The 57,671-nt window shown below is 60.3% G+C and carries 54 protein-coding genes and 1 tRNA gene (2 of these 55 cut by a window edge); 16 read left to right on the top strand and 39 right to left on the bottom strand.

Going from position 1 to position 57,671, the window contains the following annotated elements; all coding sequences use genetic code 11:
* Window positions 1–1,348 carry the 3' portion of a hypothetical protein gene (locus RI101_11165; GenBank protein ID MEC4890610.1) on the top strand. The gene continues 155 nt to the left of window position 1, outside the view, so the window shows 1,348 of its 1,503 coding nt (coding positions 156–1,503); the start codon falls outside the window, past its left edge; its stop codon occupies window positions 1,346–1,348.
* A 46-nt stretch (window positions 1,349–1,394) separates the two neighbouring features.
* Here the strand turns inward: RI101_11165 and RI101_11160 are convergent, their stop codons facing one another.
* From RI101_11160 to RI101_11135, 6 genes are all read right to left on the bottom strand, one after another.
* Window positions 1,395–1,790 (bottom strand): type II toxin-antitoxin system VapC family toxin, encoded by a 396-nt coding sequence (locus RI101_11160; GenBank protein ID MEC4890609.1) that lies wholly within the window; start codon window positions 1,788–1,790, stop codon window positions 1,395–1,397.
* Window positions 1,787–2,029: a hypothetical protein gene (locus tag RI101_11155; protein ID MEC4890608.1), complete on the bottom strand. Its 243-nt coding sequence runs from the start codon at window positions 2,027–2,029 to the stop codon at window positions 1,787–1,789. The genes RI101_11160 and RI101_11155 overlap by 4 nt, the downstream gene beginning before the upstream one ends.
* Window positions 2,030–2,282: 253 nt before the next feature.
* Window positions 2,283–3,848, bottom strand: coding sequence for an alginate export family protein (locus RI101_11150; protein ID MEC4890607.1), 1,566 nt, complete (start codon window positions 3,846–3,848; stop codon window positions 2,283–2,285).
* Window positions 3,849–4,177: 329 nt separating this feature from the next.
* Complete coding sequence (locus RI101_11145) at window positions 4,178–4,477, bottom strand: twin-arginine translocase TatA/TatE family subunit (protein MEC4890606.1); 300 nt, start codon at window positions 4,475–4,477, stop codon at window positions 4,178–4,180.
* Window positions 4,478–4,579: 102 nt separating this feature from the next.
* Window positions 4,580–4,840, bottom strand: coding sequence for a twin-arginine translocase TatA/TatE family subunit (tatA, locus tag RI101_11140; GenBank protein MEC4890605.1), 261 nt, complete (start codon window positions 4,838–4,840; stop codon window positions 4,580–4,582).
* Window positions 4,841–5,194: 354 nt separating this feature from the next.
* On the bottom strand, window positions 5,195–6,658 hold the full coding sequence (locus RI101_11135) for a class I SAM-dependent methyltransferase (protein ID MEC4890604.1): 1,464 nt from the start codon (window positions 6,656–6,658) through the stop codon (window positions 5,195–5,197).
* Window positions 6,659–7,017: 359 nt separating this feature from the next.
* Between RI101_11135 and RI101_11130 the strand changes: the two genes are divergently transcribed.
* From RI101_11130 to RI101_11115, 4 genes are all read left to right on the top strand, one after another.
* A complete protein-coding gene (locus RI101_11130; protein MEC4890603.1) occupies window positions 7,018–7,557 on the top strand; it encodes a hypothetical protein in 540 nt (179 codons plus the stop codon).
* 184 nt (window positions 7,558–7,741) lie between these two features.
* On the top strand, window positions 7,742–8,476 hold the full coding sequence (locus tag RI101_11125) for a glycosyltransferase family 2 protein (GenBank protein ID MEC4890602.1): 735 nt from the start codon (window positions 7,742–7,744) through the stop codon (window positions 8,474–8,476).
* Window positions 8,477–8,481: 5 nt separating this feature from the next.
* Window positions 8,482–8,772: a lipid-A-disaccharide synthase N-terminal domain-containing protein gene (locus RI101_11120; protein MEC4890601.1), complete on the top strand. Its 291-nt coding sequence runs from the start codon at window positions 8,482–8,484 to the stop codon at window positions 8,770–8,772.
* Window positions 8,769–10,601 carry a glycosyltransferase family 39 protein gene (locus RI101_11115; GenBank protein MEC4890600.1) on the top strand — a complete coding sequence of 611 codons (1,833 nt, stop codon included), beginning with the start codon at window positions 8,769–8,771 and terminating at the stop codon, window positions 10,599–10,601. Before RI101_11120 ends, RI101_11115 begins: the two co-directional genes overlap by 4 nt.
* A gap of 31 nt (window positions 10,602–10,632) precedes the next feature.
* On the opposite strand, the gene RI101_11110 is transcribed toward RI101_11115, so the two are convergent.
* The 19 genes from RI101_11110 to RI101_11020 all read right to left on the bottom strand — a co-directional run bounded on the left by RI101_11110 (window position 10,633) and on the right by RI101_11020 (window position 33,438).
* Window positions 10,633–11,748, bottom strand: coding sequence for a phosphatase PAP2 family protein (locus RI101_11110; protein MEC4890599.1), 1,116 nt, complete (start codon window positions 11,746–11,748; stop codon window positions 10,633–10,635).
* Window positions 11,745–12,875: a hypothetical protein gene (locus RI101_11105; GenBank protein MEC4890598.1), complete on the bottom strand. Its 1,131-nt coding sequence runs from the start codon at window positions 12,873–12,875 to the stop codon at window positions 11,745–11,747. The genes RI101_11110 and RI101_11105 overlap by 4 nt, the downstream gene beginning before the upstream one ends.
* Window positions 12,862–14,937, bottom strand: coding sequence for a M1 family aminopeptidase (locus RI101_11100; GenBank protein MEC4890597.1), 2,076 nt, complete (start codon window positions 14,935–14,937; stop codon window positions 12,862–12,864). Before RI101_11100 ends, RI101_11105 begins: the two co-directional genes overlap by 14 nt.
* A 235-nt stretch (window positions 14,938–15,172) precedes the next feature.
* On the bottom strand, window positions 15,173–15,958 hold the full coding sequence (locus RI101_11095; protein ID MEC4890596.1) for a response regulator: 786 nt from the start codon (window positions 15,956–15,958) through the stop codon (window positions 15,173–15,175).
* A gap of 107 nt (window positions 15,959–16,065) precedes the next feature.
* Complete coding sequence (gene ftsY, locus RI101_11090) at window positions 16,066–17,001, bottom strand: signal recognition particle-docking protein FtsY (protein MEC4890595.1); 936 nt, start codon at window positions 16,999–17,001, stop codon at window positions 16,066–16,068.
* A gap of 2 nt (window positions 17,002–17,003) precedes the next feature.
* On the bottom strand, window positions 17,004–17,501 hold the full coding sequence (ybeY, locus tag RI101_11085) for an rRNA maturation RNase YbeY (protein MEC4890594.1): 498 nt from the start codon (window positions 17,499–17,501) through the stop codon (window positions 17,004–17,006).
* Window positions 17,502–17,504: 3 nt separating this feature from the next.
* Window positions 17,505–18,557 carry a PhoH family protein gene (locus RI101_11080; GenBank protein MEC4890593.1) on the bottom strand — a complete coding sequence of 351 codons (1,053 nt, stop codon included), beginning with the start codon at window positions 18,555–18,557 and terminating at the stop codon, window positions 17,505–17,507.
* A 99-nt stretch (window positions 18,558–18,656) separates the two neighbouring features.
* Window positions 18,657–19,694, bottom strand: coding sequence for a putative Ig domain-containing protein (locus RI101_11075; protein MEC4890592.1), 1,038 nt, complete (start codon window positions 19,692–19,694; stop codon window positions 18,657–18,659).
* Window positions 19,666–23,979, bottom strand: a complete 4,314-nt coding sequence (locus RI101_11070; GenBank protein ID MEC4890591.1) for a PilC/PilY family type IV pilus protein — start codon at window positions 23,977–23,979, stop codon at window positions 19,666–19,668. The genes RI101_11075 and RI101_11070 overlap by 29 nt, the downstream gene beginning before the upstream one ends.
* A gap of 85 nt (window positions 23,980–24,064) precedes the next feature.
* Complete coding sequence (locus RI101_11065; protein ID MEC4890590.1) at window positions 24,065–24,706, bottom strand: hypothetical protein; 642 nt, start codon at window positions 24,704–24,706, stop codon at window positions 24,065–24,067.
* Window positions 24,707–24,726: 20 nt separating this feature from the next.
* Complete coding sequence (locus tag RI101_11060) at window positions 24,727–25,896, bottom strand: PilW family protein (protein MEC4890589.1); 1,170 nt, start codon at window positions 25,894–25,896, stop codon at window positions 24,727–24,729.
* A 29-nt stretch (window positions 25,897–25,925) separates the two neighbouring features.
* Window positions 25,926–26,459 (bottom strand): prepilin-type N-terminal cleavage/methylation domain-containing protein, encoded by a 534-nt coding sequence (locus tag RI101_11055; protein ID MEC4890588.1) that lies wholly within the window; start codon window positions 26,457–26,459, stop codon window positions 25,926–25,928.
* Window positions 26,456–27,052 carry a prepilin-type N-terminal cleavage/methylation domain-containing protein gene (locus RI101_11050; protein ID MEC4890587.1) on the bottom strand — a complete coding sequence of 199 codons (597 nt, stop codon included), beginning with the start codon at window positions 27,050–27,052 and terminating at the stop codon, window positions 26,456–26,458. The genes RI101_11055 and RI101_11050 overlap by 4 nt, the downstream gene beginning before the upstream one ends.
* Before the next feature lie 331 nt (window positions 27,053–27,383).
* Entirely contained in the window at window positions 27,384–29,207 is a 1,824-nt protein-coding gene (locus RI101_11045) for a GspE/PulE family protein (GenBank protein ID MEC4890586.1), read from the bottom strand.
* Between the two features lie 25 nt (window positions 29,208–29,232).
* Complete coding sequence (locus RI101_11040) at window positions 29,233–30,708, bottom strand: hypothetical protein (GenBank protein ID MEC4890585.1); 1,476 nt, start codon at window positions 30,706–30,708, stop codon at window positions 29,233–29,235.
* A 19-nt stretch (window positions 30,709–30,727) separates the two neighbouring features.
* Window positions 30,728–31,468 carry a hypothetical protein gene (locus RI101_11035; GenBank protein MEC4890584.1) on the bottom strand — a complete coding sequence of 247 codons (741 nt, stop codon included), beginning with the start codon at window positions 31,466–31,468 and terminating at the stop codon, window positions 30,728–30,730.
* Window positions 31,468–31,935, bottom strand: coding sequence for a prepilin-type N-terminal cleavage/methylation domain-containing protein (locus RI101_11030; GenBank protein MEC4890583.1), 468 nt, complete (start codon window positions 31,933–31,935; stop codon window positions 31,468–31,470). The genes RI101_11035 and RI101_11030 overlap by 1 nt, the downstream gene beginning before the upstream one ends.
* An 8-nt stretch (window positions 31,936–31,943) precedes the next feature.
* Window positions 31,944–32,384: a GspH/FimT family pseudopilin gene (locus RI101_11025; protein MEC4890582.1), complete on the bottom strand. Its 441-nt coding sequence runs from the start codon at window positions 32,382–32,384 to the stop codon at window positions 31,944–31,946.
* 283 nt (window positions 32,385–32,667) lie between these two features.
* Entirely contained in the window at window positions 32,668–33,438 is a 771-nt protein-coding gene (locus RI101_11020) for a prepilin peptidase (protein MEC4890581.1), read from the bottom strand.
* Between the two features lie 204 nt (window positions 33,439–33,642).
* Here RI101_11020 and RI101_11015 point away from each other — a divergent pair, with 204 nt between their 5' ends.
* Window positions 33,643–33,921: a LuxR C-terminal-related transcriptional regulator gene (locus RI101_11015; protein MEC4890580.1), complete on the top strand. Its 279-nt coding sequence runs from the start codon at window positions 33,643–33,645 to the stop codon at window positions 33,919–33,921.
* Here RI101_11015 and rlmB read toward each other — a convergent pair.
* The 13 genes from rlmB to alaC all read right to left on the bottom strand — a co-directional run bounded on the left by rlmB (window position 33,918) and on the right by alaC (window position 46,422).
* Window positions 33,918–34,631: a 23S rRNA (guanosine(2251)-2'-O)-methyltransferase RlmB gene (gene rlmB, locus RI101_11010; protein MEC4890579.1), complete on the bottom strand. Its 714-nt coding sequence runs from the start codon at window positions 34,629–34,631 to the stop codon at window positions 33,918–33,920. The genes RI101_11015 and rlmB overlap by 4 nt on opposite strands.
* Window positions 34,632–34,674: 43 nt before the next feature.
* The gene (cysS, locus tag RI101_11005; protein MEC4890578.1) at window positions 34,675–36,108 is read right to left on the bottom strand and encodes a cysteine--tRNA ligase; all 1,434 of its coding nucleotides are present in this window, start codon (window positions 36,106–36,108) and stop codon (window positions 34,675–34,677) included.
* Entirely contained in the window at window positions 36,105–36,758 is a 654-nt protein-coding gene (locus RI101_11000; GenBank protein MEC4890577.1) for a DedA family protein, read from the bottom strand. The genes cysS and RI101_11000 overlap by 4 nt, the downstream gene beginning before the upstream one ends.
* Before the next feature lie 4 nt (window positions 36,759–36,762).
* Window positions 36,763–37,569, bottom strand: a complete 807-nt coding sequence (gene surE / locus RI101_10995) for a 5'/3'-nucleotidase SurE (GenBank protein MEC4890576.1) — start codon at window positions 37,567–37,569, stop codon at window positions 36,763–36,765.
* Between the two features lie 130 nt (window positions 37,570–37,699).
* A tRNA-Pro gene (locus RI101_10990) sits at window positions 37,700–37,776 on the bottom strand.
* Window positions 37,777–37,852: 76 nt separating this feature from the next.
* Window positions 37,853–38,203, bottom strand: coding sequence for a MerR family transcriptional regulator (locus RI101_10985; protein ID MEC4890575.1), 351 nt, complete (start codon window positions 38,201–38,203; stop codon window positions 37,853–37,855).
* A 44-nt stretch (window positions 38,204–38,247) separates the two neighbouring features.
* Window positions 38,248–38,523 carry an integration host factor subunit alpha gene (locus RI101_10980; GenBank protein ID MEC4890574.1) on the bottom strand — a complete coding sequence of 92 codons (276 nt, stop codon included), beginning with the start codon at window positions 38,521–38,523 and terminating at the stop codon, window positions 38,248–38,250.
* 144 nt (window positions 38,524–38,667) lie between these two features.
* Window positions 38,668–40,317 (bottom strand): citramalate synthase, encoded by a 1,650-nt coding sequence (gene cimA / locus RI101_10975; GenBank protein ID MEC4890573.1) that lies wholly within the window; start codon window positions 40,315–40,317, stop codon window positions 38,668–38,670.
* Between the two features lie 60 nt (window positions 40,318–40,377).
* A complete protein-coding gene (locus tag RI101_10970; protein ID MEC4890572.1) occupies window positions 40,378–41,619 on the bottom strand; it encodes an aspartate kinase in 1,242 nt (413 codons plus the stop codon).
* A gap of 4 nt (window positions 41,620–41,623) precedes the next feature.
* A complete protein-coding gene (apgM, locus tag RI101_10965) occupies window positions 41,624–42,835 on the bottom strand; it encodes a 2,3-bisphosphoglycerate-independent phosphoglycerate mutase (protein ID MEC4890571.1) in 1,212 nt (403 codons plus the stop codon).
* 17 nt (window positions 42,836–42,852) lie between these two features.
* Window positions 42,853–43,911: a threonine synthase gene (gene thrC, locus RI101_10960; GenBank protein MEC4890570.1), complete on the bottom strand. Its 1,059-nt coding sequence runs from the start codon at window positions 43,909–43,911 to the stop codon at window positions 42,853–42,855.
* A 4-nt stretch (window positions 43,912–43,915) separates the two neighbouring features.
* Window positions 43,916–45,229 (bottom strand): homoserine dehydrogenase, encoded by a 1,314-nt coding sequence (locus tag RI101_10955; protein MEC4890569.1) that lies wholly within the window; start codon window positions 45,227–45,229, stop codon window positions 43,916–43,918.
* Complete coding sequence (gene alaC / locus RI101_10950; protein MEC4890568.1) at window positions 45,226–46,422, bottom strand: alanine transaminase; 1,197 nt, start codon at window positions 46,420–46,422, stop codon at window positions 45,226–45,228. The genes RI101_10955 and alaC overlap by 4 nt, the downstream gene beginning before the upstream one ends.
* 290 nt (window positions 46,423–46,712) lie before the next feature.
* Here alaC and RI101_10945 point away from each other — a divergent pair, with 290 nt between their 5' ends.
* The 10 genes from RI101_10945 to RI101_10900 all read left to right on the top strand — a co-directional run bounded on the left by RI101_10945 (window position 46,713) and on the right by RI101_10900 (window position 57,226).
* The gene (locus RI101_10945) at window positions 46,713–47,426 is read left to right on the top strand and encodes a pyridoxine 5'-phosphate synthase (protein MEC4890567.1); all 714 of its coding nucleotides are present in this window, start codon (window positions 46,713–46,715) and stop codon (window positions 47,424–47,426) included.
* Between the two features lie 129 nt (window positions 47,427–47,555).
* Window positions 47,556–49,112 (top strand): NAD(P)H-hydrate dehydratase, encoded by a 1,557-nt coding sequence (locus RI101_10940; GenBank protein MEC4890566.1) that lies wholly within the window; start codon window positions 47,556–47,558, stop codon window positions 49,110–49,112.
* Entirely contained in the window at window positions 49,084–49,716 is a 633-nt protein-coding gene (gene tsaE / locus RI101_10935; GenBank protein ID MEC4890565.1) for a tRNA (adenosine(37)-N6)-threonylcarbamoyltransferase complex ATPase subunit type 1 TsaE, read from the top strand. Before RI101_10940 ends, tsaE begins: the two co-directional genes overlap by 29 nt.
* Window positions 49,713–50,057, top strand: coding sequence for a LapA family protein (locus tag RI101_10930; GenBank protein ID MEC4890564.1), 345 nt, complete (start codon window positions 49,713–49,715; stop codon window positions 50,055–50,057). The genes tsaE and RI101_10930 overlap by 4 nt, the downstream gene beginning before the upstream one ends.
* Complete coding sequence (gene mutS, locus RI101_10925; GenBank protein MEC4890563.1) at window positions 50,050–52,698, top strand: DNA mismatch repair protein MutS; 2,649 nt, start codon at window positions 50,050–50,052, stop codon at window positions 52,696–52,698. The genes RI101_10930 and mutS overlap by 8 nt, the downstream gene beginning before the upstream one ends.
* Window positions 52,699–52,770: 72 nt before the next feature.
* A complete protein-coding gene (locus RI101_10920; GenBank protein MEC4890562.1) occupies window positions 52,771–53,940 on the top strand; it encodes a sensor histidine kinase in 1,170 nt (389 codons plus the stop codon).
* Entirely contained in the window at window positions 53,933–54,577 is a 645-nt protein-coding gene (locus RI101_10915) for a response regulator transcription factor (protein ID MEC4890561.1), read from the top strand. The genes RI101_10920 and RI101_10915 overlap by 8 nt, the downstream gene beginning before the upstream one ends.
* Window positions 54,578–55,272: 695 nt before the next feature.
* Window positions 55,273–55,809: an OmpA family protein gene (locus RI101_10910; protein MEC4890560.1), complete on the top strand. Its 537-nt coding sequence runs from the start codon at window positions 55,273–55,275 to the stop codon at window positions 55,807–55,809.
* Window positions 55,810–55,860: 51 nt separating this feature from the next.
* Window positions 55,861–56,484, top strand: a complete 624-nt coding sequence (locus RI101_10905) for a hypothetical protein (protein MEC4890559.1) — start codon at window positions 55,861–55,863, stop codon at window positions 56,482–56,484.
* A gap of 76 nt (window positions 56,485–56,560) precedes the next feature.
* Complete coding sequence (locus RI101_10900) at window positions 56,561–57,226, top strand: MCP four helix bundle domain-containing protein (GenBank protein ID MEC4890558.1); 666 nt, start codon at window positions 56,561–56,563, stop codon at window positions 57,224–57,226.
* Window positions 57,227–57,338: 112 nt separating this feature from the next.
* Here RI101_10900 and RI101_10895 read toward each other — a convergent pair whose 3' ends face one another.
* On the bottom strand, window positions 57,339–57,671 hold the final stretch of the coding sequence (locus RI101_10895; GenBank protein ID MEC4890557.1) for a hypothetical protein. It continues 336 nt past the right edge of the window; the window shows 333 of its 669 coding nt (coding positions 337–669); its start codon lies beyond the right edge, outside the window — the gene reads right to left on this strand; its stop codon occupies window positions 57,339–57,341.

The following is a 57,671-nucleotide window of genomic DNA, read 5'->3' as shown; positions in this document are numbered from 1 at the left end:
CGACCCCTCCGTGCGAACAGCCATCCTGGAACACCAGGCCTGTGCTGACGTTGCCTGGAAAGGAAAGCTGGGAGACGCCCTCGTCCAAGCCTTTCACGAGACAGGCCGGGTCCGGTTTGCCCAGATGTCCATCGCGGACACAACGGGAGCCCCCGCGCCGGTCTCCGCGCCGGGCGCCATTCCCATCACCGCCACCATCAAGCTTCTGCACCAATCCCTGACAGCCAAAACGCGCACCGGCGCGGACGACCGGTATGTCGCACAGGTCGATATCCAGCTCATCGCCATCTTTTACGATCCTCAGGGGAATCCGCTGCCAGACGCGCCGCTCACCTATTCGGAAGCCGCCAGTATCTGGACTCCGCTATTCGGCGGAAGCAGCCGATGTGCCACGCAAAGTTTAGATGACGTCATGAAGACCGCCACGGAACAGCTCGCCGACCAGTTTCCCCAGTATGTCGCACAGCTCGTCGCCAAGACACAGGCCGGCACGGTCACGCAGGTCGCGTCCAATCAAGTTCCGGCAGCGCCCCCTGCCGCCACGGCCTCGGCTCCAATCATAAATCCGGCGCCGGTGGCAGCTCCTCCCGCAGCGCCTGCCCTCTCAGTCCAACCTCCTGCCGCGAGCACCCACGAGGCCGATCGTTACGCCGTGGTCGTGGGCGTGGGCCTCTACCGGACTCCCTGGGCCGGCTGGCGGGAGGGCCTTGCCTTCGACAGCAAGGGCACCCTGTCCCTCCTCAACCATTCGCTCCAGGTGCCTGAGAATCACACCCTGCTGCTGCAAGACGAACTGGCGTCCCAAGAGGACATCGAAGAAGCCCTGACCTCCTGGCTCCCCAAGCGGGTCAACAAGGACTCGATCGTGTTGTTCTATTTCAGCGGCCAGGCTCTGGCCGACCCGAAAACCGGCGAGATCTCGCTTATTCCCTACGACGGGACACCGGCTTCGTCGCGCACCAGGCTCATCTCGCTGCGCTGGCTGCAAAGCCGCGTACAGAAACTGGGCGCCAAGCTGGCCCTCGCTGTGCTTGATACGCCCTTGACGGGAGCCGCACTGCCGAAAGACGGGAAAGCGAAACCCGTGGCGCCCAACTGGGCCGCCGATCTAGCCGGGGCATCTGGACCGTCCACCGCCACGGTGATTCAGATTGCCAGATCGACCGGCGCAGCGCCCCAGCTTCAGGGCCTGCTCTCAGGCCTGGCAGGGGAGGCCGATCTTGACCACGATGGCGTCGTGACCCTCGGCGAGTGGCTCCGCTCTCTCAGAGGCAGTGCCGTCACCGTGCCCGCACTCCCCCCGACCGTGGGCGTGCAATCGATCCCGCTTGGCCATGTCAGCCGCTGATCATTTCTGATCTTCTCCCGATCTTCTAAATTGCGCCTCGTCCCCCTTACCGCGCAGCCAGAGTCTTGAACTGATGCGAGTGCAAGAGGCGTTCATCCGCCGTGACAAGCGTCAGCTCATAGATTGCGGCCGTCGCCGCAAGAAACCGATCGGCGGGATCTTGGTGAGCCAGATCGATGTGCCGACTCATCAAAGCCACGGCATGCGTGACAGCAGCCTCATGAAACGGGATGGATTCGAGGACATGTTGAATCCATCGTGGCGCATCCGGCTTGAGAAGGATGCGCCCCTTCTCCGCCAAGAGATGCACTTCCCACAACGTGATGGGCGAGAGCCACAACTCATGAGCCGGGCTTTCTAATTCGGCTCGAATCTCCGTGGCAAGTTGATCGGGGTCAAGAACACTCCACAGAAACACATGGGTATCGAGCAATAACTTCATGCTCGATAGGCTTCCCACTCCTCAGGCGGGGACACCGGAGTGATAATATCTCCAAGAATCTTGCCGGTATCCGAGAGTGACCCAAGCCATGCCTGTTGCTTGACCGGAGGGGGTGGCGGCGTGACTTGCGCAATCGGTTCTCCTTTACGGAGCACGAGAATGGACTTATTGGTCCGTTTCACACGATCAAGTACGGCCAAACAGGTAGCCTTGAATTGCGAGATCGAAATCTCTTCCATCTCAGAACGTTTTCGCTGTGTACCCATGGCATCAAGCTACCATGGTCAACGATCATGGTCAACATATGATAGTCCAAGGCATCAGGCTATCCATAGGCGTTCGTCAGAAGAGACAAAGGGAGGAATGGGATTGCGCGTGTGCGGCGGAGGGCAAAGAAAAACCCCGCCGAGGGGATCGCCCTCGGCGGGGTTTCATCATCCAGCTGGGGCGAGAGATCCTCTCGCCCCGAGCCCTATGCCGCTTGTCAGCTTCTTAGAAATTGACTTGCAACTGGGTGTACATCCACTGCGAGTTCAACGCTGACGGACCATTACCCGAAGCCACCACGATCTGATCCATGCCCTTGCCGGCCCAAAGGTAGGAGTAGCCGGTCTGCCAGGCCACCTTGTTGCCCTTGAAGAACAGGGTGTAGATCACATCCAATTCCTTATAGAGTGAATTGGACGTCGTGGACGCTGATGACTGGCAGGCTTGTGACGCCGTGTACCAGCAATCGTTCTGGTTCGCCTTCCGGAAGACCCAGTACCGGGTTTCCAAGTGGCTCTGCTGAGTCGGATTCAACTGCACGCTTCCGCTATACCCAACCATGTTCCGCCAGGCCATACGGTCGGCATAGCCCATGACGATATGGTTGGTCGGATAGAGGTTCTCAAACGTGTTGGCATTACCCTGACAGCCCGAAGGGTTCGTCGTGGCATTACACGTGCCGTTATCGCCGGAGGCATAGTTAAACTCCAAGCCCAGGCGCGGCGTGGTTGGCACATCCTGCAACGTGATACCACCTTCCACCGCCATGGCGACCGCATTGATGCTGATATTCTGTTGATTGGCCGCATCAAAATGCCCGGTCTGCCAATAGCTCTCAAACGTACCGTCAAACATGCCATTCCGATAGGCGGCCCGGCCACCGAGGGTATGCCGGCTCTGCCCTGGAGCATGCGCAGTAGTCACAGTCGTAGCTGTGCCCGTCTTGTTGTTCTGCCACACCCAGAGTGGTTCGATCGCCAAGCCAGCGATCGGCTTGAAAACCAGGCGTGTAAAGAAAAGATCGGCATTGGCACCGCCGGATGCCGCTGAACTCACCGCACCGGCTGACGCACCAGAAGTAGTTGCATCAGAATTCGCTTCATGCAACCAGCCAGCCCAGACTTCATAGGTGGGCTGGTTGTACTGCATCGTGATACCGTCATGCGAGAAGGCCTGATTGTTCCAATCGAAGTGACCAAATAAACGATGGTTGCCCATCACGACCAACTGACGGCCCACCTTCAGGCTCAATCCATCCACACCCAGGTTGCGGATCATGATGAAGGCCTGGCGGACACCGAGAACGCTGCCACTGCCGGTGGTGGTAGTCCCGCTGACATTTGTGGGACTTCCGATCTGGTTCCCCGAATCATTTGCCGCTCCGGCGGACGATCCGGCACCGCCCCAGTTCTTGGAATACTGGAGCTGGGTGAACATATCCACATCTTGCGACACGGCGTAGTTCAGGCCGAGCCGTGCCCACTGTTGGACGAACGAATCCGCATTCTTTCTTCCATCCTGCCCGAAATTCCCGTTCTTGCGGGACTCTGCACGAACACGCGCATCACCGGAGACGGTGAGCTTGCTGAGGTCGAACAAGGGGCTCTTGGGCGGATCGAAATTCCAGTAGGGAATCAGATCCGGCATCGCGCGGGGGACCGGCGGGACATTGGTCGGTGAATCGATCACCTTCGGCGCCACGGGCGGATCGGCCAAGGCCTGACCCGCCGGCATCGCCCCCAATAGGGCCGCTGCCAGCACCCACTTTGCTGCTTCCTTGCTTCTTCTCATAGCGTTCCTCCTGTGAATTGGATGACAGCCCCTGGTGGCTCCACTCCCACAGACAGGCTGCCGACTTGCGATCCAACTACTGCCACTATGATGGCATCCATCGACTTCCTGGATGCCATTCCGAAAGGGCCTTCCCTGCACCCTTTCGTCTGCTGCCTCTCGACGACACTTCTACACGACCCTGTTCGTTTTAGCTCGTAAAATCTCGTTTCTGACTAGGCACGAGGCCTGGGGCACGGGGCTAGAGGATGAACCCTTGCACTTGCGTTCCACTCCTCCTTATTCCTCTTTCCTCTTTCCTCTCGACACTCACCCCTTACCTAAATCATTCAGACCTGATTCGCCTCGTTGATCGACTTTTGGCCCTGCTCCGGCTTCTGGCCAGCGGCGTTGATCTCTTCTTCGGCTTCTTTCATGGAGGCTTGGAAGTCCTGCTCGACCATCTTCACTTCCTGCTGAATCATGTTGAGCTCTGGCTCCACCGATTTCCGCAGGTCTTCCGCCGTTTCCTTAAATCCCTTGACCGCCTTCCCGACTTGCCGCCCCACCTCCGGCAATTGCTTCGGCCCAAAGAGCAGAAACGCAATCACGAGAATGATGAGCACTTCGCCGGCGCCTAATCCAAACATCGTGTAACCCTTGGCACGAGGCGAGGGGCGAGAGGCGAGGGGTACCAGCTATGAGATGGTTTTCCACTAGCCCCGTGCCTCTAACCACTTGCCCATTTGTTGTTAGCCCTGTTTCGCCTGTTCGCTCTGCTGCACCGGCGCGGCCGGTGGCGGCACTGGCTGGGCCGGCGCGGCAATCTGCGTGGGCGGCGCTGGCTCGCCCGGCGTCACATCGATGGCGTCGGCCTCATGCACGGTCTTCTTGAATCCCTTGATGGCCTTGCCGAGCCCTTCGCCCAACTGCGGCAATTTGCCGGCGCCGAAAATGATCAACACGATGATCAAAATCAGCATGAGCTCCATCCAGCCGAATGAGCCGAACATCTTAATACCTCAATAATGAACGTGAAGAATGATCTGCGCCGGACAGGTGCGCCCGGTGAGCCGTGCGATAAGAGACGATGAACAAGGTGGCCGATTGCCGCCAGATCTTCAGATCTTGCACGTGACGCCTTTCTTGCCCATCCGCATTTAGATTCACCGGCCGTCCCATACGAAAGATGGGTGGTTGATACCTAAATCGGGGGGAAGGCTATAGAAAACTCTATGGCAAGTCAAGGGAAAATATTGGAAATCGGGCGGAAGAGAGACGCACCAGCCAATTAGCCCCCTGAAACATTCGACCTCCCCTTGGCCCCTCCTGACGAAGGAGGGGAAACAGAGCCAGGCCCTCACGCCTTATTTACAACCAAAGTGATGATATTCAATCGGGCTTGGCGGGGCGGTCAGGGCCACGTTCACCGTATCGGGATCGTAGCCGACCCCTTCCAGGTCTCGCGCCGCCGTGGCCAGCTCTTCTTCGGTCAGGTAGGCCACGGTATCCGGCACACCGTTCCGCTTCAGCGAGAGGAGCATGCCGTTCAGCGTCTCCCGCTCTTCCTGGGGCATATTGTGCTGCAAGGGGAAATCCAGTTTGCGGCTATAGGGGCTTTCGCAGGTCTCGTTGAGCGCCTTAATGGTCTTGAGCACAAGCCGGTCCTGCTCCCAGGGCTGCATTTTCGGCCCTGCTGAGGGGTGGGTGGCCAGCAGATCCATGAGGGTGATCACGTTGGTGTTCAACGACCGGCCGACGAACTCGCGCTGCGGCTCAATCGTGATCTTGCCCAGGCCCAGATGCTTGGCCACCGCTTCGACCAGGGCAAAGTTGATCATGAAGCTGTACTGCCCGCCGAACTGGCCGTAGCAGGGCTTGTCGGGATCGTTGAGCACCTGCTTATCCGCCGTCCCGGCGTCGAACGCGCTGAACCCCACCGCATCGGGCGCCAGGAGCCGCTTGGCTTCCTTCAGCGTGGCAAAGGCCCCGAGATTCACCGGCACCAGCACTTGCTCGTCGATGGTCTTGAGAAATTCCGTGATGGTCTTGCGATAGGGAACATCCTTCCACTCGACCTTCCGAAACTCCTTTTCCCACACCAGATCGTCAAGAAACGGCGGGAATGTCTTGAGCTGCTCGACATCCTTGGCTTCGAAGGCCCGCACGAACCCCGACCAATCCTGAATGGTGGCATGCAGCGTCTCGCTCAGATTGGGGCGAAGGTATTCTTCTTCGATGTCGCCCGCGTTCCTGGCCATGAGCTTGGTCGGCAGATCGTTCCAGAGTTCGTTGCAGATGATCCGATCGACCGACTGGTCCGCCAGCCCGGCGATGTGCTCCACCGTCCCCAGCATGGCCTCGACCCGATCACGATGTGGCGCGAGGTCCGGATGCGCCATGGCCCCGTCGAGGATCGACTGCTCCCAGTCCACCAGCACGTAGCGGACGCGGGGATAGACCAGGCCGTCCTTATCGAGGGTTTTCAGATGGCTCAGGAAGCAGGCGGCCAGGTTGCCGTTGCCGGGGCCGAGCTCGAGCACAATCAGGCGAGGGGCGAGAGCCGCGGGGCTAGGGGTCGGAGAATCTTTACTCTCACCTCTCGCCTCGGGCCCCTTGCCTCGGGCCTTTTCGCGCTTCGTCACCTGTTCGTAATAATCCGCCGCCAGGGCATGCGCCAATCGATAGTCGGCGGAGGCGAAGGTCTGATAATAGGTTCGGAGCTTGTCGCCACGGAGGCGGTAGAACAGCGTATTGATGTGGGCCTGCCACTCATCCAGCGGCTTGTAATCCCCGATCAACTGCGGCAATGCGTCGGCGTCTTGAAGCATAACTTCGATCTCACTTGTGACGGATGACAGGTGGTGCGTGTTGCGTGGGCGGAATTGTAGCAGACGGTTGGAAACCGCCGCAATCGGAGAACTCATAGCGGTCAGCATTCAGCGCTTCCCCTCCCTTTCGGCAACATCCCATTTCCTTTCCCCTCCTTCGTAAGGAGGGGCCAGGGGAGGTCGAAGATTCCAGCTGCCATTGACTGGTCGTGCGTTCGCAAGCCGCATGACCGCCGATATCCTCTACCCCACCTTGCCTCCCCTTACAAAGGGGAGGACCCGTTAGGAACGGGCCTGGTGATGGCTCTCCCCAGTGCCCACCCTTGACTCTGCGGCGCAAGGGAGTGTACCAACTTTTCATGATCGCCCTGTGCCGGTTGCTCATCGCCTTGCTGCTGGGAGTCCCGCTCGCCTGGGCCGAGGACCTGCCCCTGACGAGGAATCTCCCCATTCCCGAGTTCCAAAACAAACCCCACGAGGCCCAGCCCTACGACTTCGATGCGCCGCCAGGCGGCATGTTCCGCTCCATCACCATGGCCGAGGGGTTTGAGGAAGAGATGGGGTTTCGCCGCACGCACGAAATCGTGCCCGTCCGGCCGACAGAACGGTTTTCCTCCGGCACGCCGGCCGTCTTCATCGTGTTCCACCTACACCAGCATTATCAGGCCTTCCAGGTCTTCGGCCGCTGTTTCCCCGAAGACGTGCCGGGCCTCTCCCCCGAGTCGCTCGTCAGCCAGGACGCCATGTACATGGCGCTCGAAGACGAGAGCGGCTACCTGAAGCTCTTCCCTCCCCGGGACCGATGGACACCCGGCCGCTATAAAGTGGAGATCCATGCGGGCGAGGAGGTGAACGAGATGAGCCTGGTCGGCACGATGCGGTTCACGATTATCCAGTAGGCACGAGGCCAGAGGTTCGAGGCTAGCGGGCGGAGGATCTTCCGCCTCGCCTCATGCCTCTAGCCCCTCGCCGCGTGCCATCTCCTCTTACCCGTCACGCCTCCTCGTTTGACGGTCCGCGGACCATTCGCTAGAATGCCGCCGTGACTCTTCTCCGACAGCTATCCAGGAACCGCCGCGCCCGATGACCCACGCGATTCGCCCATGGGCCTCTGTCGTCATTCCCATCAAGGATGAACGAGACAATCTGACACCGCTCACTGAGCGGGTCCTCACGGTGCTTTCCGCACGCGAGGAGTCCCGGAAGGCCCCCTTCGAGCTGGTCTATATCGACGATGGGAGCACCGACGGCAGCAGCGAACTGCTCGACCAGCTGCAACAGACCTATCCCATGGTCCGCGTGCTGCATTTCGACCGGAACTATGGCCAGTCGTCCGCCTTCGATGCCGGCTTCAAACACTCGACCGGCGACCTGGTCATCACGCTCGACGGAGACCTCCAGAACGATCCGGCCGATATCGACCGGATGCTGCCGTTGATCCAACAGTTCGACCTCGTCTGCGGCTGGCGGAAGACCCGCAACGACAATCTGGTGCGCAAGCTCTCTTCCCGCATCGCCAACAAGGTGCGGACCGCCGTCACGGGCGACCGCGTCCACGACACCGGCTGCTCGCTGAAGATCTTCCGGCGGGCCTTGGTGGACAAGCTGCAGCTCTTCACCGGCATGCATCGGTTCTTCCCGGCCCTGGCCCTCATGCACGGATTTACCGTGACCGAGATTCCGGTCAGCCACTATCCCCGCGCCCACGGCCTCTCGAAATATGGCGTCGGCAACCGGCTTTTCAAATCGCTCTATGACCTCATCGCCGTCCGCTGGATGCAACAGCGCGTGCTGCGGTATCGGCTCCGTGATAAGTGATCAGTATGAGTCTCGACACCATTTGGATCGCCATCGGATTTCTCGGCCAGGGGCTGTTCTTCGGACGCTGGATCGTTCAATGGCTCGCCTCGGAACAGAGCGCCTCGAGCAAGGTGCCGGTGTCCTTTTGGTACTTGAGCCTCATCGGCGGCCTTATCACGCTGGCCTATGCCATCTACAAGAAAGATCCCGTCTTCATCGCCGGGCAAAGCATCGGCTCTGTGGTGTACATCCGCAATCTGATGCTCATCTATCGCCCGGACCTCTCGAAACCCGTGAAGGGTGATCAGCGATGAGCGATCAGACGGGCGGGACAAGCGAGAACCGCGAGACGGAGGCGAGCGCGGAGTCGCGCGATTCTCACCCGTCATCCGTCACCTATCCAGCGACGCTCATCGTGCGCCACCTCTGCATCCTGCTGGCGCTCTGCGGAGTCCTGTTCTTTTGGAACCTGGGAGCCCTCGGCCTCACCGACCGCGACGAAGGCCGCAACGCGGAAGCGGGCCGGGAAATGCTGGAAACCGGCGACTGGATCAGCCCCACCTTCAACTACGAACCGCGCTACGCGAAGCCGGCGCTGGTGTACTGGTTGATGAGCGCGTCGTATAAAACCTTCGGCGTGTCGGCCTTTGCGGCGCGGTTCCCTTCGGCCCTCTTCGGCCTGGGCCTGGTTCTGATGCTCTATCTCTTTCTCGCACGGCTGCGCGATCCGGTCACGGCGCTGCTCGCGGCGCTGATGCTCGCGCTCAATCTGCAAATGATCGCGCTCAACCGCATGGCCCTGACCGACAGCGTGCTGATCTTTTTCACCACGCTCTCGCTCTTCGCCTTTTGGCTGGGCTTTCAGACGACGCACGCCCGGCGGCACTGGCTCTGGATCTGCTACCTCGCGATGGGGCTGGGAACCTTGGCCAAGGGGCCGGTCGGGTTCCTCGTCCCGCTCATCACCATCGCCCTCTACCTCTCCCTGACGAAGCAATGGGGGCGATTCTGGCAGGAGGGGAAACCGCTGCCTGGAACAGCGCTGACCGTCCTGATCGCCCTGCCCTGGTACGCCACGATGTGGTGGCTCCATGGCGCCGAGTACGCCGCTTCAGCCCAGGCCAACACCGTCGGCCGGTTTCTCAACCCGATGGAAGGGCACAGCTTTGGGCTCTTGTTCTATATCCCGGTGCTGCTCCTCGGATTCTTCCCCTGGAGCGGCTGGCTCCTCTTCGCCTGGTATGACGCCTTCAATAACTGGCGAAAGACGAGAGGCCAGGAGTCTGATCTCCCGACAGACGTCCCCAGTCTGGAATGGTTCACCGCCGCCTGGATCTTCGGCACGTTCATCTTCTTTACCCTGTCATCGACCAGGCTACCGCATTACATCGGCCCGCTCTTTCCGGCCGCCGCCATTCTCACGGCCCTTTTCTGGTCTCGCTGCATGGCCGAGCCCGCCACCCGCGGCGCCCGAGCCTCCGTGCATGTGGTGATGTGGCTGGGCTTTCTCCTGGCCGGCGCCTTCGCGTCGCTGCCCTGGATCTATGACACGAAGATCGCCGGGAAACTGGTCAAAGAATTTCCCCTGGCCACGCAACTCTCGATGGGGAGCGGCCCCTACATCGCCGCCACACTCCTGCTGATCGGCATGGGACTGGTGGGCGCGTTCGGGCTCTCGGAAACGCGCCGGCGCGGGGCCTTTTGGGCGGCCGCCGGATCGCTCGCTGGGGTGGTGCTGGTCGTGATGCTGTTCATCCTGCCGGCGGTGAATCGCTACTTTGTCGCGCCGCCGCAAGAGCTGGCTTACGCGGCGGGGGTGAACCTCGAACCGGGCGAGCAACTGATCGTCTACGCTTCGACGAGACCCTCCATGGCCTTTTATGCCCGCCGCAAAGTGCTCTTCGTTGGAAAGGGTGAAGAAGATAAGATGCGCGAGGCGCTGTCGCAGGCCGGCCGCACGATGATTCTCCTGCCGGAAACCTTCGTGGAGAAACTGCCGGGCGACGTGAAAAACTACCAACCGATTTTGAAACGCTACGGGTATCTCTTGCTCGCCAGCCAGCCGATGGTGCAGATCCCGGAATCGGCCGCGCTGCCGCCTCCGCCTTCGACGACGAAAGAGCCGCTCATCTTCGGACATTGATCAGGGAAGCGAGAAAAGCGGGACGGGCGCCTCACAAGTGAAGTGCCCCGCGGCCAACGACAAGCACGGCCAGGCTGAGCAGCACGGCGGCCACCAACTCACCGTTTCGGACGATCGCCAGGCTCCGTGAGTCTTCGGCGGTGTTCTGATTCTGCTCTTCGCAAATCCACAATCCCAGACACAGAAATCCTGCCGCAGCCATGACCAGCGGCGAGGCCGTCATGAGTGACAGCCCCAGGGCGATGGCTATGCGCCAGACCCGATGCGCGTGCCGCCACTTGCCGAGCCTGCACCACAAACCGAGCCCTGTCAGCCCTGCACCAAGCCCCATCAAGAGGATGCTGTCCCATCCTGATGGCATCGGGTGCGTCACAGCCCACAGCAGCGCAAAGACCCAGACCGTTCCAATGGCGGCCTGCCTCACACCCGTTTCTATCGCCACGCGCCAGTCCTTCCACGGCAGCATGGCCAGCGCGCCACTCACGAGACCCAGCACCGCCCCGCCAAATACATCGGTGGTGAAATGCGATCCCCGCAGCACGCGGCTCAACGCGACAAACGCGCCCGCCCCAAAGAACAGCAGGCTGTAGTGGGGAAATCGCCGACTCAAGACCACGGCCAAAGCAAAGGTCGCCGTGGTATGGCCTGACGGGAAGGAGTCAAATCCGGAAAGCAACGACGGGGCCATCTCCCAGTCGCCCGACGTGGAAAACTTGGGCCTGGGCCGTCCGACCAGATGCTTGACCGTGTGGACCAGCACCGTCGCAATCCCATGGGCCCACAACGTCTCAATGCCCGTGCGCATCCCGCGCGACGGGGGATAGGCCCACCCAAGCGCCATGAGCATAGCGCTGACGGTGAGCAACTGCCGCCCATCGCCGAGCCAGTTGCCGGCCTGGCTGACAAACGCCATCCACGGCACCGTCAGGGTGCCCCCACCCTCCGGCGTGGTGATCGCGCGGAGATGCCCCGCGACTGGGCCATCGAATTCCCGCAGCCCCCCGTACACGCACACCAGCGCGGCACAGAGGCAGATGAACGACAGCAGGCGCGGGGCTAGAGGCGAGGGGCTAGAGGAAAGCCGCTGGTGGCCGATGCCGGCTTGCCCCTCGCCCCTCGCCTCTGGCCCCTGACCCACCACCGTCACGGCACCCAGTCGGCGAGAAACACGTTGAATTCGCCCGGCTGGCTTGCATTCCGGTCGGACACCCACACGAGGCGTTTGCCGTCCGGTGAAAACATCGGGAAGCTGTTGAATTGGCCCTCGAAGGTCAGACGCTCCAGGCCGGCGCCGTCGTCACCCACGAGATAGAGATGAAAGCTGGGCCGCCCCCCTTCGCCACGCGTCTCGACATTCGAGGAGAAGATGATGCGCTTGCCGTCGGGATGGAAGAACGGAGAAAAATTCGACGCGCCGTTCGACGTGACTTGGTGCTTTCCGCTGCCATCGGCGTTCATGATGAACAGTTCGAGCTGGCCCGGCTCCACCAGCCGCTGCGCCAGCAAGTCCTTGTACTTCGCGATCTCGGCTGGGTCGGTCGGATGGGACGCGCGATAGACGATGCGTTTGCTGTCCGGCGAGAAAAAGGCCCCGCCATCATAGCCGATCTCCTCGGTGAGCCGCCGATGGCGGGCCCCGTCGAGATCCATCGCGTAAATATCCAGGTCGCCGTCCCGGACCGACGTCCACACGATGGTTTTGCCGTCCGGCGACACCGTGGCCTCCGCGTCGTAGCCGGGTGTGTTCGTCAACCGTTGCATTTCCTGTCCGTCGATGCGCACGGCAAACAGGTCATAATTGTCGAGCGCCCAGCGGTAGGCGCCTTCGCGCGGCGGCTTCGGCGGGCAGTTCGGCCCGCTGAGGTGCGTGGACGAGTACAGCACCCGCCGGTCGCCGGGAAAGAAATAGCCGCAGGTGGTGGCGCCCGATCCCGTGCTGACCAGCCGGACCTGATCGCTGTCCAGATCCATCACGTACATCTGATAGCAGCCGAGGGGAATCTCGGCCGGGGTTAAGGCCGAGGCATAGGTGTCCTTCATCCAGTTGTTCGTCGACTGAAAGATCAGTTTGTTCCCGCTGAACGAGAAGTAGGCTTCCGCGTTTTGCCGGCCGAACGTGAGCTGCTTGATATTTTTCAGATGCCGCTCGGCGCTGGCAGGGGCCTTTGCCACCTCCGGGCTCTTTTTTCGCTCGGCGGCCAGTCCGGCCTGGGGCCACAACATGAGCGCCGCGATCACTCCGAGCAAACTGCGATACCGGTTACTGCTGTGCATTGCGTCGAACCTCCTTGATCATCTGAGGAACCTGCCAGACGTCACGCTGCGCCACGGCGCCGTCGGTAAAGATCACCACACTGTGCCATCCATAGAAAAACAGCAAGCGGGCAACTTTCGTGGCCGCCGCGGGATGGATGGCATACAACACCGTCACCACCGAGCCAGGCACCCCCGCGCGATGACAGGACAAGACGACGGCCATCGAGGGCCCTTCGTACCTCGCCCCGGCGATGCGAAATCCGCCCGGCTCCAACTGCACCCGATCCCCGCACGAGTCCGTCACCAGGGCCTGCGCATGCGCCTGATGTTCCGGCGTCGCGAGGATCAGGACCGATCCTGACTCAGGCAGCGCCGCCGTGTCTACCGGCAAGATCACCGTCTTGCGATCCGGCGGAACCGACTCTTCTTGCGCCTGAATGCGCGCCACCAGCTCATGAAACGGTGTCGTGCTGTCGGCAAACAGCGGCAGGAGCGCTTTCTGCCGATCGGTTACATACAAATTCAGCACCGGCGCCAGTTGGTCACGCCTCAGCCGCTGGAGCGTCATGAACTGGGGATCCAGCGCCACCGACAAGGGCGCGGCTGGCACCGACACCTCGACTTCTCCCTGAGCCTCAAGGAGCGGCACCAGCACGGTCTGTACCGAGTCCTGCATCGTGACTTCGAGAGGGACGGTCACGCGAAAAGGCTCCCCCTCCTGCCGCACTGCGACCTGCAGCCGATAGGCGCCAGGCTGATTGGCCTCGGGCAAGGCCGAGGCCTCAAGGAGGGACAGCCGCGGCGCGCCGGCCCGTTCGACCCATTGCGCAAAAAACCAGCGCAGGTCTGTCCGGCTGACCTGCGCAAACACCCGTTCAAGATCCTTCCAATCCGCATGCCGCCCGGAGAGCTCTGCGACGATCTGCTTCACCCCTCGCCAGAACGCCTCGTCGCCAATTGCCCTGCGCAGCTGATGGAAGACCATCGCCGCCTTTTGATAGCCGATGGCATTATCTTTCTCGTCGCTCTTCCGCTGAAACTCCATCAGGGGATAATCGGATTCTGGCGCCACATACAGACTGTACCCCTGCGTCATCAAGCGGCGCTGCTCGCGCGCCTGCCGGTCATCTTTGGCCAGCTCATGCCAGTAATAGTTCGCCAGATAGGTCGTGAGCCCTTCCACCCAATTGCCACTCTCGGCGCGATTCCACACGACGTTGCCGATCCAGGAATGGACGATCTCATGCCCCAATGCGTAGGGCTGCGTATAGTGGCGCTTGATGCTGCCGCTGCCTAAGAGAGTGAACGACGGCATCCCGAGCCCGCTCGCAAAGAAATTCTCCACCACGGCGAATTGCTCGAACGGATAGGACCCTAGCAGCGGCACATAGGCCTCGAGATACTTGGCGGTCGCCGCCAGATATTCGTCTGCCAGCACCGCATCCTCAGGAAACAAGTAGGTGGCAAGACGAACCGTCTTCCCCTGCCCATCCGTCCACTCACGCTGGGCGACGCGAAACCGGTTGGCGACGAGTGTGAGCGCCTCCGCAATACCCGATTCCCAGGTCTGCCATGTGACGCAGGCCCCTCCGGCATTGGCCGGGGAACAATCTTGTGTGGCGCCCCCACGCCCCTGGCTGACCGTAGTCCAGCCTTCAGGCATCTTGACCGCGAGCGCATAGGAGGCCAGCGAGCCGGACAGATCGGGATACCACCCGCTTTCGCTGCTCAGATAGACGCCTTCCGGTCCGATATGGCCGGCGGTCTCGCTCGGCGTCACAAACCGGAGATGGCGCGGCTCGCGCGGTGGATCATTGACCAGGCCCTGATAATGCCACTCCAGCGTCACGTCGCCGGAGACATTCTGTGGCAGCGAGAGCGTAAGGGATTGGATAGTGGAATCAGCCGGCGTGGGGCCGACCGTAAACGGCACAGGAACGGCCCGCCCCCCCTCGACCAGGAGCAGCTCCGTGACCCGTAGCGATTTGGCCAAGGTAAACTCGAGTGCTTGCGGCAGCCCGCCGGCCTGAAGCACCATCCGATCCGTGACCGTTAGATGGTGCCGATCAGGATCAATCATGGCCCGCAAATCATGATGGCGTATGGCCGGAGCGAATGGAGGCGGATCACCGGCCCGTCCGTCAGAGAGGGGCAGGACCAGCGAGAAACTGATGAGAGCAGTGCTGAAAGCTAGGCACGCGCGTCCGAATGGCATCGGAAGGGTTTTAGCACTCGCGGCAGGCGAGCACAAGCTGGGTGGCGGTGGGAAACTGATCGAGTGCGATCGGTTTCCCTTTCAACATCGGTAGCGGGATTTAGCACTCGCGGCAGACGAGCACGAGCTGAACGGCGGTGAGGAGGCGATCGAGGGCAATCGGCTTCCCCAGGATCTCCTGAGGCCCCAACGCCCAGGCTTCTTCGAGCATCTCCTCGTTATGGCTCCCGGTCATGATGATCACCCCGCCCGGATATTGCATGTCCCGAAGCGACTGCAAGACCTCGATCCCCGGCAACCCCGGAAGGATCATATCCAACAGGATCAGATCCGGCGCCGCTTCCCGCACGACGCGCAACGCCTCATGTCCATCGGCCACCCCGAAGGCCCGATAGCCACGCACACTGAGAAATTGAACCAGCAAATCCCGAATGAGCGGATCATCGTCGACGATCAGCACCGACTCACCGGTGTCCTGGCCTGCCATCGCAGGGGCGGGAGGAATCGGGACCGGATTCGGCCGAACCGGCAACTGTGACGCCCGATGCACGGCCTCGACGAGAATATCCAACGAGAGCCCACGGCGGATAAAATCCGTCACGCGCAGCGAACGCGCCTGATTCTCCTGCACCTCGGTGGCTCCGCCGCCCAGGATGATCACCGGCGCCTCGGGATCGATCGCCCGAATTTCTTTGAGCACCGTCAACCCGTCCATCTCGGGCATCCGCAAATCAAGCACGGTGATGCGCGGCGCCTGCTTCCGAAACAATTCCAACCCGTCGCGCCCGCTCGTGCAGGTCACCACCTGATAGCCATGCCGTGTCAGGACGGTCTGCAACAGATCGCAATTCATCTGGTCGTCGTCCACGATCAAAATCGTTATCATGCGAACCGCGCGGCTCCAATGTCATCCCACCGGCGAGGCGCACACCCCGCCACTGTCTTGCGTCAACCATAGCACGGGGTCGCTGGAGGAGAAAGAGATTGACGGGTTTATGACCGGGGCGCGGGCTGCCCGAACAAGGCGGCGATAAAGGCTTCCTGATTGAAGTCCTGGAGATCCTCGACCCCTTCGCCGACGCCGATCAGCCGGACCGGAATCTTCAGCTCCTCGGCAATGGCGACCACGATGCCTCCGCGCGCGGTCCCGTCGAGCTTGGTCAGGACGAGGCCGGTCACGCCGACGGATTCCTTGAATTGCCGCGCTTGCGCCAGCGCGTTCTGCCCCAGCGTGGCGTCCAGCACCAGCAAGGTTTCATGCGGCGCGCCCGGCAGCTCCTGGCCGATCACCCGAGTCACTTTTCGCAACTCATCCATGAGATTGGACTTAGTGTGCAACCGGCCCGCCGTATCGATCAGCACGACATCGGCCCCACGCGCCTTCGCGGCCACAATGCCGTCGAATGCCACCGCCGCCGGGTCCGCCCCATGCCGCTGCCGGATGACATCCACCCCGACACGATCCGCCCAGACTTGCAGCTGGTCGATCGCCGCCGCGCGAAAGGTGTCGCCCGCCACCAGCAACGGGCGGCGGCCGCCTTGCACCAGCCGTTGTGCCATCTTGGCAATCGTGGTGGTCTTCCCCACTCCATTGACGCCGACCACCAGCACGACAAACGGCTTCGGCCCTTGCGCGATCAGCTGTTCCAATGACGGCCCCTGCACCGGGGCCAAGAGGCCATAGACCGTCCGGCTCAGCACATTCTGCAACGCGTCGGAACTCGCCGCGTCCGCCCCGCGCGCATGCTCGCGCACATGGGTCATCAATCGGTCTACCACACGCACGCCCAAATCGGCGCTCAAGAGCGCGGCCTCCAGCTCTTCGAGCATCGCCGGGTCCGGCGTCCGACCCAACACCCGGTCGAGCGATTGCCGGACCACCTGGCGGGTTTTACTGAGTCCGTCGCTGAGCCGCTGAAACCACCCCATGATTACTCCATCTTCCCGCTACGCCGACGTAGCGGCGCAACGGCTTTCGGTACCGTGACCAGCCGCGGAATCGGCCTGAGCCCCCGCAAAATGTGCTGCTCCCGCCGGCGCATACGCCGGGCTTCCTGGTCGCTCCGTTCATGATCGTATCCGCACAGATGTAGCACCCCATGCACCAACAGCCAGGCCAACTCCTCATCCAACGCCCGGCCGTTCTCTTTCGCTTGGCGGCGAGCCGTCGGCACCGAAATCACGACATCGCCGAGGAGGGACTCGTCAGGGCAGGCCGACTCCCGCATGGCAAAGGCCAGCACATCCGTCGTGCGATCTTTTTTCCGATACTCACGATTGAGCCGTCGCATGCGCCCATCCCCGATCAGCTCGATGCTGAGTTCCGACGAGGCTTCGCCGGCCGCCTCCAGCACCAGGGTAGCCACACGCTTCCACGCCGTGTGCCGCACCGCCAACCGCATGAGGCGCACACGTACATAGACAGCCATAGCTTAGTGGGATTGGCCCGAGGAGTCTCGCGGCGGTGCGCCGGACGGCGCCGCCTTGCGGGAGCCTGATGACGAACCCTGTCCCCGAGCGGCTCTCGGGTCGCAGCCACTGGCCGACTGATACCGGTCATACGCCTTCACGATGTCCTGCACCAGGCGATGCCGCACCACGTCCTTCTCGTCAAAGTAGATGAACTCGATGCCCTCGATGCCGCGCAGAATCTCTTTCACCTCAATCAGCCCCGACACGCGCTCGGCCGGCAAATCCACCTGCGTGATATCGCCGGTGACCACCACCTTCGAGTGAAAGCCTAGCCGGGTCAGGAACATCTTCATCTGTTCCGCCGTAGCATTCTGCGCTTCGTCGAGAATCACAAACGAATCATTCAGCGTCCGCCCGCGCATGAAGGCCAGCGGGGCAATCTCGATATCGCCGCGCTCGATCAGGCGATTAGCCCGTTCCATATCCATCATGTCGAACAAGGCATCGTACAGCGGCCGCAGATAGGGATTGACCTTCGCATACATATCCCCCGGCAAAAATCCCAGCTTCTCCCCGGCTTCCACCGCCGGGCGGGCCAGAATGATCCGGCTCACCGCCTTGGTCATCAACGCGCTCACCGCCATCGCCATCGCCAGATAAGTCTTGCCCGTGCCGGCCGGCCCGATCGCGATCACGATGTCGTGCTGCTCAATAGCTTCGATATAGGCTTTTTGCGTGGGAGACTTCGGCCCGATAAACCGCTTTTTGGTGACGATCGCGGTGGCGCCGGCGAGCACGTCCTTGATCGAGGCGTCGGGCGTCTGGCGCAGCGCCGTCAAGGCATGCGTCACGTCGTCCGGCTGAAGAACCAGTCCGTCATTGGTGAGATTGGCGAGTTCGAATAGTATGCGCTCGGCCTGACGAGTGGCGTCGGGCTGGCCGTCCAGCGTCAGCTCTTCCCCGCGTGCGGAAAGCCGCACGCCGAGCTCACCTTCGATCAATTTGAGGTGGCAGTCGTGATGACCGAACAGGGCGGCAGTATTAGTGCCTTCTCGTAACTTAAGTTTGCGCACGAATGCGGGGTGTTCTCCCTCCGACAACATTAGATGAGTGCATTCTATCAGAGGGGAAAAAGGCGAGACAAGCGGAAGTGTGGGCCGAGTGGCGCCGCATCAGGCACCGGCCAAAGTATCTGCGGTGAGATTGAGTTCGAATTCCTGAAAAGCCATCGCCCCCTGGCTGTCTTTGGCCAAAATCCGCACTTTGTGTACGCCGATCAGGCTTGATTGAACAGCCCAAGTCACCATTCCGGTTTGCGCATTAATCTGCATCCCTGGCGGGGCCGTTTCCAGTGAAAAAGTAATGGTATCCGACTCGGCATCTGAGGCCTTTACCTGATAACTGTACCGATTATCGACAATCATCTTGGCTGGATCCGATAGAATTTTCGGGGGACTATTCCCAACAAGAATCGACGCTGATCGCATAGCAGGTCCTGGATTTATGCCATCGGTTGGCAACGCCTCCACCACTAAGGTATCGCCACGAACAAACCCAACCGTCTCGAAATCTGTTTCATCGCCTTCATGAATAACTTTCCCGTTCTTCGACCAGCGATACACCACCTGAATGGCATCACCATCTACATCCGACACCTTCGCATGAACCCGCACACGCTCGCCAGGGAACACATACTCAGGGCTGATCTCCAGACCAGATCCGACAGGCGGGGAATTGCCGACAACCACTGGCTCACTGGTCATCGAAGCCCCTTCGATAATCCCGTCATGCGGCCAAACCTGCACCGACACCCGATCACCGCGCTTGAGAATCGCCACCGATAACTGCTCGCCCTCCTGCCCGGCCACCACCTCACCATTGACACTCCACTGGTAACGAAACCGGAGGGGATTCCGATCAATGTCCTGCGCTTCGACTTGGGCAAAGACGGATCCCGTCAACACCAGCGGCACCGGCTGAATTGCGACCGCGCGGATGCCCGGAGAGTGGTTACCCGACGAAGATACAGCCGTCAGGCTCTCAGGGGAACTCCGCTGACACCCAAAGAACAGAAAACACACAAGCAGAGACAAGGCTCCAATCCCTGAACGGGCGAGTCGGGCACGAGGCGTGCTACCTCGCGCCTTCCTCAGGCTCTTCGCAGCCAGCTTCACGGCTATATCAATCCCGTTGATTAATCCAAGAGACATATTCGCTCTTCGCAGACAATCCGTTGAATGCGACATTGGTCACTTTGGAGTCGCTGGTCTGAATGAACCCCGACGCACCGCCTTGCCCGAGATGGACTGCTACTTTGGAGGCCACACCCTCACCCAGAGAAACACTTCGTATGGCCTTACCCGATGAGTCCACGCCAAAGAGCGGTTCCAACGGCGGTCCGCCGGTCTTGTAATAGAGCCCATAGAGATTGCTTTCTCCGGCCGCGACACAAATATCGTTGGTCGGAATAAAGGTCGGAAACAGCACGACTCCCGACAGGATGCTTGGCGAAACAATCGACCGTTCTTTCGATGTCGGGAGAGTTGTGACCCAACCATCCATTGCCTTCACAAGCGTAATCAGGGCCGGATACGTAGTGGTTCCAACAACCCCGTTCACTTGATTGGACCCTGTTGCGCAACTAATGCAGATTTGCACATCAGAGACATCGAGGAGATTATCCACCCAGCAATTCACCGTCGACGACTGCGTGCATCCGCCAGGCCGCATGACGGAATCTTTGAGCCCAACGAGATATTGAGTATCTGTATTCGTTTTATCCGCCACGCTAAGGAAACGCCCCGTGCCAAAAAACACCCAGGTTTCTCCCGTATCATCAACCGTAATCGTCGGACTCGCCGTGACGGGTCCGAGATACATCCAGCCCGATAGCAAGCTAAACGTATCCAGCATTTCCGTGGGAACCCGGTTTGCACCGGAAGGAATGCCCCACGTCGAGGTCGAGCAGGGAGCTGTGCTACAGGCCCCCATTGTCAATCGATACATTTTCCCGGACCAATCTCCGATACCGCTTGACGCCGGGTCAATCGCACGCCCGACATAGACCACATCGTCCCGATAATCGAGATCGCGGTCATAGGTCACGGGGTCGGCTATAAAAGAAGACCACGATCCCACCGGCATCTTGGTCACGGTCGGCACAGTCCCAAGCGGAGCTCCCAACTCCACCACGAATATCTTCGCCGCTCCGGCAGCACGCCCATCGTACCCATGCATCCCGGACCCAACCACCATGTACCACTTCGCGTTGACATTGCTCGTCTTGCTGTCCGAGGCCGGATTCATCCGAACGATCGTCGGGAAGCTCGTCGTCAACCCAAGATCCGAAGACGAATATACCCCCACCACCGTCGGTGTTGCGTCCGGGTCGGTGATATCCAGGATGTAATAGGCGCTATACACATAGCGATCCTCGCCCGCATCAGACGTGTCGCCATCGTTATTGAGATCCATAACCAGGTGGAATGCCGGACCGCCATTATTGCCGCCGGACGCAGCCGCACAAGCACCGCAACTGCCGCCGAACCGCAGCCCGACGATCGCGATCGTTCCCCACCCACCGGGATGAATACACCCGAGCGCGGTCGGAGTCGTTCCGCCGCCGCAGGCCGACTCCTCCGTAAAGATCGGCACATCCGTAATCCGTGGCTGCAAATCCACGTACGAGACATGCGTATAATTCGTTTGGGTATACCAGATCAGTTGCGGCAGTAAGGCGTAGGGAATGAATCCCCACAACTCTTTGCCAACATCCGGCCCTGTTGAGTTATCGTCCGGCCCCGTGGTGTACCACCCATGCTCCTCGACTCCGCTGGTATTCGGATCATCGCCCTTGTGGTAATAGCCACCATTAAAAGCATGGAGCATCCCGTCGTTAGCGCCCACATACACCGTCTGCCGTCTCTTAGCCCATCGCTTGTAGAAACCACTATAGCTCGCATCGCCATGCAGCAGGTCATATCGCTCTCTCGGACTACCGACGATCGTCGGGCTCGAGTTCACCACATCGCCGAGCTTCCACACCTTCAACGAACCGTCGACCGTGACCTCCCGATTCCGCATGCCCGTGACCTGGGTGCCATGGATGAAATTGATGATATTGGTAGCCGTAAACGTGCCACTGCTGCTTGCCCGCAAATAGGGCTTGAGCGTCGCGGCATTGCCCGTACTAAACGCCATCTGCTCGTTGACATCCACGACACCGTCATTGTCAAGATCAACCCAGGTGATGAGGTTACGGGGAGAGGCCCCCAGATCCCGCAACGCCAGTTTTTTCCCGGCCTCCCAGATCCCCTGCATTTCACGCAAACCCACCGTCTCATAGGGTGTCGTCGTATCAGGCAGGCCATCCATGGGAGCCACATCGAGATACCGCTCCACCACGACATTGCCCGACACCGGATCCTTCTTCGTTACCACAATGTTGTCGTCGCTATAGACGAGCTTCCCGTCCGGAGGGCCACCGGGGCTGCGATCCTCTCGCAAATTCCCGAACCCATCGACAAAGAGGCCTTGCACAAATCCGGTCCACTTGATTTCGTTCACACCTTCAAACGTCGTGGGATAAAAGAACGCTTGATAAAGTGAGCCTTCTCCCGTCGAAGACGTCGCCAGCACCGAGATCGAGGTGCCGGAGGCTGCCTTTTTCAAAATGGCCGCAATCGCGGCATTAATTTGGGCCGCAAGATCGCCGCCCTCGGACGCATCGTAAAACGTGTCCGGAACGCAGTCCTTATCGAGGTCCCATTCCGGGTTGCTGGTGCTGGAGCCACTGCCAAGATTCGATCCACTGGGGTAGGTACAGGTCTGGGAGCCGGTCAAATCGACTGCATTGTCATTATTGCGGTCTTCGAATCCTCCATATTTGGCCGCAGACGCCAAGAGCGCTGCTCCGGTTGGCCCCCCCATGGCGTTAACCGCATAAAACACGGCATTTTGAGTCCCGGAAAGATCGCTCCGCAAATCGTGCGTACGTCCATAATAAGCCACGTCGTCCAACCGATCTCCCGCGGCTCCACTGCTCACCACGCCAATGTTCGTTCCGCTAAAGAGATTGCCGAACGGCGACTGCAAATTCGGTGCATTACCATCATTCACGCCTATACCCGGGCTGATCATCAGCACAAAGCACTTGGCGCAATAGACCATCTGCCCCAGACTAGCAAAGTAATAGGGGTCGCCAACCGCCCCGATTCCCCCGGAACTATACCCGGTCGACCACGATCCACTGTTGCTGTAACAAGGCCCCTGGCTCTTGCGGAACAGGCACAGGCCTTCGTAGAGCGCTTCGGCAATAGGAGAATTAGCCTCCACCTGTTCATTGCGGATATTGGTCACATCTGACGAATTAAACGCCTCATCGTAGGAAAACTGGAGGCTCCCGCCCTGGCCGGTGGACGCATTCACAAACATGACACCCACATGCATATTGTCGGTGCGCATGGTTTGAAAGAGGCCGAGCGACCGTTCTTTCTTGTAGCAAGCCAAATGCCCCATGTAATCAGGATCGCCCACAATGCAACTCGTGGCGGCGCCCGACGCGGCCGGCACATTGGGCTCGGTCGTCAAATCCACCTCCAACGCATACTCAAGATGGTTGGGGGAACCTCCTCCTGTAGTTCCATCGAAAGGACTTGCGGTACCATCGTTGTTGACGAAGAGCTTCCCATCTCCGACCCCGAATATAATGCCTGTATTTACCGTGCTGCCGCCGGACAGACTCACTGTGGCCACCGACAACGACGGGGTACGGCCGTTCAAGGTGGCATTGGGCACATACTTCACATAACGCCAGCAGGAGCTGGAATTGTTGCTGCAACTGGCGGTGCTGCCGTTTTCCCCCGTCTTGGGCTCGCCATTCAGGTTGTTGGCCGTCCCGTCCGCATTGGCTTGGGCAGGGATCGGCTTCCCGCCCACGAGCACCTGATAAATCATTTCCTTTTTGCGCTGAGTAAGCCAGTTCAGGAAGTTGCCATCCCAATACGATCCACTACACGTCGCCGACACAGACGTTTTCACCGATCCGTAATTGAAGCTGTTGCTGTCGGTCGTATAACAACGCAATGGGTCGAACATGCCGTAATAAGATTTGGTCGAAACGAAGAGATCGGCTGGCGATGTCACATTTGACGTATTGATTGCGCTACCACTGTTGTCTACCGCCACCAAATCGTCGCCGGTCTGGCTATCAACTGTCACATTAGCAGCATATTTCGAGGCCGTAGCAGTCCCCGTTTTAAAGGAGATCGGATACTTGTGGTTTGTCCCACTATAGGCTGCCTCCAGCGTGAAATTGCCCATGTCCACGAGAAACAAGATATTGGGCGGCACAGCCTGGCTGAGGAACAGGGGATAGTTGGTATAGTCTCCCATGTTCTGGGCTGACACACCGGCCGGAATGCCCGACAGCAATACACCGAGAGCCGCAGCCGCCCAGAAGCCCGTTCCTCGCGTCGATTGATTCATATGCTTCATTGCTATCCTCCCGGTGGTGCTCGAAGGGCCGGCTACTTCGCCGCTCCTTCAGGGGAGCAAACCTCTGTCAGTACACACCCGCACGCTAAATTCGCTGACAACCCTCATTCTCCAAACAGGCATAGACGGCTGTTAGCCGGCTCCTCATCCCCGTCGTCACATTTGTCGCCACGCAATCGACGCGGTACATCACATCGGTACCGCCATTCGCACCACTATAGGCAGCATGATAGGCATTGTGGCGTTCAGCCCCCATTCCAGGCCGCTGCCTGTTGTAGAGATAGTCGATGTCGCCGACAACGGAATACGCGCCCACTGTCTGAATGAGATTCGGCACTGCAGTAGTCAGTCCGGCCGGAAACGGCGGGCCAATCGGCGTATCAGCGCCCCCTGCACTAATGGCTCCGATTTCCGACTCCAACTGCGTCTTATTGCTCAGAGGAATCGGCCCAGGAGGAGTTTGATTATCGAGCAACGCGGTCGGCACAACGCCTCCGTTCTCCTTCACTTGCTGAATGACCTTGACCCCGGTCTGAACGCAAGCTTCCGCCGCCGCCGCCGAGGCCTCCATCGAACTGGCAAATCCGGCGACACGATTTTCCAGCCCCGTCATCGTCAACGCGCCGATCCCGAGCACCGTCATGATCAACATCACCATCATGACACTCAGGAGGGCAATCCCTCGCTCGTTCCCTGTCTGCCTCTGTCCTGAGGCCGCTCGCATCATCCTCATATCGTTACCGCTCCCTACTTTCTGAGATTGCGCAGCTCCACGGTTTTAGTGAGGAGGCGCCGGCGCGTCGAGGTGTACGGCGGCGTCAGCGTGGTATAGTCGCCCGCGGCAAACACGCCATCTGAATGGAGGTGATCGCTTACCTGCAACGCCACACTTTGGTTTGTTTGCCCGTTGGCCTCACCGAACCCTTGGTCTGCGCGCCGTTGCCGGCCCACCACCGTCACTTGCGCCAGCCGAATCTTGTCCGGCGTCATAATGCCCGCCGCCCATGAATTGTTCGTGACAAAATCCGCCTGATCAAATCCCGCCGCCCCTCCCTGGTTATCGATAATCTGATCGGGGGTCCCGCTATTGATGCCTGCGACACACCCGTCGCACGCATAGGCAAACTGAATATCTTCGATTTCGTCGGCAATGGATGTGCACCGGCTTCCCGCCGTTGTGCAATCCAATACACCTGCCGTCATGCCGCCGGCCACTCCTCGCACCAAACACGGCGATCGGCCATTACACAGCCCTCCAGCATCGGGAGGCGGAATAATTTGATAGGTAATGCATTGCAGCAGATACACCGGAGTATTTTTCTTCATCGGCCCTTCGATTGGCGGACCGGTCACACTGATCGTCAGATTGGCGCCGGCGGCCGCCGTGACCGTCCCAATCAGAGTGCCACCAATCGACACCGTCGCCGGAGGCACGGTAAGACTTCCCCCTGCCTCCGTCACCATGTTGCTCACCACTGCGGCTGATGGCATGGCAATAATGGTCACCGCCCCGCCAGGCCCGGCATTAATCGCTGTGTCGGCATTAAAAACCCAGGGTGGATTGCCTGCCGTTCCCACAGGATTGCCAACCGGGACAACCAGGCTGATGCGGTCCGGTCCGCGATCCGGTCCTGTGACCGTGTGATCCGCCGGCACAACAGCGCTCTGGCAATTCCCAACCGGCCCGCTCATCGGTCCATAACCAGCCATTCTGATGTCCCTGGAGAGCAATTCCATGGCGAGACGAACATTCTGCTGCGTGTCGACCGTCTGTTCACTGGTGCGCATCGCTTTCTCGGACATCGTCAACATGGCTAATCCCGCCGCCACTACCAGTGACGCCACCACGGCACCGATCATTAATTCAACCAGCGTCACTCCTCGCTGGTCCTTTCGCATGACACGAACTCTCAGCATGGTGCCTACTCCTGCCATCCGTCCCATCCTTATTCAGGCGCGATCACAGTTGTCAGTGTGATCTGTTTAGGGCGAGCCACTTTGGTTTCTCCCGTAGCCCCGGTCCATGAAATAGTGACAGTAACCGGATACTGATTCAGCAAGACGTTCAGCGCACCGACTGGCGCTGGAGGGACCGTAATGACCCCTCGAACATTCGTCAGTCCGGACGCCTGCGGATTTGCCAATAATTGCACCCACTGATCGCAATCGCCTTTGGCCATGGTTTGCGTCACTGGATTTTGCGGACATGGCGTCGCATTACCGGTGTTAATGGCGTATTGCGCCACATTATTCCGATTGTTCTGGATTCGCTCGATCATGTCCGCCGCCAAATTGGTTGCACGTGTGAGTTCCGTCGAGTCGACATTGCGCGTTAACGAAATACTCTGCATGCCTGCCAAGGCCAAGAGCCCCGTTGCAAGAATAGCCATCGCCACCATGCTCTCAATCAAGGTAAAGCCTGATGGATCGCACAACCCCAATCCTGCCTTCTCTCTCATTCTCAAGTTGAATGAATTCATAGACACACCGCATCTGGGCACCAATTCGCGATGCCTCGAGGTGTCACCTTGAGTGCATACTGCACCCCTCTCGTATTGACGAGCGCCAGCTCTTGATTCGCCGCCGCTCCAGGCCCTCCAACTCGCATCCCCATGGAATTGAATGAGACCGCCGTCGTTGCCATCGACGTCCACCCTGGCGATGGGCCAACATTCAACGTCACAACTTGTGGAGTACTCATCGTCTGGGTGGCAGATACAACGGCCCCTGTGGCAGCATTGGTTGTCGATATCCCCAACGACCCATTCGCCAGAGTCAGTGTGACGGTCACAGAGGTATTGCGACTCATGGCTGTAATCCGCGCTAGCGCCAACTGATGCTGCACCTCACTGATCGCCTCGCGGAGTTGAGAACGAGCTATCCATTCGGTATAACTAGGCCCGGCCAGCGCGGCGGCGATCCCAATGATGGCCACGACGATCATGACCTCAATGAGCGTAAACCCACGCTCCGTCTGCAGCCGCCTAACCAGATGACAATTGAACATCTCCACGCACCCCTCTGACTCGCTTGACACACCCATCGCGCCGCTTGTCTCAGTCGCAAAGGGCATGCCGCTATGCTTTACCCCGCAAGAACGTCTAACTCTTTGTTTTCTTAGGCCAGCCATTTTTTAAGTCTAGAGGGATTCGAACATTCTCCGTACTACCGCGCGACAATTTCCGTCACTTCGGCTGCCGCTGGAGCGCCGCCATTCCTCACGCGTATTTGCACCTGCCCCGATCGTGGCTTATCGGCTGGTATTCCCGGAGGGGTCTCAACTACAAGAACTGAACTTAACGAGGAAAAACGGAGTGGGAAGATGGAGGTAAATCTGACCAGATAAAGCTCCTACTTAGCCCCATCTGGAAGAGGGCGGGACATTGGGAATCAGCGACACCCCCCTATTTCATGGCCACGGACCGGACTTGCCGATAGGTCGTGACACCCTGCAGGACTTTTTGGATACCATGCTGCCGCAACGTGACCATCCCCTCCCGCATGGCCTGGCTGGCGATCTCCAGGGTTCTGGCTTTGGCTTGGATCAGGCGCTTGATCTCGTCCGATCCCACCAGTAGCTCATGGAGTGCGACTCGGCCTTTGAATCCGCTCTGATTGCAGGCCGTGCACCCGCGCCCTCGCCAGAGCATCATGTTCGATGAATTCTTCAAGCCCAACCGTTCCCACTCATGTGCGCCATAGGCCATGACCAGTTCATCGTACTCCTGCTGGGTTGGCTGATAGGCCTCTTTGCAAGACGAACACAGGCGCTTGCAGAGGCGCTGCGCCAACACCCCTAACATGGCATCGGCAAAATTGAAGGCGTCGCACCCCATCTCCAACAAACGCGTCACGGTTTCGGCAGCACTATTGGTGTGCAATGTACTGAGCACCAGATGGCCGGTGAGCGAGGCTTCGATCGCAATGTCGGCCGTTTCCCGATCCCGCATTTCGCCGATCATGATGACGTCCGGATCGGCCCGGAGAAAGGACCGCATGGCCGCCGCAAAGGTGAATCCGATCTTCGGATGGATCTGCACCTGCCGCAACCCATCCTGCGTGATTTCGATGGGGTCCTCCGCCGTCCAGATTTTTCGCTCATCGGTATTAATGTGCTTGAGCACGGCATGCAACGTCGTCGTTTTCCCCGCTCCCGTCGGACCGACACAGAGGAACATCCCATAGGGGCGCTCGGCGAGATCCGTGATGTGCCGCAGCACCTCCGGCGCACATTCCATCGCCTCCAGCGCCATCGTGTCCTTCGTCGTTAACAGCCGCATCACCACATCCTCATTCCCGCCCGCTGTCGGCAAGGTGGCCACACGCAGCTCAATCTCTTGATCTTTCGCCAGCCGGTATCGGATTTTCCCGTCTTGCGGTTTGCGGCGCTCCGCGATATCGAGATGGGCCATGATCTTGAGGCGTGATACGATCGCCCGGCGGCAGGCCGCCGGAATCCGCATAAAGGTAAAACAGGTCCCGTCGACGCGGAATCGCACCGCCGTGTCCTTCCGATTGGCATAGGGCTCAATGTGCACATCGGACGCTTGCAGCCGATGAGCTTCGGCGATGATGTGGTTCGCCAGCCGGACGATGGCGGAATCGTGCTCCGTAATGCCGCAGTCCACCCCCTCACCGCCCGGATCGTTCCCGGCTTCGCGCACGAGTTCGCCAAGAATGTCCGTCAGCGTGGCCCGAGCAGCCTGACCGGTAGCAGCCAGCAAATACTGCTCGATGTCGCGGCGCAACCCGACCGCATACCGTATCGTCGCCCCAGGAAAAGCCCGTCGGACATCATCGCGCTTGGCCGCATCGGACGGATGGCCGATCAGAATCGTCACGACCGATCCCTCCCGCTGGAGAGGCACCCAAGCATTCTTTCGCAGATAATCGACGCTTAAGTTTTTTAAAAGTCCTGGATCAACCACCGTCCGTTCCTCATAGGGAATATAGGGACACTGATACACCTCGCCAAGCGCCGCCCCCAATTCGGCCTTGGGCACTCGGTACTGGTCGAGCAGCACCGCTTCGAGGTCTCCCTCGCCTAACCGCAGGCTTTCAAGCACGTCCTCCATCTCCACCAGCGTCACCACGTCACGCTGAACGAGCAGATGAAGCACCTGCCGCTCCACCGTCGAACGAACTGGTGTGGCCCGGCACACAAGGCTTACCATCTGTTCAACAACCACCCCATGATTGACCGACGCCTTGGACATCTGTGTCGTCATATTTGTGTCCTCTCCCGATTCACCATCATGAATACCGGACTTTCCATGTTCCCGGAGCACGCAAGACCACGGGCAGTCCACGCAACAAACCCTGGCTCATCTCGTGGTTGTACCAGACCTCCAGCGTCACACCAGGAGTGGACGCCACAATCGTTCCTTCCGCCACCACTGCGCCGAAGACCCGCGTGGGCTGTTCGAGGGTAATATCCCCTGCGGCATACAACGCGCCGTTGAAGTGAATCCCCGACAGCTGCACAGGCACCCGGCTAGAGCGGTCCGTCTGACCAGGTTGCGGGGGGCTCAGAACAGACAATGACTGCCCGCTGGAGGATGGGCTGAGCACCACATGCCCTTGCACCACCAGTGTGGCCTCGGTATACGCCGCGCTCAATCTAAAGACCCCAAGGTTATCCGACCGGGGAGCCGTGCGGTCCAGCGTATCGATGAAGATCAAGCCCCGCGCATCGCCTGCGGAGCCGGAGCGAAAAAACTCATCGGGTGGGACCCCCTGCCCTGCCTCGACCACCCCACCCGGATAGAGCAGGCCGTTCCGATCGATCGCCAGGTAGGTGCCGTACCGCAAGGCGATCTGTTTCAGTTGCTCATAGCCCCAACGATCCAGGCGCACGCCAGGCGTGGGATTCTGTTTTCCATGCACATTCATCGGCAGCGGCGGGAACTGACTCTCCCCGACAGGCGGCTGCATGACCTGCACGGTGCCTCCGGTCCAGATCTCACACCACCGGTCTTCGCGAACCGACACCTCGCGATAGCCCTGCCCCGACACGGACGCCAGCGCGGTCAGCACTGGAATGTCCTCCAGCCTCTGCACCACCAGATTGCCCCCGACAGACAGGCGGCTCCAATGCACCAGCGCCCCCGATTCCTGTCCGTTCTGAGGCCATCCCAGATTGCCGCCGACCTGCACGCCCGCTCGCAACGCCGGAAGATCGATCGCCGCCAACTGCATCGACAGCGCATATTGCGTCGAGGGCCAGCGCGCCGGGGCGACGGCAATGTCCACCGTGCTCAACAGCCCCGGCGTCGTGGGGGCATAGACTTTCAGACTGCGCACCGTACCCACATCCTGGAGCGACCGGAAGAGGCCGGACACGGGATCGTTGAGGAGCCGGTCATCCGCGCTTTGCGCCGCATCGAGCACAAGATCCGGACGATCCACGGTCCCGATAAATTGAGACCGCCCGGCAAGATCGAAGAACGACGGACTCCCCGTCGAGGTCTGTTGACGCTTGCTCAACACGGCGCTCACCTGAGGCGGCCGATCCTGCGGGGCATGAAACCAGGCCATCACCATGTCCGCCGCCGCATCGGCCACATGCTGCGCCACCGCGGTGTCCTTCGCGCCGCTGGCGCTCAACTGTTCCTGCCCGGCCAGTTGGAGCAACACCGCACTCAGGAGCCCCAGCAACAAGGCCAGAATCATCACCCCAAAGAGCGCCATGCCCCGCTCCTGCCCAAGCCACGACGTGTGAGTCCTCATCCTCAACTCCTCATCTTGATCACGATCGCACGCTCACTTCACGAACGACTTGTGGCAAGACATTCCTCGACTCGATCGTCACCACCACCCGCGCGATTCCGCTCGTCTCGACCGCCACTCGTCCACGGTCATCCCAATAGGTCCACTGCACCGCTTGCAGATCACCGATCAATGTCCCGGCTCCACCGTCGATCATCCGCATCAGCTGCAGCCGCCCCGCCGTATCGATGCGGGTGTAATAGGCCACCCGATTCATCACCTCCACCGAGGCGCCGGCGGGAAACAGCCCGCGCACCGGCTCGCTCAGCGTGAGCTGGAGTCGCTGACCGGTCCGCGCCAGCCGGTGAGACTCGCACCCGCTGGCCGAACAGATCCGCACGGTTTTCCCCTGCCCCCATCCCCCGCCATCCTGGACCGGCACCACGGTTTGTCCTGCCGCGACCGTGGCGGTCGTCGTCGTCTCCAGGGCATGAATGTTCGCCGAGAATTCCAACCGGTCGGCCACGGCCGTCGTAATGGTCGCCGCCGAGGCCATGCGGACTTCTTGCTCCCAGACTTCCAGCCCCAACCGCAGGTCCTGCTGCCCAGCCATGGCGCGCTGCTGCTCCGTTGCCCGCGCATGCACGAGGTTCAGCGTTTCCAGACTGCCGGCCAACACCACCGTGCCCACCGCCGTGGCCATGAGTAACTCGGACAAACAGAGTCCGCGCTGGTTGAGCAACGGATTCCTGCGTTGGGCATTGCCACGACTCCGTTTCATCAATCCCCCACAAATGCCGGATTCGCTCTGACCGTCGCGACATGGACAGTCTTGTACTCTCCAAGTGCCTCGTACTTTGCGGTCGCCCGGATGACGACAAACCCCGCGGCGCTCAACTGACCGGGGCGGTCCATGGCCACGGTCCATTCCAGGCTCACCCCATCCTGCGCCCATGTCCCCGTATAGGTCCCATCGCCGGGCGCAGCATCCTTCGACTCGCCCGCATCGTTCATGACGACATCGACAATGCCGTCATGGTTCATATCGTCCTGTAACAACGCCTCCCAACGTACCGACCGTTTTGCTTCGAGCCTGCCCTGGGCCAGCGCCAACGCCCGTGTTTTCATCACCCCTTGCTGTGCCTGCCGGACAGAGATTTGCAGCGCGCTCATCGCCCCCATCAGCACAATCCCAGCGATCACCATGGCCACCATCGCTTCGATCAGACTCACGCCTCCCTCACCCATCCGCCGCATCATTGGATCGATACCCTGCCGGTGAGACTCACGGTAAGCGCTCCGTTCTCTCCCTGAGCATTGTGAAATCGAATGGTCGTGGCCGTCGCCGATCGCCCGCTGGGATGGAACACCAGTTCAGGCCCCGCGCTCGGCTCATCCAGCTCCATCGCCCGCTCCGCATAGGAAAAGATATGATGCGGCACACGAGCGGTCCCGACTTGCGCCAGGATGGCACGCTGCCCACGATCGACCGTGAGATACACACGGTCGCGCTGCGTCATGGCCAGCTGTTTCGCCTGCCGCAGTTCGGATGCCAACTCCCGCGCAAACAAGTCAATTTGCATCCGCCGGCTCAATGCCAGCAAATCCGGCACGGCGAGCGCCGCGACCACCCCGACGACCGCCACAATCGTCATGAGCTCGATGAGGCTGAATCCATATTCCTCATCGACTGACATCTGTTTCGCTGTCCTCCGCATCTTCATGGAAGGGGGCATTATCAAAAGTCATGCCTCCTCTTCCCTCGGCTGCAATCCATACGGCCGAGACGCACTCTGCCTCTGCGCACCAGGAAAACATGTTCAAATTCATAAAGATGTGAGAAGAGAAATCCCTGATCCCCAGGCGGGGCTGCGTGACAAGCGGAATGGCGGGCAGAGCGTCATGCCGTGCCTGACAAGATACAAACCAGCGAGATTGGATACAGCGCAGCAGAAAACAGAAAGGCAATAAACCGGAGAGCTATCCCGAGAGAAGGCCTTGATACCACTCAATGAGGGAGGAGCCGAAGAACAGCGCGACAATGGCGCCAAACACGAGAAACGGCCCAAAGGGAATGTAGTCTTCCCGTTTGATCATCTTCGCGGCCAGGAGAGACACCCCGATCACCGATCCCACAAACGATCCAATCATGATCGTCAGCACAGCCGGCTTCCAGCCCAGGAAGGCGCCCAGCATCGCAAGCAGCTTGATATCTCCCCCGCCCATTCCCTCCTTCCCAAAGAGATATGGGCTGGCCCAGGCCAACAGCCACAAGATCCCGCCCCCGACCAGCAACCCGATGAGGCCGTTCAGCAACCCCAGTGGCAACACCGTTCCCGCGCTTATCAACCCCAACACGATGCCTGGGTACGTCACCGCGTTCGGTATGATTTTGTGGGAGAGATCGGTTCCCGCCACGACCAATAATGCCGAGAACAGCCCCGCATACACCACCGTTTCCCCACTCGGCCCAAATCGCCACAGCAGCGCGAGATATCCTATGGAATTGAGCGCTTCCACGAGGGGATAGTGCAACGGAATAGAGACGGCACAGGCGCGGCACCGCCCACGCAACACGAGAAAGCCGATGAGAGGGATATTGTCATACCAGGCGATAGGATGACTGCAGGCGGGACAATGCGACCCAGGCCAGGCGATGGACTCCCGTCTCGGCAACCGATAGATACACACGTTGAGAAAGCTTCCGATCAGCGCTCCGAAAATCCCCGCGACCAGATACAGCTGCCACATCCCGCTACACCGCTCCCAAATGACACATCGGAGGCGAATCTCCCGGCCTCCCACAGTACTTACGAATACTCTGATTTCCCTACCGAGTAACCCTACTAGGGCCATTGGACTTCATTTACTTCACCCGGCCAGGCTTCCTATACTTCACCCCGCGAAACCTCAGTATACCTGAAGCCACGGCTATTCAAAGGAGAACCGACGATTATGGCGAAAGCAGCGACGAAGCCGAAGGCCAAGAAATCCCTCGCGAACCTTGAGCCGCCTCCCCGCAAAAAGCGCCCGGAGTCGCTCACCTCGCGCGAGCAGGAAATCCTGGAGCTGATCTGGGCTGGGTTCAAAAACAAGGAAATCGGCACGCGGCTGAAAATCAGCGTCAAGACCGTCGAAGCGCACCGGGCCAATATGATGAAGAAACTGCGCGTCTCGAATACCGCGCAGCTGCTGAAGAATGCGATCCAGAGTGGATCGCTAAAAATCCGTTAGGCCTTGCGGCCTATCGACGCAGACACATTCCTCTGCCGGACCGCCTCAAACAGCGTCACCGCCGCCGACGCCGACACATTGAGCGACTGCACCTGGCCCTTCATCGGAATGCGGATGCGTTCGTCGCAATGCTGCAGCACTCCCTGACGAATGCCTTTCCCCTCGCCCCCGAACACCAAGCCAACCGGGCCGGTCAGATCCACCTCGGTAATGAGCTTCGTCGCGGCCGGCTCGACCCCGTAGATCCAGACACCGGCCTCTTTGAGCGTCTCCAGCAATCGTGAGGTGTTCACCACTCTCGCAACGGGGATATGGTCAATGGCCCCCGCCGAGGCTTTGGCGACGACCGACGTCAGCCCAGCCGCGCGCCGCTCGGGAATAAAAACGCCATGCGCGCCGGCACCCTCCGCCGTCCTGAGCACCGCGCCGAGATTATGCGGATCTTCTACGCCATCGAGAATCACCAGCAACGGCGCTTCCTGCTGTTGCGCCGCTTTGGCAAGAATAGCCTCTTCCGATGCGTACTCTTTGGCGGCGGCGTAGGCGATTACTCCTTGATGGTTGCCACCGGGCACCAGCCGGTCAAACGAAGCCAGCGGCTGAACATGGATCGGAATATGCCGGGCCCGCGCCATGTGCACGAGATCGCCGAACTGTTTGTCCATCCGGATGACGAGCAGACGCTGGAGCGGCCGGGCCTCGGCTCTCAGAGCTTCACGGACCGCATGGAGACCATAGAGGATCTCCTGGCCATCATCGCTTCCATCGGCTGGTGCCGTCAGGCCTGTCCTCGATGATGATGCCCTGGGCTGCCAGTTCCGCCCGGATGGCGTCGGCGCGTGTGAAGTCCTTTCGCCTCTTGGCTTCCGTTCGTTCGGCAATTTGTCTCTCAATTTCGGCCTCACTGGCGCGGGACGCGGATCCCCCGCCTTCGACGTTGAAGATCCAACGATCCAACTGGAACAACCCCAACACCTGACCCAGCGACCGGAAGGCCTCCCTAGCCCCGCGTCGCGCCTCTGACGACAAACCGTCGGCGAGCAGCTTATTCAAATCGCTCCGCAACCCTTGCAATGCAGCAATGGCCACCGGCGTATTGAAGTCGTCATCCATCGCCGCCCGAAACGCTGTCTGAGTGCGCTCGAGGGCCACCGACAGGCCCGGATCTCCCTTCGTTCCGAGAGCAGGCTCTGCAAGTCTGGCAAAGAGATCGTAGAACCCGTTCAACGCCTGCTTCGCCTCACGAATGGCCAGGTCTGAAAAATCCAATGGCCCGTGATAATGGGTCGAGAGGAGAAAATAGCGCAACATCTCGCCGGTAATGTCTTCGGGCCATTCCGACTTTTCAAAGATCTCCCGGATCGTGAAGAAGTTCCCCAGCGACTTGGACATCTTCTCCTGGTTGATCTGCACGAAGCCGTTGTGAATCCAGTAGCGCGCAAACTCTTTGCCGGTCGCGCCGCAGGATTGGGCGATTTCATTCTCATGGTGCGGGAAGATCAGATCCATCCCGCCGCCGTGAATATCAAACGTTTCCCCGAGATGGCGGATCGACATGGCGGAACATTCAATGTGCCAGCCTGGCCGGCCCTGCCCCCAGGGGCTTGGCCAGGCCGGTTCGCCGGGCTTGGCGCTTTTCCAGAGGGCAAAGTCCATGGGATGGCGCTTCCGCTCATCCACATCCACACGCGCCCCGGCTTGGAGATCGTCCAACTTCCGCTTGGACAAGCGGCCATACTCCCCGTACTTGGCAACCTCAAAATAGACATCCCCGTCCACTTGATAGGCCAAGCCCTTCGCAATCAAAGTTTCGGTCAGCCTCACGATGTCGGCCATATGCTCGGTCGCTTTCGGCTCAATGGAGGCCGGCCGCACATCCAGCTTGCCCATGTCATCGTAATAGGCTTGAATGAATTTCGCCGTGACCTCATCACAGCTGATCCCCTGCTCGTTCGCGCGCTTGATGATCTTGTCGTCCACGTCGGTAAAGTTCTTGGCGAACTCGACACGATAGCCGGAATACTCCAAATACCGGCGAATGACATCGAACACGAGCGCGCTCCGCGCATGGCCGATATGGCAATAGTCATAGACCGTCACGCCGCAGACATACATGCGGACCGTCTTGGGCGCGAGCGGGATGAACTCTTCCTTTTTCCCCGTGAGGGTATTGTACAGTTTGATCATGCCGATGGCCCCGATTCAGAATTGGCTCCGCGTTTCGGCCAATGCGACCAGAGAAAGAAGCCCAGTATCCCGACCAAGATCACTCCGATCACCAGATCGAACCGATGGAAATAGTCACGCAGATCTTCCCACCGCTCGCCCATTTTTAATCCGATATACGCCAACAGATAGCACCAGGGCAACGCCCCAATAAACGTGAAGAGGACGAATCGCGGGAAATTCATCCGCGCCACGCCGGCCGGCAACGAAATGAAGGTGCGCACCACCGGCAGCATTCGGCTAAAAAAGACCGCCGCCTCGCCGTACTTCTGGAACCACCGGTCGGCCACATCCAAATCTCGATGCGAAATCAACACATAGGGCCCATACCGCTCAACAAAGGGCCGCCCGCCCCACACCCCCGCATAATAGGCCACAATGGATCCCGCCACATTACCCAGCGCCCCGGCCAGCGTCACCCCCAACATCGTAAACTGCCCCGTCATGACCAGATACCCGGAAAACGGCATGATGATCTCGCTGGGCAGCGGAATGCAGGCGCTCTCGATCCCCATTGTCAGAAAAATACCCGCATAGCCGAATCGGGAAATGCAGGCAATGACAAACCGGCTCAGCTCGCTGATGATAGCTTCAATGAGACCGGCGATCACCCGCTTATCCCTTTCGCCTGGCTGCGGCGTGTACCCGTTTGCTCGGACCCGCCATTTTCGCCTGCATCATCGGCACCCAGTCCCGGAAGCGATCCAGTGTGTCATGGTCTGTACTGTCCAAGCGAATCGGCGTCACAGACACGCGCCCTTCCTGGATCGCCTCATGGTCGGCATCCTTGCTCCGGCTCCACGACACGCGCGTCCCCGCAATCCAGTAATACTTGCGCCCGTGCGGATCGAGCTTTTCGATGATCGGGTTGTCGAAACGCCGGCGGCTCAGGCAGGTCACGCGCACCCCTTTGATCAAACGCAACGGACGATTCGGCACATTCACATTCAGCAGCGTTTCCTCCGGCAGGCCCTGCTCCAGCACCAGACGCACCACCCGCGCGGCATATTCCGCCCCGACGGAAAACCGGAACGCCTGCTGGCCTTCCTGCGACACCGCAATCGAGGGAATCCCGAGAATCGTCCCCTCCATCGCACCTGAGACCGTGCCGGAGTACAGCACATCGTCCCCGAGATTCACGCCTTTATTGATCCCCGACACCACGACGTCCGGCGGCTTCGGCATCACCTTGAGCACCGCGAGATTCACACAATCGACCGGTGTCCCGTTCACGGAAAACATGCGCGGCGCCAGCCGGTGCAGGCGCAGCGGCTTGTGCAACGTGACCGCATGGGCCACGGCCGTCCGCTCCCGGTCCGGTGCGACGACCCACACCTCGCCCAGCGCCGCCAGGGCTTCGGCCAGCGCCATCAAACCCGGTGAGTGGATGCCATCGTCATTGGTAACCAGAATGCGCATCATGATCGAGTCACAAAAAAAGCTGCGCGAGGCAGCTTTTCCTATCCTTGCTGGACTGTCTCTTGAACGGGACCGCGCGTGGGCCCCCTATGCGACCGTCCATGCTTCAGTTCGATGTATCTAACAGAGAAATTGGTCGGGGCGGCGGGATTTGAACCCACGACCACTCGCACCCCAAGCGAGTACGCTACCGGGCTGCGCTACGCCCCGACATGTTCTTATGTTCTGACTGGTCCTATTGTCGCTTGGGAAACCCTGGAAAGGCAATGGGAAACAATGCGGTCGGCTACCGACTGTTCGATTCGAGGATTTTCACGATGGCCTGAAGATCCCCCCGAAGTTTTTTGGCCATTTCCTTGGGGCTGAGCGGTTTGGAGGCCGCCCGCCCGCGTCTCACCCAATAGCGTTTGACCCCTTCCAGCGTATGCCCTTCTTCGTACAGCATCCGCTTGATTTCAAGCACGGTCTCAATGTCGCGCTGAATATAGAGACGCTGGTTGCCACGGCTTTTCTTGGGTTTAAGAAAACTGAATTCGGACTCCCAGAATCGCAGGACATACGCGGGAAGTTTGGTCAGCTGACTGACTTCCCCGATCTTGTAGAAGACCTTGCTTCCCAGCCTGGGTTCAGTCCCCATGACCGGCCCTCATGGTGCGGTCGATGTTGGAGATAGGGTGCCCGTTACGAATTGACGTACTTCTTAAAGACTTGGCTAGGCCGGAACGTAACCACACGCCGCGGGGTAATCCCAATTTCTTCTCCAGTGCGAGGGTTCCGCCCTTTGCGCGACCCCTTGCTCCGAACGACGAAGTTGCCGAATCCTGCGATCTTGACCGCGTCTCCCTTTTGCAGCACACCCTTGAGAAGATTCAGCACGAGTTCGACGATATCCGCTGCTTCATTTTTTGAAATACCGACCTGCTTGAAAATCTCGTTCGCGATATCAGCCTTTCTCATGCCACCCCCCTACGCAACCACTGCACATTCCCGTTTCACAGCTTCCCATGAAACTGCTTTCGGCAGACGGAAAGTTTTGCTTAAGTTACGTGAGGTTAGGAAGTCTGTCAAGAATAAATATCGAGATATACGGTCTATCGACCGCTATTTTTTTGACAACAGCTTGTACTCGATGCTGTCGGCCAGCGCCTGCCAGGTGGCTTCCATGATGTTCTCCGACACGCCCACCGTTCCCCACTTATCTTTGTGGTCGCCGGATTCGATCAGCACACGCACCTTCGATTCCGTGCCCTTATTGGCCGCCAACACCCGCACCTTGTAATCGAGCAGCTTCACTTCGCGCAGTTGCGGATAGAACTTTTCCAAGGCCTTGCGCAGCGCATGATCGAGCGCATTGACGGGACCGGCACCGACCGCCGCCGTATGTTCGATCACCGCCCCGACCTTGACCATCACTGTCGCCTCGGACAAGGGCGGACCCAGGTCCTGTTTCTTCTCCACGATGACCCGGTACCCCAACAGCTGGAAGGACGGCTTATGCGTGCCCATCGCCTTGCGCATCAAGAGCTCGAACGAACCCTCCGCGCCCTCGAACTGGTACCCCTGGCTTTCGTGGTCTTTCAGCGTATCGACCAGCTCTTGGAGCTTTGAATGGTCCTTCGTGAGGGTGATGCCATAGGCTTCGAGCTTTTCCAAAAGCCCGCTGCGTCCCGCATAATCCGAGACCAGCACCCGCTGGCGATTGCCCACCAGCGCCGGATCGATATGCTCGTAGGTCGCGGCATTTTTCAGCACCGCATGGATATGGACCCCGCCCTTGTGCGCGAACGCGGAATCCCCCACATACGGCTGGTGTTTGTTGGGTATATGATTGGCGATCTCCGTGACAAAACCGGAGACGGTCTTCAGATGACTGAGCCCCTCGTTCAGCGCGGGGCGGCGCATTTTCAATTCGAGATTGGGAATGATCGAACAGAGATTGGCGTTGCCGCAGCGCTCCCCGATGCCGTTGATCGTCCCCTGCACCTGCACGATGCCGGTTTCGATCGCGATCAACGAATTCGCCACCGCCATTTCGCAATCGTTGTGCGCGTGAATGCCCAGCGGCACCGCACATTCGCGCCGCACCACTTCGCAAATTTCCCGGATTTCCCAGGGCATCGCCCCGCCATTCGTATCGCAGAGAATCACCCGTTCGGCGCCGGCCTCGACGGCCTTGCGGATCGTGTTGAGCGCATACTCCGGATTCGTCTTGTAGCCGTCGAAGAAATGTTCGGCATCGTAGAACACCCGCCGCCCCTTGCTCTTGAGGTAGGCGACGGAATCGCCGATCAATTCGAGATTCTTGGCGAGCGAAATCCCCAGCGCATCGGTCACGTGCAACGACCAGGTCTTCCCGAACAGCGTGATCGTCGTCGTATCCGCCGCAAGGAGCGCCTGGAGATTCGGATCTTTACGGGCCGAGTTGCTGGCCTTCCTCGTCGAGCCGAACGCGATGACGGACGCATGTTTGAGCGGGATGGTCTTGATCATCCGGAAGAACTCGATGTCCTTCGGATTCGCGCCGGGCCAGCCGCCCTCGATGTAGTGCACGCCAAGCTCGTCCAGCTTCTGCGCGACACGCACCTTGTCCTCGGCCGAAAAGCTTACATCTTCGGCCTGCGCGCCGTCACGAAGCGTCGTGTCGTAAATTTCCAGCGCGGCCGTTCGCTCGGCGGACAGCGTCGGAACGATCAGGGCCTTCCGCTCATCGTCCCGGCGGGCCTTGCGAGTCTGTGAAGATTGTTTAGCCATAGGTTAAAAAGGTAACAAGAGCGCAGCCACTCTGTCGAGGCTTGCCGTGGCGCGATGCTCCTATTTCGCCGGACGATCTCCCTGTGCCACCTGGTCGAGACCGAACGCCGAATGCAGCGAACGCATCGCCAATTCAAGATACTTCTCATCGATGACACAGGAGATCTTGATCTCCGACGTGCTGATCATCAGGATATTGATCCCTTCGCGAGACAGCACCTCGAACATCTTCGACGCCACACCGGAATGCGAGCGCATGCCCACGCCGATCAGCGACACCTTGGCGATCGACTCCGTGATCGACACGGACTTGGCCTCGATCTCCTTGGCCACACTCTGAATGATCGGCGTCGCCTTGCGCAAATCCGCGCGGGGAACGGTGAAGGAAAGATCCGTCAGCGAATCCTGCCCCATGTTCTGGATAATCATATCGACATTGACATGAGCCTGTGCCACAGGCCCGAAGATCCGCGCGGCAATGCCCGGCTTGTCGGGGACGCCGACGATCGTGATCTTGGCTTGATTCCGGTCGCCCGTGACGCCGGCGACCGCGACCGCTTCCATATCCGCATCTTCACGTGTCACGAGAGTCCCCTTTCCTTCTTTAAAACTCGAATTGACCTCGACCGGGACATTGAACTTCGCCGCGAACTCGACCGACCGGGCCTGCAGCACTTTGGCGCCAAGACTCGCCATTTCCAGCATTTCTTCGTACGATATCTTGTCGATGCGCTTGGCCGCCGGCACAACATTGGGGTCTGCCGTATAGACACCATCGACGTCGGTGAAAATGATGCAGCGATCGGCTTTCAATGCCGCCGCCAGCGCCACGGCCGACAGATCGGATCCTCCGCGCCCCAGCGTGGTCACATCCGACTGCTCGTTGATCCCCTGAAACCCCGCGACGACCGGAATCACGCCTTGGTTCAATGCGTCGCGAAGCCGGTCCGCCGTCACGCGCGCGATCCGGGCCTTGGTATGCGCGCTGTCGGTAATAATGCCCACCTGCCGTCCCGTGAAGGAGCGCGCATTGATCCCGCGGCCCCGCAGGTCCATCGCCAGGAGCGCAATCGTGACACGCTCTCCGGTGGACAGCAGCATGTCCATCTCACGTTCATCCGGCATCGGCGTGGCTTCGTGCGCCAGCTTGACCAGACGATCCGTTTCACCGCTCATCGCGGACAAGACCACCACCACCTGATCGCCCGCGCGATGCGCCTGCGCCACACGATCCGCCACCTTATGGATCCGCTCGATGTTGCCCACCGAGGTCCCGCCATATTTCTGAACGATCAACGCCACCCGATTACCCCTTGGCAAATAACTTGGTTGCAAACTTCGTCGCGTCCCGAACCGGAGCCTTGGAGGCCTGGGCCTCGGCTTCCGTGAAGCGCCGTCCCGCCGCCGGGGCGCCGCTTCCCGCGCTCTCGCCGAACGCATAGAAAGCCTGCCCCTGCCGGCCTTCGCCCTGATCGCACAGCACCAGGAAGCGAAAGGCACCCATCTTCGACAGTCCCTCGAGCAGCGGGCCGACCAGTTCACGATCGAACTCTTCGATGCCCTGCACAGTAGCCTTGAGATCCGTCCCATGCACCACGGCGTCCGTCAGCTCGGCATGCAGATAGACGAAGTCTTTCTTGGACAACTCAGCCAGCGCCACCGCGGCCCTGGCCTTCAGCCCCCCCTCTTGCAGCCTGGCGGGATCGGGCGCATCCAGCCCCGCGCAAATCCCGACGCCGCGATGCACGTCGCTCGACGTCACCACGGACCCGGAGATCTGGAATCGCTCGGCAAGGCTGGGCCACAACGCCGCGCGCCCCTCTCCCCAGAGCCATACACAATTCGCCGGCTTTTTTCCCGCCGCCATCCGCTCCTCATTGACCGGATGATCGCGCAAGATCACATAGGAGGCATCCATCATTTTTTTCAGAAGGTCGGATCCATCCCCTGTCGGCAGAGAATCGGTAATCGTCTGGCCTTGGACGAGCTGCGGATCGGTACAGATTGCCCGCGGCTTGCCGTTGACCCACACCATCAGATGGCGGTGGCCGGCCCCGGGATAAAATTGGATCATCTCGGATCCCAGCTGCTCATTGATGGCTTCGATCAGCTCCCGCGCCTCGTCCGTTTCGATCAACCCGGCGGTCGCATCGTCCATCACGACATGCGCCCCTAACTTCTTGATCTCTCCGCCGATCTTTCCGCCTTCGGGCTTCAGCGTTACCATGGTGCAGCGGTAGACCACATCATGCTCGGTCACCGATACGCCCAAGCTCGCCGCCTCGAACGGACCCGGCCCTTGATAGTACTTCTTGGGATCGTAGCCGAGAATCGCCGTCCCGCTGAGTCCGCTCCCATGGCGGCTTCCATCCGCGGCGATGGCCAATAGGCCCACTTCACCGAGTTGCGCCAGCCGGTCGAGCTGCGGCGTGGCGGCAGCCTGCAAGGGCGTCCGCCCGGCTAGCTCCTCGCGAGGCCGGTCGGCCATTCCACCAGCATGAAGAATGACATATTTCATAGGTTATCCGATGCGCCTCATGCGTTTAACAAACGAGCCACATCCTCGCGCGTCGCCTTGACGGTGAGCGGCGGCTTGGAAATGCCGATCGCCGTATCGGCGTCTTTCAACCCATGCCCCGTCAGCGTACAGACCACGGTCTCCCCTTCCCGCAATTTCCCCGCCCGGCCCAACTTCGTCACGCCGGCTACCGACGCGGCCGAAGCCGGTTCGCAAAATACGCCTTCTGTCGCCGCCACCAGGGCATAGGCTTGGAGAATTTCTTCGTCCGTCACCATATCGATGGCCCCCGACGACTCCTCAACCGCTTTGGAGGCGGCGGTCCAGCTTGCCGGATTTCCGATGCGAATCGCGGTGGCAATGGTTTGCGGCTGTTCCACAATTCGGCCGAGCACCATGGGCGCCGCCCCGGCGGCTTGGAACCCCATCATGCGCGGAAGCTTGGTCGTCTGGCTCGCGGCTCGATACTCTTGATAGCCCTTCCAATAGGCCGTGATGTTCCCGGCATTGCCGACTGGCAGCACATGCAGGTTCGGCGCATCGCCCAACTGATCGCACACTTCAAAGGCCGCCGTTTTCTGCCCTTCGATGCGGAATGGATTGATGGAATTGACGAGTTCGATATGATGGGTGACGGAGAGGTCTTTGACGATCGTGAGCGCTTGATCAAAATTGCCTTCAATCTGAATGACCGTGGCCTGATGCATCATCGCCTGAGACAATTTCCCCAATGCAATTTTCCCCGCCGGGATCAGGACGTAAACAGCCAGCCCGGCTCTCGCCCCATAGGCCGCGGCCGAGGCCGACGTATTGCCGGTGGAGGCGCACATGACGGCCCGCGCCCCTTGCTCCACCGCCTTGGAAATGGCCATGGTCATGCCGCGGTCTTTGAACGACCCGGTCGGATTGGCGCCTTCGAACTTCAAATAGAGATCGACGCCGGGCGCAATGGCCTTGGCCAACCGCGCAGCGCGAATCAACGGCGTCTGCCCCTCGCCCAGACTGATCACCGGCGTCTTCTCCGTCACCGGGAGAAACTTCCGGTATTCCTCAATGATGCCGCGCCAACGAGTCATCCGATCACTCATCCTTCCCTTCCACCCGAATCAGCGTCGCCGGTTCAGATACAAACGGCTTGCGGTTGATCTCGCGAAGCGCCGTCTGCACATCACGCTCCTGCGCCATGTGCGTCTTGATCACCACCGACACCGTCTGCCCTTCCCCCCGGCCCTGCTGCAGCATCGACGAAATGCTGATACCGCACCGGCCCAACTCTCCGGCAATCTGTGCCAGCACGCCGGGACGGTCCACCACCATGAAGCGCAGATAGTAGAGCGAACTGATTTCCTCGATCGGCTTCATCCTGATCGGGCGGCGCTGGTCCCGCTGGAACGAGGCCGGCGGCACACGGCCTGGAGCGCCCTTGAGCAGGTTGCGCCCGATAGCGATCACGTCGCTGACAACCGCGCTGCCGGTGGGCAGCGATCCCGCGCCCCGGCCGTACAACATCACATCCCCCACCGCATCGCCGACCAATTGAATCGCGTTGTAGACCCCGTCTACCTTGGCAATCGGATCGGACACCGGCACCATGGTCGGATGCACACGGGCATCCACTTCTCCATCCACCAGCTTGGCGATGCCCAACAGCTTGATCCGGTAGCCGAACTCCTTGGCATAAGCGATATCGGTCGGCGTGATATGCGTAATACCTTCGGTATAGATGTCCTTGATATTCACCGGCGTGCCATAGGCCAAATTGACCAGAATTGCCAGCTTGTGCGCCGAATCGATGCCCGCCACATCAAAGGTCGGGTCCGCTTCGGCGTATCCGGCCTGCTGCGCGTCCTTGAGGATCGCATCGAAACTCTGGCCCTCGTGCGTCATCCGGGAAAGGATATAGTTCGAGGTGCCGTTGATGATGCCGTAGATCGACTCGATGCGGTTCGCCGCCAGCCCTTCGGTCAAAGCCCGGATCACCGGAATCCCGCCCCCGACGCTGGCCTCGAATCCCACATCGACGCCCTGACGGGACGCCGCCTCGAAAATCTCTTCCCCATGGAGCGCGAGCAACGCCTTGTTGGCCGTCACCACATGCTTGCCGGCGGCAATGGCCTCGAGCATCACACGCTTCGCAAAGTCGTATCCGCCGACCAGCTCGATGACAATGTCGATGGCCGGATCGGTCAACACCTGTTTGGCATCCGTCGTCAGAACACCGGCCGGCACCGCCACCCCGCGATCGCGCGTGATATCGAGATCCGCGATCCGCAGCAGTTCGACCGGCACACCGACCCGGCGGCTGATCAGCGCGGCATTCTCGAACAGCACTTTGGCCACGCCGGAACCGACCGTGCCAAACCCGATGAGCCCAACCCCGATACGGGACTTCATTCCTCTGATCCTTCGAGCTTCAAGGCCTTCTTGATCCCACGCACGGCCTGGCGAGTCCGGTGCTCATTCTCGACGAGCCCGAATCGCACGTACTCATCGCCCCCTTCACCAAATCCGATCCCGGGGGAGACGGCGACCTTGGCCTCACGCAGCAGCAGCTTGGAAAATTCCAGCGACCCGAGATGCCGGTAGGCCGGGGGAATCCGCGCCCAGACAAACATCGTCGCAAGCGGCTTGGGCACCTCCCAGCCGATGCGGTTCAGGCCGCCGACCAGCACATCCCGCCGCTTCTGATAGCGCAGCACCGTCTCTTTCACGCAGTCCTGCGGACCGTTGAGCGCGATGACGCTCGCAATCTGAATGGGCTGAAAGATGCCGTAGTCGAGATAGCTCTTGATCTTGGCCAGCGCCCCGACCACTTCACGATTGCCGACGCAGAACCCGACCCGCCAGCCCGGCATATTGTAGGCCTTCGACAGCGTATAAAACTCCACCCCGACATCCTTCGCTCCAGGGGCCTGCAGGAAGCTCGGGGCCTTATAGCCATCGAACACGAGGTCGGCATACGCCAGATCGTGTATGACAATGACATCGTTTTCTTTCGCAAACGCCACGATCTTCTTGAAGAACTCGATATCGACCACCGCCGTCGTCGGATTATGCGGAAAATTGATGACCAAAATCTTGGGACGGGGAATCGTCTGCCGGTAGACCCGCTGCAGATCTTCGAAGAAATCACTGTCCTGCCGCAACTCAATGCCCCGCACCTCGCCGCCGGCAATGATAAAACTGTACATATGGATCGGGTACGTCGGCGTGGGCGTCAGCACCACGTCGCCGGGACCGATCATCGCCAGCGCCAGATGGGCGAGCCCTTCCTTGGAGCCGATCGTGACGATCGCTTCGGTTTCCGGATCCAAATCGACATTATAATTCCGCTTGTACCAGCCGCAGATCGCGTGGCGCAGCTTAGTAATGCCGCGCGACGCGGAGTAGCGATGGTTCTTGCCCTTGCGCGCCGCTTCAATCAGCTTCTCGACGATATGGGGCGGCGTCGGCTGATCGGGATTGCCCATCCCGAAGTCGATCACATCTTCCCCGCGCTGCCGCGCTTCCAGCTTGAGAGCCTGAACTTGTGCAAAGACGTAAGGAGGGAGCCGCTTTAACCGATAGAACCCGTCGCCCAAACCCATGACAATCCTTTACTGTGAACACACCCATACGAAAGACGGCGCCTCACTCGGTTGAGGACTCGCCGGCCGTCAAGAAGGGCCTATTCTAATGGAGGGCCTCGGTTGAGTCAATTTGCCTTGTGATTCTGTGGGGTTCCGATCCAACGCCGGCCAACACTCCGTGAGGGGGCATCCAGAGCCTCAGCACCCGGTTCATCTTGCTCCGCTGCACGCCTTCTGCTAATAATGCCTCGGTTTTCCCCATCATCCATGCCGCATCCGGCAGTATCCGATTGGTTCAAGGAGCCTCGATGGCCAGACTGGGCGTCAACATCGATCACGTGGCAACCCTTCGCCAAGCACGAGGCGGCACCGATCCGGACCCGCTGGCCGCCGCCATCCTCGTGGAATTGGCTGGCGCCGACGGCCTGGTTGTCCATCTGCGGGAAGATCGGCGGCATATTCAGGACAAAGACCTCCAGCTCTTGCGGGAGATTGTCCATACCAAGCTCGATCTGGAAATCGCGGCGGATGAGGCCATGGCGAAGATCGCGCTGGCGGTCAAGCCTGATTTGGTGACGCTGGTTCCAGAAAAGCGGCAGGAACTCACCACCGAAGGCGGCCTCGATGTCGTCGGGCACAAAGACCGGGTTCAGGCCATCGTGGCCATGCTGCACGACGGCGGGATCCCCGTCAGCCTATTTGTCGAACCCGATCTCAATCAGATCAAAGCCGCCCACAAGATCGCGGCGGACTTCGTCGAACTCCACACCGGCCGCTATGCCAATGCCACCCGGTCGAAAGAAGCGGATGCCGAGTTCGAAGCGATCACCCTGGCCGCGAAACTCGCGTACAAATTGGGCATGGGCGTGAATGCGGGGCATGGGCTCAATTACCGGAACGTCAAGCGGCTCACGCATATTCCGGAGATTGTCGAATACAACATCGGGCACAGCATCATCGCCCGCGCCGTCCTCGTCGGCCTTGACCAGGCAGTCAAAGAGATGAAGGCCTTGCTGAGCTAGCCTGCCTGCCGGCGTCGCATCACCCGGGCATCCCAATCAGGCTATGACACCACACCCACGCGGCACATCAGACGAGTCGGATTCGATCCCCTTCCGGCCGCGCGGCCAGCGCGCAGGCGGTCCTTTGCGATGAGAAAAATTGTCACCGCCGCACAGATGCAATCGCTCGATCGTCGAACCATCGAGGAAGCCGGCGTGCCCGGCACCACGTTGATGGAACGGGCCGGAGCCGGCGTCGTGACCTGCCTCGAACAGCACCTGGGCCCATTGCGCGGCAAGACCGTCACAGTCCTCTGCGGAAAGGGCAACAATGGCGGCGACGGGTTCGTCGTGGCCCGCTTGCTTCACAAACAACGGGCGAACGTCCGCACGCTCGCGCTGGCGCCGCTGGCAGATCTCAGCCGCGATGCCGCCACCATGTATCGGCAACTCGTGCGCGCGGCCGGAAAGACAGCGATCAAGCCGTTTGCCTCCACAAGCCAGATTCAGGCGATCCTTCGTGACAGCGACGTGATCGTCGATGCCTTGCTGGGCACCGGCCTCGCCTCCGACGTGACCGGCCGTTACGGCCACGCCATCGACAGCATCAATCAGGCCCGCCGCCTGACCGTCGCGGTCGATCTGCCGTCAGGCATTCATGCGGACACCGGCGCGGTCTTGGGACGGGCGGTGATGGCCGATCTGACGGTGACCTTCGGATTGCCCAAGCTGGGCTTGTTCCACAACCAGGGGATCGACCACGCCGGCCACGTGGAGACCGTTGATATCGGCATTCCCCCGGCCTATGTCGATGCGATGGAAAGCCGGATCAACCTGATCACCGCTCCGTTTGTCCGCTCCGTCCTCCCCACGCGCCGGCTCTCCAGCCACAAAGGGACCTTCGGCCATGCGGGCATCATCGCCGGCTCTGTCGGGAAAACCGGCGCCGCCGCCATGGCGGCGAACGCGGCGCTCCGAGCGGGAGCCGGACTGGTCACGGTGGCCATCCCGGCAAGCGTGAACGACGTCCTGGAAGCGAAACTCCTCGAAGCCATGACCCTGCCGATGCCGGACACCAAAGCCCGTACCTTTGCACGCACCGCCGTGGATCGCCTGAAAGCCTTTGTCACCGCGCGAACCGCCGTCGCCATCGGCCCCGGGCTCTCGACCCATCCGGAAACGGTGGAACTCATACAGGCCCTGATCAAGCAGCTCGACCGGCCGGCTGTGCTCGACGCCGATGCGCTGAATGCCCTTGCCGGACGGGCCAGCCTCTTGACCGAATGCACGATTCCGCCCATTCTCACCCCGCATCCCGGCGAAATGGCCAGATTGGAAACGGATGCCACGGTCCAATCCGTCAATGCCGATCGCATCGGCACAGCCACTCGTTTTGCGCGGGAGCGCGGCGTGTATCTCGTGCTCAAAGGCGCCAGAACCATCATTGCCAGACCGGATGGCTTGGTGGCGATCTGCCCGACCGGCAATCCGGGCATGGCTACCGCCGGAACCGGCGATGTCCTCACCGGCATCATGGTGGGCTTACTCGCCCAGGGCCTGGCCTCGTGGGACGCGGCCTGCGCCGCGACGTATCTGCACGGACTCGCCGGCGACCTGGCGGCCGAAGTCAACGGACAAGCCGGAATGATTGCCGGAGATGTGATCGAACAGATTCCCCATGCGCTCAACACCCTTGGCGCCATCTAACCGCATGCCGATCAGCAAAACACAGAAGCCCCGCGCGCCACATCCCACCCCTCGTGCCTCGGCATCGGAGTGGACCATCACGCTTTCGTCCCAGGCTGCCACAGAGGCCTTCGGCCGGGCCATTGGACGCGCCCTGACAGGCGGTGAAACCTTGGCCCTCTCGGGTGAATTGGGCGCCGGCAAGACCGCCCTGGTCCGCGGAATCGCCGCCGGCCTCGGTGCGCCGCCACAGGCGGTAAGCAGCCCGACCTTTGTGCTGATCCATGAATATCAAGGCCGCCTGCCGTTGGTGCATGTGGATCTCTACCGGCTTCGCTCTGATGCCGAAGCCGAATCCACCGGCTTGCAAGATTACTTTCACGGCCTTACCGTCACCGCCATCGAGTGGGCTGATAAGTTTCCGGCCGTACTCCCTGCAGACCGGCTCGACATAACGTTGCAGCATGCCAGTCCGACGGCGAGAACGGCACACCTCGCCGCACAAGGGCCTCAATCCGCTCAGCTCCTGGCGACGCTCCGCCGTGCCCGTCTCCGCCCCTCTCCTGTCCCGGCAACAGGCCCCGCACGCTCGCGCAGCACGACAGGGAGGCGCCGCCAGCCATGATTCGCTTGATGCTCGTCGGCATTCTCCTGCTCCTCTCGCTGGCCTTTTTCCTCCAAAATCAGGAGCAGGAAGTCACGCTCCGGTACTTCTTCGGGTTGCTGGAAGCCTCCACTCCGATCTACAAACCGATCCTGGCCGCCTTCGCCATCGGCCTGCTCGTGTCCGGCATCCTCTTGTTCCCCCCCTGGGTGCGGGGACGAATCGAACTGCGGCGGAAAACCAAAGCGCTCCAGGAGGTGGAAGTCGATCTCGAACGGGCCCGCCAATCGCTTGAGAAACTGGCCGGCCGCTCGGCCGCTTCCCCGGCGTCCGAACCGGGACAGGACCTCGTCGATGAGTGACCACGAGGCCAGCCCGCTCATGCGGCAATATCGGGAGATCAAGCGCGGCTATCCGCAGGCCATTCTATTTTTCCGCGTCGGCGACTTTTACGAAATGTTTTATCAGGACGCGCAGGAAGCCTCGCGCCTCCTCTCCATCGCCCTCACCTCGCGCGACAAGAACAGCCCCGAGCCGGTGCCCCTCTGCGGCGTGCCCTACCATGCCGCCACCGGCTATATTGCGAAACTCCTGAAGGCCGGCCGCACCGTCGCCCTGTGCGAACAGGTCGAAGATCCGAAGTTGGCCAAGGGACTGGTGCGGCGGGAAGTCGTCCGGCTCTACACGCCCGGCACGCTCGTCGAGACGGAGTTTCTCTCGCCGGCCGAGTCGAACTTTCTGGCCGCCATGTCCGTGGGCGCAGCCGCCAAGCAGCAGCCGGTGATCGGCCTCGCGATGCTCGAAGTGTCAACGGGCGAGTTTTGGATCACGGAATTCCACGGTGCGCAGGCCGGCCCGCAAGCGCTGGATGAACTGGCCCGGCTGGAGCCGCGTGAAATTCTTTTCTGTCCCATGCCGGATCGGCAGCCGCCGTGGCTCGGCCAGATTCGCAATGCCCGGCTCTGCGAACGGCCGGCCGCATCGTTCGACCAGCAGCGGGCCGCGCGCCTGCTCCAAGACCAATTTCACGTCCACTCGCTGGATGCATTCGGCTGCCACGGCCTGACGGCGGGCATCGGCGCGGCTGGCGCGGTGCTGGACTATTTCCGCGAAACGCAACCGGCCGCCCCGCTCGACCATCTTCAGCGTCCGCGCGTGCGCCGCACAGCGGACGCCATGCATCTGGACAGCGTGACCATTCGCAATCTGGAGCTGCTCAAGCCGATGGGGAGCTTCGACGAGAGCCATGAAAGCAAACCGGCAACCCTCTTGTCGGTGCTTGATCGAACAGTCACCTCGATGGGCAGCCGTCTCTTGCGCCACTGGCTCGTGCGTCCATTGATTCAGGGTGAGGCCATTCGAGCCAGGCTGGATGCGGTCGGAGAGCTCAAAGACCGTATGCAGCCCCGCGTGGCCTTGCGGTCGGCTCTGCGGGACGTGCAGGACATCTCCCGCCTCAGCGGGCGGATGGTTCTCGGTGTGGCAGGCCCGCGAGAAGCACTGGCCCTGAAGCAATCGCTTGCCACGCTTCCGGAAATCGCCGCGCAATTGCAGGCGCTTTCCAGTCCGTTGCTGGTTGAGACCCGCTCATCGTGGGACGACGGGCGGGATCTCTACGAACTAATCGAACAGGCCGTCCACCCGGATGCGCCCCTGTCAGTGCGGGACGGTGGCGTGATCCGGGACGGCCATCATGCCGAAGTAGACGAGCTCCGGAAAGCCGCCAAGGAAGGCAAGCACTGGATCGCCGCGCTGGAAGCGAAGGAGCGGGAGCGGACCGGCATTGAGTCATTGAAAGTCCGCTACAACCAGGTGTTCGGATACTATATCGAAATCACCAAGGCGAATCTGTCCCGCGTGCCCGCCGACTTTATCCGCAAACAAACCCTGGTCAATGCCGAGCGCTTCATGACTCCCGAGCTGAAAGAACTCGAAGAGCGCGTCACCGGCGCCGAAGTCAAACTCCTGGCATTGGAACAGGAGCTGTTTGCACAGGTGCGCGCAGAGCTGGCGAAGCAGGCCCCCAGGCTCCAAACCATGGCGGACAAGTTGTCCCTGATCGACGTGCTCGCCGGGCTCGCCGAAACCGCCGCGCTCAACCAATATACGAAACCCGCCATCGACGAGAGCGGGATTATCGACATCCGCGGAGGCCGCCATCCCGTCGTCGAGCGGCTCCGCGACGACACGGCCTTCGTGCCCAATGACACGCAGTTGAATCTGGACTCCCACCGGCTCCTGATCCTGACCGGCCCGAACATGGCGGGCAAAAGCACCTTTCTCCGCCAAGTCGCCTTGATCGTGCTGCTGGCCCAGATCGGCAGTTTCGTTCCCGCGGCGGAAGCCAGAATCGGCATTGTAGACCGTATCTTCACCAGGGTCGGCGCGTCGGACAATCTGGCCAGCGGCCACAGTACGTTCATGGTCGAAATGGTGGAGACCGCCACCATCCTTCATCACGCTACCGTACGCAGCCTGATTCTCCTGGATGAAATTGGGCGGGGCACCAGCACGTATGACGGCCTTAGCATCGCCTGGGCGGTCGCGGAATACATTCACGACCGCACCCATCTCGGCGCGCGCACCCTTTTCGCCACGCATTACCACGAGATGACGCAGCTAGAACAGCAGCGGGAAGGCATCAAAAACTATCGCGTCGATGTCCGAGAAATGGACGGCGAGGTGGTCTTTCTGCGAAAAATCGTCGCCGGCGGGGCCGACCGCAGCTACGGCATCCACGTGGCCAAGCTGGCCGGCCTGCCGGAATCGGTCATCGGCCGCGCCCAGGATGTGCTGGCTCAACTCGAACAGCCGGAGTCAACGACGATTCAGCAGACCAAGCCGGCCCAGCCTCACGCACCGCCGCTCCCGCAACCGCACGCCATTGTGGAAGAAGTCCGGCAGATCGATCTCTTCTCCATGACCCCCCTGGACGCCCTCAATCGCCTTGCCGAACTCCAGCGCATGGTCCAGCCGGCCAGTCAAAATGAGCGCACCGAATAACCGCACGCTCCCTCGGCAGCCTCTTGATGGCCGTTCCCTGTTAGTCGGATAATACCGGCCTGCGAGGGCTTCATGGCATACGATGCCAATCGGCGACTGTTGCTGGCGATCATCGGCCTGGGGATCGCGCTCTTTTGCCTCGACCTCTATCTTCCTCTGGGAATCGGAAACGGCGTCCTCTACGGCGGACTGGTCATTCTCTCCTTTCTGCTGCCGAACCGCACCGGCCCGCTGATCACGGCTTCTATCTGTTCCGTCCTGACGATGGCCGACGTGGCTCTGAGCCCGACGCTCGACGGCGTGCCACTCTGGATGGGAGTGACCAACCGCTTATTCAGCCTAACCGCCATCTGGCTGCCGGTGCTGTTCTTTCTGCACCGGCGGAGAGCGGAAGATACGCTCCGGCGCGCGCACGACGATCTCGAAGCGCGGGTGCAGGTTCGTACGCGTGAACTGGCGACGGTCAACCAAGCGCTGGTGGAGGAAATCGCCGAACGCATCGAAACGGAGCGATCGCTCCGAGCCAGCGAGGTCACGCTGCAGGCCAGCCAGCGGGAGCTTCAGCAAAGCCGCGAGGACCTGCGCGCCCTGGCCGGGCAACTGCTCACGGCCCAGGAAGAAGACCGGCGGCGGCTGTCCCGCGATCTGCACGACGACATCAACCAGCGGCTTGCCATGCTTTCCATGGACCTTCGGCAGGCTGAAAAAGATCCTTCCTCGGATCCCGAGACACTCCGTTCGGCGATCCGCCTGGTGTCCGAACGGCTGACTTCGATCTCCGATGATGTACGGCAAATGGCCTACCGCTTTCATCCATCCATCCTTGACGATTTAGGCTTGCTGAAAGCGGTACGGCGGCTCCTCGACGACTTCTCCGGCCGCAACGGCATTACCACCAGCTACGTCCATCAGGACCCCGCCACGGTCCTGCCCGCGGAATTGGCCATCTGCATCTACCGTGTCGTGCAAGAAAGCCTGAGCAACGTTGCCCACCATGCGCAGGCCTCCCAGGTGGAGGTGGAATTGATCTGTGACGACGATTTGGTGTACCTCTCGGTGCGTGACAACGGCGTCGGATTCGACGCCGCAGCCCTCGGCCACACCGGCACCCACTTGGGGCTGCTCAGTATGAAGGAGCGTGTGCGCCTGGCCAAAGGACGCCTGGATATCGACTCCAGCAGGGGAAAAGGAACCCATATCCGGGTCGAGATTCCGCGCAACATGGAGGCTTCCCATGTATAGACCCAGCATTCTCCTGGCCGACGACCACACCCTCATCATCGAGGGATTTCGTCGAATCCTTGAAGGCCATTACAATCTCGTCGGCACGGCCACGGACGGCCGCGCCCTCCTGGACTCGGCCAAAGCCCTGCAGCCGGATATCATCATTCTCGATGTATCGATGCCGCTGCTGAACGGCATCGATGCCGCAGGACAGCTCAAGAAAATCTGCCCGCAAGCCAAATTGATTTTCGTCACGATGCATGCCGATACCGACTATGTGCGCGCCGCCTTTGAAGCCGGCGCGTCGGCCTATGTGCTCAAACGCTCGGCGGTGGATGAACTGGAGCAGGCGATTCGCGCCGTGATCGCAGGACACTCCTACATCACTCCCCTCATCACGAAGGATCTGCTGGAGGTCTTTCTCTCCAAGACTCCGGGAAAGCAGAGCGGCGCCGACGGCCTCACGATGCGGCAGCGGGAAGTCTTGCAACTCCTCACGGAAGGCCGCACGGCAAAAGACATCGCCGGCATTTTACACATCTCTTCCCGGACCGTGGAGTTTCACAAGGGACAGATCATGGAACAGCTCAAATTGCAGAGCACTGCGGATCTCATCAAGTATGCGATCGCCCACGGGATTGTGACCACGACCTAACCGGCAGAGCCTGCCGGCGCATCATGGCCTCGTAGAAATTTCCTTCACTCCTTCGGATTTTACGAGTTCCCTCCTTGCTGCAAACGCCGTATATCAAGCCGTCTTACGCTCGCAATATTGCCAGGCGGTGCAGAGGTGAGTGCCAGAAATGACCGCAATCCTGTGAGCTTGCCCAGCCTCTGGATGGGGCGCCGGGTCATCCTGGTCTGCGACAGCTGCACCCGCGTGCAAGATGGCCTTTCTGAGCAAGCTTCCCAAGAAGAATGGGGAGAGCCAGCAATCTATTTGACCAGGCACCGTCTTGCACCGATCGATGTTTGGTGGTGCCACACAATCTGTCACCGATGCGGGCAGATGAGAGGATAGTTAGGAAGGAACGCACTGATGAGACCCCAGATCAGTCCCATGTGAAAGAGGGCAGGGGGCGGGCGCTTCAGGAATGGCCTCCTCAGCCTCCGTCCCCTATCCTCGCATGTGTGACTGGTCTGGCCTCTCCCTGATTGACCGAATCTAAAGGGTCCATTCCCCCTGAATCAGAACATGAGTACGCACAACCACAACCAGCGCTGAGGTGAAGAATGTCGCCATGCCGAGCGGTAATCGTGTTCGGAACCATGATCGGTTGTCTATCGGTTCTCATCGGAGGGGAAGGCTGCGCTAGCCGGCAGGTCACCTCTGGATCCGGCGACCAATCCATGACAACCAAGGGGAATGAGGCGGCCGAAACCGTCCGTCAAGAACCGATCGCCTCACTCACGACACCAGCCGCAAACGGGGATAGCCGAGCGCCTAATTCAAGAGCATCGTTCAGTGGGCCCGCAACTCCAGGCAGCAGTCCCTTACCAAGTCGCGGGTCAGCCCCTTCTCCAGTTTCTCCCTCCGCCTCCAATGCTCCGGACTTTACCAGCCCGGGAGACATCTTCTTTGACTTCGACCAATATGCGATCCGCCGCGACGCCCAACCCGTTCTGGAACGGAATGCGAGCTGGATCAAAAATGAATCGGGAAAATCCTTCTTGATCGAAGGGCATTGTGACGAGCGTGGCACCCTGGCCTACAATTTGGTACTTGGCGAGAAACGCGCCAAGGCGGCCAAACGCTACCTGGAGGATCTCGGAGTCCCGGCGGCCCGGCTGCTAACCACCAGCTATGGCGAGGTCAAACCTTTCTGCAAAGAGCACAATGAAGGATGCTGGAAATACAATCGCCGTGCTCATTTCGTTATCCAATAGCTCCCGCTGAATTTATTTGGCGAGCAGGCTTCATATCGGAAGGAGGTTGCCGTGGTTCGTTCTAAGGTGCTGCTTTTCTCTGTACTGGGAATCATCATGGTTGCAGGCTGTGCCGGCAAAGGCGAACGTATCGATGTCCTGATTCCAGGAACAGGCGCAGGGGAACGAATGGCTTCCACGACCGTAAATGGCCCCCGGATCGCGGTGCTCCCCTTCGACGATCAACGGGCCAACCAGGCGCACCTTGGAATGCGGTCCCACCTTTGGGGAGGGGTCAGTTATTTCGACCTGCCGAGCGGCACCGTTCCACGGGCCGCATCGCAAGCCCTCGTCGACTATTTGAACCGGCAGGGCTGGAAAGCCTCACTTGCTCGCACCGTAGGAAGCGAGGGGGCCGATATTACGATCACCGGCACGATTCAGGATCTGTCCATCGATGCGACAAGCGGATTTATGCATACCGATCTGACGGCGAAGAATTCGATGAAATTTCAGATCGCGAATCATGCGGACGAGAGTGTCGTCCGTGAACGGGTCTCCGGATCGGGCAGCGATCAAGTTTTCTGGTTCGAGCCGACCGATGCCCAGCGCTTGACCGATGAACTGTTCGAGAAGAATTTCCAGAAGCTGATCGGAGATCTCAGAATTGAAGGACGGATGATTCGCCTGAAATAGCATCCGGGCTTCACGCGCAGCCCTTGCCGCTCCCTGGCCCAGTGAGGCCTCTCTCTGGCTTCTGTATCGTGAAGACATGCGGCACATTCTCATCAGCTTGCTCATCATGGCGGCCGGTCTCTGGGGCGGCTACTCGCTCATCCAGGTGGATCAGGAACTCCGCGTCATCTATGCGGAGTACACCCTCGCCACCACCGATCTCGGGCACATCAATGCCAAACTGATCCGCTATCGGACGTCAGTCCTGCGCGCGATTGAGGCCGGCTCGCAGAAGGAATTCCAGGCTATTGCCTCCGCATTGCCACAACGACGGTCGGTGATCGAACAGACTATCAACCGATTCATCAAGGCCTCCGACGGGGCTACAGCCCGTCGAGGCGGGACTGCGGACGAGCTGCGCGAACTCCAGGCCGTCAAAACACGCCTCGCTGATTACATGGCCACTTCCGAACAGACGATTCGGCTGATTCAGCGGCGCTGGGAGACGACATCGCCAATCGAGGCACACCGCCTGCGGGATGTTGCGGAGGAGAATGCAGCGGAGCAAGGCGGAACACAATTTATCGACGTAACGCTCGAGCTGGATCAATTACTGGAAGTGGTCGAAAGGATTGCGGGAGAAGTGCGGGACGAAGCAGACCATCAGCTTCGCACAATGAGCACTATCGTGATCGGCGTCAGCGGGCTCCTCGCAGGGCTCGTCCTATTCACGGTTAATAAACCCCCACGCCAAAAGAACTGAGAACAGAACAGAAGGAAGAGCCCCTCCAGGCAGACCTACACGCAGCGGCGGAAAAAGAAAGAGGCGGTCACCCCACAAGGAGTGACCGCCTCTTCATCACACAGAAACTAGATCAGTGACCGCCCGGCAAATTGTACTTCGCCTCCCAGGGAATCAAACCACCGAAGGTCTGCCCGCCTGGTGCCATCACATCATACTGCTGCGCCAAGCTCGCTCCATCCGGAGACTTGGGCGAGGTGTTGAGCTGTTGCACCGCTGCGGCGCAACCAGCATCAGCCTGGCTCTTCCCCTGGCACTCCTTCAAGCGGAGCGCAGAGATGCTGAGCGTCTTGCCAGGAGCACCGGCCACTTCCGGAAGCCGCTTCACGGAAGAGATCACCCGGTGGTTCTGCTCGGTTTCCGTCGCGACAAACTCGATCAGATCGGTGGTGCTGCCCGGAGGCAC

Origin of the sequence: Nitrospira sp. (assembly GCA_035968315.1) — a bacterium.
Lineage (GTDB): Bacteria > Nitrospirota > Nitrospiria > Nitrospirales > Nitrospiraceae > Nitrospira_D.
This window is presented reverse-complemented; position numbering and strand designations above follow the sequence as displayed.

Coding starts and splice junctions, on each gene's coding strand:
- RI101_11045 (MEC4890586.1), bottom strand. CDS start 29,207: ATGACGACACAGATGTCCAAGGCGTCGGTCAATCATGGGGTGGTTGTT.
- RI101_10920 (MEC4890562.1), top strand. CDS start 52,771: ATGGCATACGATGCCAATCGGCGACTGTTGCTGGCGATCATCGGCCTG.
- RI101_10900 (MEC4890558.1), top strand. CDS start 56,561: ATGCGGCACATTCTCATCAGCTTGCTCATCATGGCGGCCGGTCTCTGG.
- RI101_11145 (MEC4890606.1), bottom strand. CDS start 4,477: ATGTTTGGATTAGGCGCCGGCGAAGTGCTCATCATTCTCGTGATTGCG.
- RI101_11070 (MEC4890591.1), bottom strand. CDS start 23,979: ATGAAGCATATGAATCAATCGACGCGAGGAACGGGCTTCTGGGCGGCT.
- ybeY (MEC4890594.1), bottom strand. CDS start 17,501: ATGGCTGTCTATGTACGTGTGCGCCTCATGCGGTTGGCGGTGCGGCAC.
- RI101_11075 (MEC4890592.1), bottom strand. CDS start 19,694: ATGTCTCTTGGATTAATCAACGGGATTGATATAGCCGTGAAGCTGGCT.
- RI101_11100 (MEC4890597.1), bottom strand. CDS start 14,937: ATGATTGATCCTGATCGGCACCATCTAACGGTCACGGATCGGATGGTG.
- RI101_11050 (MEC4890587.1), bottom strand. CDS start 27,052: ATGCCCTTTGCGACTGAGACAAGCGGCGCGATGGGTGTGTCAAGCGAG.
- RI101_11115 (MEC4890600.1), top strand. CDS start 8,769: ATGAGCGATCAGACGGGCGGGACAAGCGAGAACCGCGAGACGGAGGCG.
- RI101_10955 (MEC4890569.1), bottom strand. CDS start 45,229: ATGAAGTCCCGTATCGGGGTTGGGCTCATCGGGTTTGGCACGGTCGGT.
- RI101_11020 (MEC4890581.1), bottom strand. CDS start 33,438: ATGTGGCAGCTGTATCTGGTCGCGGGGATTTTCGGAGCGCTGATCGGA.
- tsaE (MEC4890565.1), top strand. CDS start 49,084: ATGCGCTCAACACCCTTGGCGCCATCTAACCGCATGCCGATCAGCAAA.
- cysS (MEC4890578.1), bottom strand. CDS start 36,108: ATGATCAAACTGTACAATACCCTCACGGGGAAAAAGGAAGAGTTCATC.
- thrC (MEC4890570.1), bottom strand. CDS start 43,911: ATGACTCGTTGGCGCGGCATCATTGAGGAATACCGGAAGTTTCTCCCG.
- tatA (MEC4890605.1), bottom strand. CDS start 4,840: ATGTTCGGCTCATTCGGCTGGATGGAGCTCATGCTGATTTTGATCATC.
- mutS (MEC4890563.1), top strand. CDS start 50,050: ATGAGTGACCACGAGGCCAGCCCGCTCATGCGGCAATATCGGGAGATC.
- RI101_11030 (MEC4890583.1), bottom strand. CDS start 31,935: ATGGGTGAGGGAGGCGTGAGTCTGATCGAAGCGATGGTGGCCATGGTG.
- RI101_10930 (MEC4890564.1), top strand. CDS start 49,713: ATGATTCGCTTGATGCTCGTCGGCATTCTCCTGCTCCTCTCGCTGGCC.
- RI101_11025 (MEC4890582.1), bottom strand. CDS start 32,384: ATGTCAGTCGATGAGGAATATGGATTCAGCCTCATCGAGCTCATGACG.
- ftsY (MEC4890595.1), bottom strand. CDS start 17,001: ATGGGGTGGTTTCAGCGGCTCAGCGACGGACTCAGTAAAACCCGCCAG.
- RI101_11035 (MEC4890584.1), bottom strand. CDS start 31,468: ATGAAACGGAGTCGTGGCAATGCCCAACGCAGGAATCCGTTGCTCAAC.
- RI101_11125 (MEC4890602.1), top strand. CDS start 7,742: ATGACCCACGCGATTCGCCCATGGGCCTCTGTCGTCATTCCCATCAAG.
- apgM (MEC4890571.1), bottom strand. CDS start 42,835: ATGAAATATGTCATTCTTCATGCTGGTGGAATGGCCGACCGGCCTCGC.
- RI101_10940 (MEC4890566.1), top strand. CDS start 47,556: ATGAGAAAAATTGTCACCGCCGCACAGATGCAATCGCTCGATCGTCGA.
- RI101_11130 (MEC4890603.1), top strand. CDS start 7,018: ATGATCGCCCTGTGCCGGTTGCTCATCGCCTTGCTGCTGGGAGTCCCG.
- RI101_11155 (MEC4890608.1), bottom strand. CDS start 2,029: ATGGAAGAGATTTCGATCTCGCAATTCAAGGCTACCTGTTTGGCCGTA.
- RI101_11065 (MEC4890590.1), bottom strand. CDS start 24,706: ATGATGCGAGCGGCCTCAGGACAGAGGCAGACAGGGAACGAGCGAGGG.
- RI101_10980 (MEC4890574.1), bottom strand. CDS start 38,523: ATGAGAAAGGCTGATATCGCGAACGAGATTTTCAAGCAGGTCGGTATT.
- RI101_11055 (MEC4890588.1), bottom strand. CDS start 26,459: ATGAATTCATTCAACTTGAGAATGAGAGAGAAGGCAGGATTGGGGTTG.
- RI101_11135 (MEC4890604.1), bottom strand. CDS start 6,658: ATGCTTCAAGACGCCGACGCATTGCCGCAGTTGATCGGGGATTACAAG.
- surE (MEC4890576.1), bottom strand. CDS start 37,569: ATGATGCGCATTCTGGTTACCAATGACGATGGCATCCACTCACCGGGT.
- RI101_11040 (MEC4890585.1), bottom strand. CDS start 30,708: ATGAGGACTCACACGTCGTGGCTTGGGCAGGAGCGGGGCATGGCGCTC.
- RI101_11150 (MEC4890607.1), bottom strand. CDS start 3,848: ATGAGAAGAAGCAAGGAAGCAGCAAAGTGGGTGCTGGCAGCGGCCCTA.
- RI101_11015 (MEC4890580.1), top strand. CDS start 33,643: ATGGCGAAAGCAGCGACGAAGCCGAAGGCCAAGAAATCCCTCGCGAAC.
- RI101_10910 (MEC4890560.1), top strand. CDS start 55,273: ATGACAACCAAGGGGAATGAGGCGGCCGAAACCGTCCGTCAAGAACCG.
- RI101_11160 (MEC4890609.1), bottom strand. CDS start 1,790: ATGAAGTTATTGCTCGATACCCATGTGTTTCTGTGGAGTGTTCTTGAC.
- cimA (MEC4890573.1), bottom strand. CDS start 40,317: ATGGCTAAACAATCTTCACAGACTCGCAAGGCCCGCCGGGACGATGAG.
- RI101_11105 (MEC4890598.1), bottom strand. CDS start 12,875: ATGCACAGCAGTAACCGGTATCGCAGTTTGCTCGGAGTGATCGCGGCG.
- RI101_11095 (MEC4890596.1), bottom strand. CDS start 15,958: ATGATAACGATTTTGATCGTGGACGACGACCAGATGAATTGCGATCTG.
- RI101_10985 (MEC4890575.1), bottom strand. CDS start 38,203: ATGGGGACTGAACCCAGGCTGGGAAGCAAGGTCTTCTACAAGATCGGG.
- RI101_11120 (MEC4890601.1), top strand. CDS start 8,482: ATGAGTCTCGACACCATTTGGATCGCCATCGGATTTCTCGGCCAGGGG.
- RI101_10945 (MEC4890567.1), top strand. CDS start 46,713: ATGGCCAGACTGGGCGTCAACATCGATCACGTGGCAACCCTTCGCCAA.
- RI101_10915 (MEC4890561.1), top strand. CDS start 53,933: ATGTATAGACCCAGCATTCTCCTGGCCGACGACCACACCCTCATCATC.
- RI101_11060 (MEC4890589.1), bottom strand. CDS start 25,896: ATGCTGAGAGTTCGTGTCATGCGAAAGGACCAGCGAGGAGTGACGCTG.
- alaC (MEC4890568.1), bottom strand. CDS start 46,422: ATGGGTTTGGGCGACGGGTTCTATCGGTTAAAGCGGCTCCCTCCTTAC.